The following is a 57,671-nucleotide window of genomic DNA, read 5'->3' as shown; positions in this document are numbered from 1 at the left end:
TTCCAACATTAGCTGCAACTCCAGAAAATAAAGCAGGGGTACTGCTGAAATCTGCATTAGTTGCATTAAAATCTGCATTTAATACATCAATTTGAGATTGAATTTGTGCCAATGAAATATTTTCGGCTGCAGAATTATACAATACATTCACTACAACAGGAATTTCAATTTTACCATTAACTAATCTTCCGTTTGTCATTGCATTTTTTGTAAACTCTTCAATTTTGTTCATTCTTAGTGCAAGAGAAGGATCTGCTTTCATTTGGGCTTCTAAGACTTCTTGAGATGCACAACCTCTTTTTAGTACTGCAGAGGCTTCTGGAGCATTAGTTTCTGTGGTGTCATTTTGACAAGAAAATAGCATCATAAATGCTAACGCAGGTAACATAAACTTTTTCATAGGACGGTTGTTAAATATTGATTATTTTGGTTAATTATTTAACAATTTTATAACATTATTTTGTAAAAAAAAATTAATTTAAAAAATTAATTCAAAAAAAATCTTAATCCTTTGTTTTACAAGGGTTCGTATATTTTAATTTTTTTTTAAATCATGAATTTTCTGATATTGCATCCTTTAAAAAATGCGAAAAATCATTGTCAATCTAAGAATACCAAAGCAATTTAGGAAGTAAAATATCATATTGGTTAAATATTCATTAATTTAATAAGAAATATCTAATTCTGTTATTTAGAAGGTATGAAATTAGGGGAGCTTTTTTACACAAAAAAGTTCTTGTTGTCTTGTAGACTGTGCAGCAAGTATATATAGGAGTGTTTTTTATTTATAAATTCAAAATAGGCATCTAAATTAAGATAGATACTTAATTTAGATGCCTATTGTGAATTTCATATAATTTACCCTAATTAATAAAAATAGGATTAATTGTTAAAAATGTAATGAATGATATTTGCACCCATTTTTAGTGCTTTATCACGTACTTCTTTAGGATCGTTGTTTACTTCTGGGTCTTCCCAACCGTCACCTAAGTCGCTTTCATAGGTGTAGAGTAAAACTAGTTTATTTTCTACAAAAATTCCAAAAGCTTGCGGTCTTTTGCCGTCATGCTCATGAATTTTTGGTAATCCATTTGGGAAAGCAAATGGTTTTTGAAAAATGAGATGTGTGGCAGGTATTTCTACCAAATTTGTATTTGGGAAAATTTTCTTTATTTCTTTTTTAATGTATTGATCCATTCCGTAGTTGTCATCAATGTGCAAAAAACCACCTGCTACTAAATAATTTCTAAGATTACTGACTTCGGTATCATTAAAAACTACATTTCCATGCCCTGTTAAATGAATATAAGGATATGACAATAAATCAGGGCTTGATGTTTCAACAGTAGCTGGTTTTTGTTTAATGCGGGTATTGATATTGCTGTTACAAAATTTAATTAAATTAGGCAATGAAGTTGGATTTGCATACCAATCTCCACCGCCGCTGTATTTTACTAATGCAATTTCCTGCGCAAACAAGCTTGAGCTAAAAAGGATTATGAAATAAAAAAAATGTTTCATGGAATTGATCTTAGTTTTCATTTGAGAAAATAACACTGTGACAGGCAACAATGGCAGCAGTTTCGGTTCTCAATCGTGTTTCGCCTAGCATCACAGGAGCGTATTCGTTTTCGAGTGCTAGTTGAATTTCTTTTTCTGAAAAATCTCCCTCTGGACCTATTAAAATAGTGTAATCTACGTTTTTTTGTAAAATACTTTTTAATGATTTTTTTTCAGTTTCCTCGCAATGTGCTATGATTTTTACACCTGAAGGATTGAGTTTTATAAAATCTTTAAAAGATATAGCATCATTGATTTTTGGTAAAAAAACGGCGTTTGATTGTTTCATAGCGGTTAATACTATTTTTTCAAAACGTTCTTTATTAATGTTTTTTCGTTCTGATCGATCACAAAACACAGGTGTGATTTCATGAACTCCAATTTCGGTTGCTTTTTCAAGAAACCACTCGTAACGGTCGTTCATTTTGGTAGGAGCAACTGCAAGATGAAGTTTGAAAGTTGAGGGCGCTATTTGTATAAACGAAATAATATCAACAGTGCATTTATTATCTGATGCTAATGTTATTTGGGTTGTAAATAATAAACCATTACCATTTGTAACATGAAGAATATCCGCATCTTTCTTACGTAAAACTTTTATTATGTGTTTGCTTTCTTCTTTGTCAAATGAAAAATTTTGAGTGTTTTCATCTATTGTAGGGTTGTAAAATAATTGCATAGTTTTTTTAAAATTGTATTCTAGCTTTTGAAACTACATTAGAGTTTTCAAATGTTTGTGATAAATATTTTTGATATCCTACAATTCCTATCATTGCAGCGTTATCGGTTGTGTATTCAAATTTTGGTATATAGGTTTTCCAACCGTATTTTTTTTCGGTTTCCTTTAAAGTAGTCCTTATGCCGGAGTTTGCAGATACGCCGCCTCCAATTGCAATTTGTTTAATACCTGTTTCTTTTACAGAAAGCTTTATTTTATTCATTAAAATTTCAATAATGGTATGTTGTATTGAGGCGCAAATATCGTTTAGGTTTTCAGTTACAAAATTTGGATTTTCGGATGTTTTCTTTTGAATAAAATAGAGAATTGCCGTCTTTAATCCCGAAAAACTAAAATCTAATCCTGCCACCTTAGGTTTGGTAAATGGAAATGCTTTTGGATTTCCTAGTTGAGCATATTTATCTATTAAAGGACCGCCAGGATAGGGAAGTCCAAGGATTTTGGCACTTTTATCAAATGCTTCGCCTACAGCATCATCAGTGGTTTCGCCAATTATGGTCATGGTAAAATAATCTTCTACTTTGATAATTTGGGTATGCCCACCACTTATAGTTAGTGCTAGAAATGGAAAGCTTGGTTTTTCAAATCCTTCTTCATCAATAAAATGCGCTAAAACATGAGCTTGCATGTGATTTATTGCAAGAAGCGGAATGTTTAAGGCTAGAGCCAATGATTTTGCAAAAGAACTTCCTACCAGCAAGGAGCCCATAAGGCCAGGACCTTGTGTAAATGCAATTGCAGATAGCTGTTCTTTTTGTATATTTGCTTTTTTAAGTGCAGCATCTACTACAGGAACAATGTTTTGTTGATGAGCCCTAGAGGCAAGTTCAGGAACAACACCCCCGTATTGATTGTGAATAAGTTGGTTTGCTACAACATTTGATAGTACTTTGTCGTTTTTTAAAACTGCAGCGGCGGTATCATCGCAGGAACTTTCTATTGCAAGTATAAAAACCTCAGGATTTTGCATAAATGGGTATGAATTTTGAGTTACAATTTGTACACGTCGTACGGATCACATTTGTAATTTTCAAAATTAGAGAATTTTTAGCAAAGGAAGTTGTGTTTGCAAAAGCAAAATTAAATTTTAAATGAATAAATTCAATTAAGTATCAAAAAAGTAATTAAAATAGTTTTTAGAGTTTTGCTTGGGCTACTAGTTCTGCTGCTTGTTGCGGGTATTGCTCTAACTATGCCTGCTGTACAAACTAGGATAGCACGTTATTTTACGGATACTGTGAATAAAGATTATGCTACAAATATAAGTGTTGAAGGTGTTTCAATTTCAGTTTTTGGAGGTGTTAAATTTAAAAATGTATTAATAAGAGACCACCGAAAGGATACTTTGATATATTCGGAGCGTATTGCTACCACTATTCTTGAAGGCAAAAAAATGCTGAATGGAGATCTTATTTTTGATAATCTGGATGTTTACGGATTACTTTTTAACCTAAAAACATACAAGGGTGAAAAAGAGACGAACATGGATAAGTTTATTAAATCATTTGAGACTGGAAAACGTTCCAATCGAAAATTTTTAATGAAAGCCAATACCTTACAAATTTACGATGGAAGATTTATATTAATTGATGAAAACAGAGAAACACCAAAAAATGTAGATTTCACAAAATTGAATGCATCGGTTACTGATTTTTTAATTTTTGGTCCAGAAGTTTCTACCAGTATCAATAAGATGTCCTTTCTAGATTTTAGAGGATTGTATGTTAAAAATCTGAAATCGAAATTTTCATATTCCAAAAAAAATATCAAACTTGAAAAACTAGATTTGCAAACCAAGGAATCCTCACTCAAAGGAGAAGTTATTCTTAAATACAAAATTGAAGATTTTTCTAATTTTAATGATAAAGTAGTATTTGATATTCAATTAGATGCAGCTACAATTGCATCAAATGATATTCGATATTTTTATAAAGAATTAGGTAAAAACCAGCGATTTACTTTAAAATCAAAGATCAAGGGAACGCTAAATGATTTACAGTTTTCGAAGTTAAATTTAATTGATGAGCGAAAAACACAGTTATTAGGTGATATCAATTTCAAGAATTTATTTGCTAGAAAAGGACAACAATTTTCAATGTTTTCTAAGTTTGATAAATTGACTTCTACTTATGATGATTTAGTTGTAATTCTGCCCAACATTTTAGGCAATAAACTGCCTACTTCTCTGCAAAAATTAGGACGTTTTACAACTGAGGGTACAGCATCTGTTACAACTACAGCCGTTGAAGCTGATTTTTCTATGATAACAGCATTAGGGAAAGTAACTTCAAATTTGTACATCAATAACATTAACGAAATTGATAAAGCATCCTACATTGGTACTGTAATCTTAGATAATTTTGATCTAGGTACCATGATTGATCAGAAAGATTTAGGAAAAGTTTCTCTTGATATTGATGTGGATGGTCAAGGGTTTAATCAAAAGTATTTGAACACTGCGGTGAATGGTCAAGTAAGCCAAATAGAATTTAAAGGTTATAATTATACAAATATTACTTTAAACGGTAATCTTGCGAGTCCAAATTACATTGGAGACATCCAGATTGATGATCCAAATTTGAAAATGACTTTTGATGGCGCTTTAGATTTAAGTAAAAAAGATAGTAAATATGATTTTCAAATTAATGTTCTCAATGCCGATTTGAAAAAATTGAAGTTGATGAATGATCCTGTTTCTGTTTTCAAAGGAGATGTTGAAGTACAAGCATCAGGGAATTCAATAGAAAATTTTGAGGGAACTGTTTTTATCAATAAAACATCTTATAAAAATGCAAAAGACACCTATGTTTTTAATGATTTTACGATAAATTCAACCTTTGATGCGAATAGAGTAAGGACCATAACGGTGAATTCCCCAGACATTGTTCAGGGAGAAATTGTAGGTAGGTATGAATTCAATCAATTGCAAAATTTAGTAAAGAATTCGTTAGGAAGTTTATATACTAATTTTAAACCCATAAAGGTTAAAAAAGGTCAGTTCTTAAATTTTAATTTTTCTATCTACAATAAAATAATTGAGATTTTTTACCCAGATATTGCCATCGGAGCCAATACAATTGTTAAGGGGAATATCAGTTCAGATGATCATGAATTTAAATTAGATTTTAATTCCCCGCAAATAACAGCTTCAAACATAACATTTGATAATATAAGAGTAACTGTTGATAATAAAAATCCGCTTTATAATGCTTATGTTGAGCTTGATAGTATAAAAACCAAGTATTATAAAATAAGAGATTTCAGTTTGATCAATGTGACACACAAGGATACGTTGTTTTTTAGATCTGAATTTAAAGGTGGTCCCAAAGCCGAAGATTATTACAATCTCAACTTGTATCATACTATCAATAAGGACAATAATAATGTTGTAGGTATCAGTAAATCTGAAGTCAAGTTTAAAGATTATTTGTGGTTTTTAAATGAAAATGAAACGCCTGATAATCAAATTGTTTTTGATAAATCTTTGGAGAATTTTGACATTGATAGGCTGGTGCTTTCTCATGAAAATCAGTCCATAGCGTTGGATGGAAATCTAAAAGGGAGTGATTTTAAGGATTTGAAATTAAGCTTTAAAGATGTTAACTTAAATCAAATTACCCCCACAAACAATAAACTAGTTGTACAAGGAAATATAAATGGTGAAATAGATTTTAAACAAAATAAAAATGTTTACCAGCCTACGGCCGCAATAGTCATTGATAAATTAAACGTCAACAAAACAGATTTGGGTGTTTTGAAATTTGATGTTGAGGGTGATGAAACTTTTAAAAAATTCACCATAAACTCAAACTTAGAAAACGAAAATTTAGAATCATTTAATGCCGACGGGAATTTTGAAATTGTCAATAAAGAAACCATTTTAGACTTAAAATTAAAATTTGATAAGTTTAATATTGCAACACTTAACTCTCTTGGTGGTGATGTTTTATCCAATATAAGAGGTTTTGTAGGTGGTAATGCAACTATTGAGGGTAACTTGCAAAATCCTACTATTAACGGAAGATTATTTTTGGACAAAGCAGGTTTGACAATTCCATATCTTAACGTGGACTATGGTTTAAGTGACAAAACGATAATAGATTTGACAAATGAGAAGTTTCTATTTAGAAACAATACCTTGAAAGATACTAAATATGGTACCATAGGAAATCTAAATGGGTATATAGGACACAATAATTTCTCAGATTGGAAATTAGACTTGGCCATAAATTCAAAAAGATTGGTAGCATTAGATACAAAGGACAGTGAAGATGCGGCGTATTACGGAACTGCTTTTATTGATGGTAACGCAACAATTAAAGGGCCTACCAATAGTTTATTTATAAAAGTTGAAGCCAAATCAGAAAAAGGTACAGCGGTAAAAATCCCTATTAATAATGCCGAAAGTGTAAGTGATAATGTATTTATTCATTTTGTTACAGAAAAAGAAAAATACAACATTAAAAACGGGATTGTTGAAAACACACGAAATTACAACGGTTTAGAACTTGAATTTGATTTTGACATTACTCCAGATGCTGAGGTTGAAGTTATTCTGGATCGAAATACAGGGCATGGTATGAAAGGTAAAGGTTTTGGGTCTTTACTATTTAAAATTAATACCCTTGGTAAATTTAACATGTGGGGAGATTTCCAGGCTTACGAAGGGACTTATAATTTTAAATATGGTGGACTTATTGATAAAAAGTTTGCAGTAAAAAAAGGTGGATCAATAACATGGGAAGGGAATCCTATGAAAGCACAACTTAACCTCGAAGCTATTTACAAAACAACAGCAAATCCAGCAGTTTTATTAGATAATGCTTCTTTTAATTCTAAAGTTCCAGTGGAGGTTGTAATAGGTGTGCGAGGAGATTTAACGAGTCCTGAGCCAGATTTTAATATCGAATTCCCTACGGTAAGTACTGTTTTGAAATCTGAAATTCAATATAAATTAAATGATAAAGATGTAAGACAAACTCAAGCTTTGTACTTGTTGTCCTCAGGTGGATTTTTAAGTCCTGAAGGTGTAAATCAATCTGATTTTTCAGGAAGTTTGTTTGAAACGGCTTCTAGTATTTTGGGCGGAATCATTCGTTCTGATGATGAAAAGTTTAAGGTTGGTCTTAACTTTATTGGAGCCGATAGGCGATTAGGTAAAGAAACTGATGGTAGATTTGTTGCTACTATATCATCTAAAATAAACGATCGTATTACAATAAATGGCAAGTTAGGAGTTCCTTTTGGAGGAATTAATGAGTCTGCAATTGTAGGCGATGTTGAGGTGTTGTACCGTGTAAACGAAGATGGTACATTAAATTTGAGAATTTTTAATAAAGAGAATGACATCAATTATGTAGGTCAAGGAATTGGTTATACCCAAGGTTTAGGGGTGTCTTATGAAGTAGATTTTGATACTTTTAAAGAGTTTGTAAACAAAATCTTTAAAAACCTTAAAATAGAAAAAGTAGGAGCATTTCAGTCTGAGGATCAAGATTCTGAAATGGCTCCAGATTATATTAATTTTTCTAAATCCAAGAAAAAAACACCAGAACCTATTAAGAAAAATCAAGAAGGCCTTCTGCCAGAGGAGTATTAAACAAGAATCATACTTGTAAATTATACTTTGCTACAACTGCTTATTTTTTATGAACAGGAGTCCAAATTATTTGAATTTCATTAGAAATATCTGAATTACAATCCTTTATTTTATTTAGTATTAAAACGTTAATATTTTACTAAAAGTGAATAAATTTTCACTTTTAGTAATTAATAGCGTAATTTAATAGTGTTTTAAAAAAACTTATCAACGAAAACGTTTGAATTCAAGACAGCCTTTTAATTAATAAAAAACACTGTCTCATAAGTGGTTAATGTTTGTTAGTTTTACACTTTAATATTATAAAAATGCCAAAAACAATTAAAAAAGTAGGTGTTCTTACGTCTGGTGGAGACTCCCCAGGAATGAATGCAGCAATTCGATCTGTAGTTAGAACTTGTGCTTACCATAACATAGAATGTATAGGGATTTATAGAGGGTACCAAGGTATGATTGAAGGAGACTTTAAAGATATGGGACCTCGTAGTGTAAACAATATTGTTAATAAAGGAGGAACCATATTAAAATCTGCGCGTTCCCTAGAATTTAAAACCCCAGAAGGTAGAAAAAAGGCACATGAAAATTTAACCAAAGCAGGTATAGATGCACTGGTTGTAATAGGAGGTGATGGAACTTTTACGGGTGGATTATTATTTAATTCAGAATTTAATTTTCCAGTAATGGGAATCCCAGGAACTATAGATAATGACATATTTGGTACCAGCCATACCCTTGGTTATGATACAGCATTAAATACAGTTGTAGATGTTATTGATAAAATAAGAGATACAGCAAGTTCACACAACCGCTTGTTTTTTGTTGAGGTAATGGGTAGAGATGCGGGACATATTGCCTTAAATGCAGGTATAGGTGCTGGTGCAGAAGAGATATTGATTCCTGAAGAAGATTTAGGACTAGATAGATTACTCGAATCTTTACAGAAAAGTAAGGCTTCTGGAAAATCATCAAGTATAGTAGTCATTGCCGAAGGTGATAAAATTGGTAAAAATGTATTTGAACTTAAGGATTACGTAGAGGCTAATTTACCAGAATATGATGTTCGAGTTTCTGTTTTAGGTCATATGCAGCGTGGAGGATCCCCTTCTTGTTTTGATAGAGTTCTAGCAAGTAGGTTAGGTGTAAAAGCAGTTGAATCGTTACTAGAAGGTAAATCGAGTTATATGGTAGGGTTGCAAAATGATCAAGTAACATTGACGCCTTTGGAACAAGCTATTAAAGGAGAATCCATGATTGATAGAGAATTATTAAGAGTATCAGACATCATGTCGACATAGTTAATTAAAGTTTATTGTGAGGAAATTAGACTTTAGGTAGAAAAGAAAAATAAACAAAAAAATTAAATTAAAATGTCAAAAGTAAAATTAGGAATTAACGGATTTGGTAGAATTGGAAGAATCGTTTTTAGAGAAACTTTTAATAGAAATAATGTAGAGGTAGTAGCAATAAACGATTTATTAGATGTAGATCACCTAGCTTATTTATTGAAATATGATTCAGTTCACGGTCGTTTTGACGGTACTGTTGAAGTTAAAGAAGGTAAATTATATGTAAATGGAAGAAACATCCGTATCACTGCCGAAAGAAATCCAGCTGATTTGAAATGGAATGAAGTAGATGTTGATGTAGTTGCTGAATGTACAGGTATTTTTACAACTATAGAAACTGCTAGTGAGCATATTAAAGGAGGTGCTAAAAAAGTTATTATTTCTGCTCCATCTGCAGATGCACCAATGTTTGTTATGGGAGTAAATCATGAAACTGCAAAAGCAACAGATTTAGTGGTTTCTAATGCATCTTGTACTACTAATTGCTTAGCACCATTAGCTAAAGTGATTCATGATAATTTTGGAATTGTAGAGGCGTTAATGACAACGGTTCATGCTACCACTTCAACTCAAATGACAGCAGATGGTCCATCAAAAAAAGACTGGAGAGGCGGACGTGCTGCAAGTGTTAACATTATACCATCTTCTACAGGCGCTGCAAAAGCAGTAGGAAAAGTTATTCCTGAATTGAATGGAAAATTAACTGGTATGGCTTTCCGTGTTCCTACTGTTGATGTATCTGCAGTAGATTTAACGGTAAAAGTTGCTAAAGAAACTTCTTACGAAGAGATTATGGCAGTTTTAAAAAATGCTTCTGAGACCACTATGAAAGGAATATTAGGCTACACTGAAGATGCTGTAGTATCTCAAGATTTTATTTCTGATAAAAGAACTTCAATCGTTGATGCCACTGCAGGAATTGGGTTAAATTCTACTTTTTTCAAAATAGTTTCTTGGTATGATAATGAGTATGGTTATTCTAGTAAGTTAATTGATTTATCTGTGCACATTGCAGGGTTAAAATAATTCTTTATATATTTACAAATCCCGTTATCATGCTGTAACGGGATTTTATTTTTTGTTGCTTTGGTATAGAAATTAAATGGTTATGACTTTATATTAAATGGGCAACACACACCAATAAACTAAAAAAAAATGAGACTAATAGTTGATAGCGGATCTACTAAAGCCGATTGGATTGCGATAGATGACAATGGTAAAATTTTATTTACAACACAAACACTTGGGTTAAACCCCGAAGTGCTAGAACCAGATGAAATTATTGAAAGATTGAACGATCGTTTTGATATTTTACACAATAAAAAAAATGCTACTCATTTATTCTTTTACGGTGCAGGTTGTGGTACTGAAAGGATGAAAATAGCACTTTCTCAAGTTTTTCAAAACTATTTTGTTAACGCAATCATTGATGTTAAAGAAGATACCTATGCAGCTGTTTATGCTACTACTCCAAAAGGAGAAAAAGCAATAGTATCTATACTAGGAACAGGATCAAATTGTAGTTACTTTGATGGTAAAGAGTTGCATCAAAAAGTACAATCTCTAGGTTATATTGCTATGGATGATTGCAGTGGAAATGTTTTTGGGAAAGAATTAATTAGAAAGTATTACTTTAACAAAATGCCAAAAGAATTGGCTGTTGAATTTGAAAAAGAGTATGACTTAGATCCAGATGCTATAAAAAGCAAGTTGTATAAGGAGCCTAATCCTAACGCTTATCTAGCTACTTTTGCAAAGTTTTTAATTCAGCATAAAGAGACAGAGTTTTGCAGGAAAATAATTTTTAAGGGAATGAAATCTTTTGTTAAAAATTATATCAAGCAATTTGATAATTGTAAAGAGGTAAAAGTTCATTTTGTAGGTTCTATTGCTTTTTACTTAAAAGAAGAATTACAGGAAACTTTTGATAAATATGAATTGCAATTGGGGAATGTTTTAAGAAGACCTATTGATGGCTTAATCGCTTACCACAATTTAAATAAATAGAGTCACAAAATAAAAAAGTCCTTACTAATTCTAAAAAAGCATAGCTTGATTAGAATTAGTAAGGACTTTTTTATGTTTAATTTGCAGTGTAAAACGCTGTAAATTGATATTACAATATGGAAATCATAGAGATTTCTACATTAACATTTTTTGGTAAACAAGCTACCTGGACAGTTTCACGAGCAGGAGCTGATTTTTCGTCAAAATAGGAACCGTAAACCGTATTTATTTGAGCAAAATCATTCATGTCCATGATGAAAATAGTTGTTTTAACAACATTTTCAAATGTCATTTCTGCTGCTTCAAGAACTGCTTTCATGTTTTGCATTACTTGCTCGGTTTCAGCCTCAATTGACGATGTTATTAGTTCTCCAGTTGATGGATCTAAAGCTATTTGACCAGATGTATAAAGTGTATTCCCTTTTAGTACAGCTTGGCTATAAGGACCTATTGGAGCAGGAGCATTTTTAGTAAAAATTATTTTTTTCATGTGGCATTAATTTGAATTAGTTTTAAAGTTACCTGTTTATGGTACTACGTTTATCCCATTTGATATCACTTAATACACCAGATTTTATACCGATAAAGAAACCCCAGTTTGCATTTGTACCAAAAGGGGACCAGTTAAAATCCATTCGCCAGCTTAACAAATCACGCTCAAAACGCAACTGAGTGAACGTAACTCCTTTTTGAACAAAATCATATCCTGTTGATACACCAGCTTTCCATTTGGGCGTTATGTCAGCATTGGCAGATATCATAATTGAGTTTCCTATGATTTCATTTTCTCGATTATTGTTTCCATACGTTAGGGAATAAGCAAATGTCATGTCCCAAGGTAATTTAGAATTAAAAAACTCAGATTCTGTATCTTCTTCTTCATTTTCTTCATCCTCATTAAATAAACTTCTTCGGCTATCACCAAGATCAACATTGGTTCCAAATAAATCGTCTTCTCGACCACCATTTCGTTTGCTTAATGAATTTTTATCTTTCTCATTTTTATCTTTTCCTTTGCTTGAAATGGCATAATTTATGGTCATATTTGAACTTGTCATTCTAAAAAGACTTCCGCCGTTATTGATGTTAAACACATTTATTCGGTTACCCGAATTATCAATAGCGTAAGGATCAAGAGTGGCTCCAAAATTTACATTCATTTTATTATCTAGTAAATTTGTACCACCACTTACTCGAATTGGTGCTAATGCTAATGTTGTTTTACCATCGGCATTCATGTTGTATGATGTAGAAAAGTTAAGGTTGTTAAGTAGCATTATTTTTTTGGACTCCACTTTAGTACTGTCCTTGTCTGTTACCTTTGCTTCCAGCGTATTGCTTAAATTAAAACCTAAAATATTAGAATTGTTTAATCCTGGTGCACCGTAAATTCCGTTTTCAAATCGGGTATATTTTTGCATTTTTCCTGAACCATCGGCAGCATAAGTATCGTAATATTTTTCAAAACTTGGTGTGTACCCATAAGAAATGGAGGGTCTCATTACGTGACGTATTGATTTTATTTTTTTGTTTTCACCAAAATTGAACGTTCCATATATTGTTGTTCCTACACTTGATGAGAAAGAATAGGTTCTAAAAGCGTCAAAACCATTAACGGTTCTATCAACTACTCGGTTTTGTTCTATATCAAAGCTTTTGTTAATCGTTTTTGTATACCAAATTTCTTCATAATTCATTGATGTAGTAGCACTAAAATATTTGAATAATTTAAAATTTGTACTCAACGGGATGCTATGCTGAAAACCTATTTTTGCATCACGAAACATCTGGGGTTTAAAAAATAAAGAGTCATTAGTTACGATACTATTTCTACCGTTTAGGTTGTATTGTAAATTGATATTCTTAAAAAAACCTTTTCTCACGCCGTCTTTACCTACAAAAGGATACATTCTGTCTACGCTTAATTGTAGCGTAGGTAAGGTCATGTTGATTTCCTCTGTTTGTGTGTTTTGAGAATGTGTAGCTGTCAATGACATACGCACTTGTGGCACTGAAGTAAATGTTTTGGAATAAGATACTGAAGAGCTAAGTGTATTGTTTAGGTTTGAGCCAATGTTAACTTGATTAATGGACTGCTGGAAATATTTGCTGCTTCCTAAATTCACAGAAGCTGAAAAAGTGGAATTTGGACTGGATTTTGTATCCTTTGAATGAGACCATTGGATGTTGTAAATGTTCTGTTTAGAATAGTCAGGATACCCTCTTTCACTATTGATTAAATTTTCAAAACGCACATTGATGTTACCACGGTAATTGTATCTTTTGGCATAGCTTGACTCAAAACGCATCCCATAGCTACCATTGGTATAATAATCTCCTAATACGGTTAAGTCATAGTTATCGCTTAAGGCAAAATAGTAACCTAAGTTTTGCAAAGAAAAACCACGGTTGTTAGAGTCGTTGTAACTAGGTAATATTAAACCCGAAATACTGGTTTCCTTGCTCATAGGGAAAAACGCAAAAGGCAGCGCAATAGGAGTAGGCACATTTGCAATAACCATATTAGTTAATCCTGTAACTACTTTTTTGCCGGGAATAAATTTCACTTTATTGGTTTGGAAATAATATTCAGGATTGTCTACATCTTTTGAAGTTGTAAAACGGGCGCCTTTTAAAAAATATACGGAGTCATTTTCTTTTTTAGTAACTGCAGCTTTGATTTTGAATTCGCCTTGATCTGAACGAGAATTCCAAATTAGCGCTTTTTTTGTTTTGAAATTAAACCGAATAGAATCGGGTTCTACTACATTGGCACCTTGCTTAAAATTAGGATATTGAATGTAAGTACCTGTGGAGTCTTTTAATCTTCCTGCATAGACTTCATTTTTTTCATAATCAAGTACAATTATACCAGATTTAAGTTCTACATCTTCATAATATAATTCCGCTTGATCGTTTAGTGTGATTAATTTTCTCTTTTGATCAATTTTGACATACTTACTTGCTTTGTAACGTACTTTTCCATTCAAAAATACTTTCTTGCTTTTTACAGTATCAATCTTAATAGTGTCTACTTTTTTTACAGCAAGATTATCATCCTTTTTAATTGTAGAAGATGCTTTGGGTTCGGAATCAATTTTATTTTGAGCTTTTACATTCGGCTTCTTTTTATTGATATCTTGCGCGTATGTTGTACCTGAACCTATTGATAGGATAATAGATATTAAAACGATATTAAATAAGTTTGTATGCAAAGGTTTAAATGCTATTTTTGTAAAATGATGGCCTATTTTTTGAGGAGTCAAACTTACAGATTATTTTTGGTCAAAAATAGTCAAATTAATAATTTTATAACTGTAGTCTTTTAATTAAATTAACGTATCACAACATGTCTTTTTCAAGTAATAATAAATTATTGGTAACTTTTATTTTGTTGATGAATTCCGTTTTAGGTTTTAGTCAATCAAGTAATTTTAAGGTAACGCTGGATGCGGGTCATGGTGCACATGATTTTGGGGCAGTTTATGAAGGTAGGATCGAAAAAAATATTGCATTAGCGGTTGTTTTAAAAGTAGGTAAAATTTTAGAGTCAACTCCTTATATGGAGGTCAATTATACTCGAAAAACAGATGTGTTTATTGATTTGATTGAAAGAGCCAATATTGCAAATCGATTTAACGCAAACATATTTGTATCCATACATTGTAATGCAAATAGAAACACTCTTGCTGACGGAACTGAAACCTATGTGATGGGTTTGAGTAAAGTTTCATCAAACTTAGAGGCAGCCAAGAAAGAGAACTCTGTAATTACTTTGGAAAAGGACTATAAACAAAAATATGAAGGTTTTGACCCTAACTCTCCTGAGACTATGATAGGCATGACTTTAATGCAAGAAGAATACTTAGATAACAGTATTTCATTAGCCAGTAAAGTGGAGGATGCATTTGAAAATTTAGGAAAAAAAATACGTGGAGAAGGGGTAAAACAGGCTCCTTTTATGGTATTGCATAAAGCCTATATGCCTAGAGTTTTAATTGAAATGGGGTTTATTTCAAACACTATTGAAGGTAATATTCTAAACTCTGAAGAAGGTCAAAACCAGATTGCAAAAGCTATTTCGGATGCAATTATTAGCTATAAAGCGGAATATTATGGGACTAATGAAATTGAAAATACACAAGAAGTATTACCCCAAGACAAAATAGAAAAACCTATTAATGAAATTATCGAAACGCCAACTACACCAAATATACAATCTGGAGTTAATCCTGCAGCTGTTTTACCCGCGGTTAATGGTAATGCATCAACAGTTTATAAAGTCCAATTGATGGCTAGTTTGACAAACTTAGATACAAGTTCAAAAACTTTTAGAGGGCTAGATGCTATTTCTGTAATTACCGAAAATAAATATTTTAAATATTTGTATGGAAATACAACGGATTATGAAGCAGCTAAGAAAGATTTGAAAATCGCAAAAGATAAAGGTTTCAGCTCTGCTTTTTTAATTGCTTACAAAAATGGTGAGAAAGTCAGTATTAAAGATGCCCTTAAATAAATCCTCCAAAAAAGGATCCTAATAATTTTACACCTATATATTTTGCATAGCGTTTTAAAAATAAAAACAAAATGTGTCGTTTTTTTTCTAATGGCAAGCATAGCTGTTTTTTCTCAATCTAAAAATAAATTTATTGTTATCCTTGATGCTGGCCACGGAGGTAAAGATCCTGGAAATTCCTACCATGGATTTATAGAAAAAGAAATTGCACTAAAAACGACTTTGCAACTCGAAAAGCAGTTGAATGAAGATCCAGATATTAAGGTAATTCATACTCGCAAATCAGATGTTTTTATTGAACTCAAAGACCGACCTCACAAAGCAAATAGTCTGCATGCAGATTTGTTTATTTCCATTCATTGTAATTCAGTAAATAATCCAGTTCCATATGGGACAGAGACATTCGTCATGGGTTTGACCCGAAGCAAAGGAAATTTAGAAATTGCAAAACAAGAAAATTCTGTTATTTTATTAGAGAAAGATTATAAAAGAAGCTATAAAGGATTTGATCCTAAAAATCCAGAAACATTAATAGGTTTAAAAATTTTACAAGAAGATTACTTAGATAGAAGTATTCGATTGGCATCAAAAATAGAGGGTAATTTTATACACAAACTCAACAGAAAATCTCGAGGTATTAAACAAACTCCATTATGGGTGTTGGATGCTGCATACATGCCAAGTGTTTTAATTGAGCTTGGTTTTTTAAGCAATAAAAATGAGGGGACTTATCTCAACTCTGCAGAAGGACAAAAAAACATGGCCCAAGCAATTGCATCGGCTATAATTGCTTACAAAAAAGAATACTTTGATACAAGTTCTTCAAATGACAATGATGATTTGAAAGAAGTTTCAAAAACGAAATCCTCCTCTGTAAATAAAAAAATAACAGTTAAGGCGCCTTTGTCAGATATAAATTCGAAACCATCTAAAACTAATGTTGTTTTTAAAATACAATTTGCATCTGGCAATAAAAAGTTGGATTTAAAGCCTCAAAATTTTAAAGGTTTGAAAGACGTTTCAGTTCAATCAAGTTCTGGATCTTTGTTCACTTATTTCTATGGAGAAGCAAATACGTATGCAATAGCAAAAGAAAATTTAAAAAAGGTTCAATTAAAAGGATATACAACTGCTTATATTGTAGCGTTTCAGAACGGAAAAAATATTAGTATTAAAGAAGCGCTTAAATTATTATAACAAGTCAAATATTTTATATTAAATTTGTAAAAAATACTTGAATTTTGAAAATAACACGAGAAATTAAAACTGCAATTTTAGTAATTGCATCTATATCACTTTTTATTTGGGGTTACAGTTTTTTAAAAGGAAAAGACTTGTTTACAGATTACAAAACCTTTTTTGTTGAATATAATAGTGTTGAAGGTCTTACATCATCGGCTCCAGTAACTCTTAATGGCTTGATTATAGGTAAAGTAAACAGTATTACTATTAATGCGAATACAGGTAAATTGCTTGTAGAGTTACAGTTGAAAACTGATTTTCCTATTACAAAAAGTAGTGTTGCATCATTGTATGAGCCAAGTTTTATTGGCGGAAAGCAAATAGCGATTATGCCTAATTTTAATGATAAAGAATTAGCTGTTGAAGGTCAGTTTTTTCAAAGTGGAATTAAGCTTGGTTTAACCGATAAAGTAGGGGATCAATTAGCGCCTTTGCAAGATAAACTTGAAAAATTATTAGGTAATACAGATAAACTAATTTCTGGATTGAATAATGTTTTAGATCAAAAAGGTCAAGCTGATATCAAATTGACTCTTGCTGAATTGAGTCAAACAGTGGCTGAGTTTCATAAACTTTCAACTAGTGTGAATGATTTATTAGCTACAAACAAAACACAAATAAACGGTGTTGTTACTAACTTGAATAAAGTTTCAGTCAACTTTTCAAAAATTTCAGATTCTTTAAACAAAGCTGATTTAGGTAAAACAGTGAAGAACCTAAATACTACTCTAGGACGTGTAGATGGAATTATGCGTAATTTAGAGTCTGGAAATGGTACAATAGGGAAATTATTAAAAGACGAATCTTTTTATCAAAATATTAAAACTTCTACCAAAGAGTTGGAATTACTTCTTCAAGATATTAGATTGTATCCTACTAGATATGTAAATATATCAGTGTTTGGAAAGAAAAACAAGCCATACGTAGGAGCACAAAAAGATTCTATTCAAATAAAGTAAATATATTAAAATGAGCTACTTAGACAATATTTTATTTGCCATAATATTGGCAATAGGTTTCGGATATTTTTTTGTAAGTATCAAAAAAATAAGAAGGAATATCAATTTAGGAACTGATGTTAATCGTACGGATAATCCCAAAGCAAGATGGACTAATATGGCCATGATAGCACTAGGACAATCAAAAATGGTAAGGAGACCAGTAGCAGGGATTTTACACATTATAGTCTACATTGGTTTTGTAATCATTAACATTGAGTTGTTAGAAATTATTATTGATGGACTTTTTGGTACACATAGAGTTTTTGCTTTCTTGGGAACTACTTATAATGTATTAATTGCTTCATTTGAGATACTTGCTGTTTTAGTTTTAGTGGCTGTTTTTGCTTTTTGGAGCCGAAGAAATATTATTAAATTAAAGCGATTTGTAAGTTCAGATTTAAAAGGCTGGCCTAAAAGTGATGCTAATTACATTTTGTATTTTGAAGTGGTGTTGATGACATTATTTTTATTAATGAACGCTTCTGATTTGCATTTACAAAACGTTCCAGGGGGTTATGGTCATTTTATAAAAGCAGGATCTTTTCCAGTGAGTCAGTTTATTGAGCCTATTTTTAATGGACTTTCAAATGAATTAGTAATGTTATTATCCGAAGGTTTCTGGTGGGTGCATATCATTGGGATTTTGATTTTCATGAATTATCTTTATTTTTCAAAGCACCTTCATATTTTATTGGCTTTTCCAAATACGTATTTTGCTAACTTGAATGCACAAGGTCAATTTGATAATTTACAATCGGTTACCAATGAAGTTAAATTAATGATGGATCCAAATGCTGATCCTTTTGCAGCAGCACCAGTAGATCCAAATGCGGTTCCAAGTAAATTTGGTGCTAGTGATGTGCAAGATTTAAACTGGGTTCAGTTGTTAAATGCTTATACCTGCACGGAATGTGGAAGATGTACTTCGTCATGTCCTGCAAACAATACGGGTAAAAAATTATCTCCTAGAAAAATCATGATGGATACTAGAGATCGTCTTGAAGAAGTAGGAAAAAATATTGATGCGAATAAAGGTGTTTTCATACCAGATAATAAATCGTTGTTGAATGATTATATTACTGCTGAAGAACTATGGGCCTGTACTTCATGCAACGCTTGTGTTGAAGAATGTCCTGTAAACATTAGTCCTTTATCTATTATTATGGATATGAGACGTTATTTAGTAATGGAACAGAGTGCTGCACCAATGCCATTAAATGCTATGATGACCAATATTGAAAACAATGGTGCGCCATGGCAATACAACCAACAAGATAGATTAAATTGGAAAAATGAATAATCCATTGTAACGGATTTCATTATTGTATTTTTTTAATACAAACACAAATTATCATATAACCGAATCAATAAAAAAGTATGTCAGAAAATTTAATAGTGCCAACCATGGCCGAAATGTTAGCTCAAGGAAAGCAGCCAGAAGTTTTATTTTGGGTGGGCTGTGCAGGAAGTTTTGACGATAGAGCAAAAAAAATTACGAAAGCTTTTGTTCGAATTTTAAATAGATCTAATGTTTCTTTTGCTGTTTTAGGAACCGAAGAGAGCTGTACAGGAGATCCGGCAAAAAGAGCAGGAAACGAGTTTTTGTTTCAAATGCAAGCCATGATGAACATTGAAGTTTTGAATGGGTATGAAGCAAAAAAAATAGTTACTGCTTGTCCGCATTGTTTTAATACTCTTAAAAATGAGTATCCAGAACTAGGAGGACAATATGAAGTAATACATCATACAGAATTTTTGAAATCGCTACTTGATGATGGTAGACTTACTATTGAAGGTGGTCAATTTAAAGGAAAGCGTATTACTTTTCACGACCCTTGTTATTTGGGTAGAGCCAATAACGTTTACGAAGCTCCTAGAGATTTAATAACGAAACTTGATGCGGCTCTTGTTGAAATGAAGCGATCAAAAGCTAACGGACTTTGCTGTGGTGCGGGTGGAGCACAAATGTTTAAGGATGCTGAAAATGGAGATAAGGAAATTAATATTGAGAGAACAGAGGATGCTTTAGAGACAGCTCCTGATATTATTGCCGCAGGGTGTCCATTTTGTAACACGATGATGACAGATGGTATCAAAAACAAAGAAAGAGAAAGTGATGTCAAGGTAATGGATATAGCTGAGCTTATTGCTAATGCTCAAGACTTGTAATAATGAGAAAAATAATTATTGCACTTGTTTTAATTTTTAGTACTAATTCTTTTTCTCAAGACATGTATGACATTATTGGAAAAGAAACCTGTGCTTGTCTTGGAACAAAAAAATTTGATTATCAAAAACTAGATAAGAAAGAATTACAAACTCAAGTAGGTTTGTGTATGATTCAAAGTTATACGAGTCATATAAATGAATTCAAGCAAGAGGATAAGATTCAGTTTGATGATCAAGAAGGAATGCGAAAAATGGGCGAGAAAGTAGCACTAAAAATGTTAGTCAACTGCCCAGAAATTATTTTAGAGTTAGGCAAATCAACTCAGAAAGGTATTGGTGATGAAAGTGAAGATGAACTTGTAGTTGATGAACCAGCGGATGTTTTTATAGAAGGTCAAGTTACCGCTATTAAAAAAGATCAATTTGTTTCTTTATTGGTAAAAGATAAAAACGGAAGAGCTTATAGTTTTTTATTATTGGATTACTTTGAATCAGCATCTGTATTGACTAATAATGAACTTAAAGTTAAAGATTCTGTAAAAGTTGGTTACACTGAGATTGAGCTTTTTGATGTAGCAACAAATGAATTCAAATATTTTAAAATTTTAACAGATATACAGCGTCAATAAATTCTAATTGCCCTGAAATTACAAATACAATTATATGTACGTCCCTTTTGAAAACTTACCCGAAGATTCTAGAATTTGGATTTATCAATCCAATAGAAAATTCTCTGATGCTGAATTTGCTGAAATAGAAACTTCATTACAATCTTTCTTAGAGCAATGGGCAGCACATGGAACTAGTTTAGAATCTTCTTATCTATTAAAGTACAATAGGTTTATAATTATTGCTGTAAATCAAGAAGTACAAGCTGCTACGGGTTGTTCAATAGACGCATCTGTAGAGTTCATTCAATCATTAGAACAAAAATATACGGTTGATTTATTAGATAAAATGAATGTGACTTTTAAGTTAGGAGAACACATTGCTCATAAAACACTAATTGATTTTAAAAAAATGGTGAAAGACAAAGCGGTTACTGAAAACACAGTAGTTTTTAATAACCTAGTCAACACTATTGAAGAATTTAATGAATCTTGGGAAGTTACTGCTATGGATAGTTGGCATAGTCGTTTTTTTTAAAAATACTTTTACTTAATTATAGTCTTTAAAACTAAATATTAAAAAACGTTGAATGCAGAAAGCAAGAATTGAAATTCTATATTGTTTCTTTTTTTTGATAGGTTTTAGTAACTTATTTTCTCAAAATCTTGATATAAAAGTTTTAAGAGCTATACATGTTGAACGCAATCAAAGTTTTGATTCTCAATTAAACAATATTACAAATAGTGCCGTACCAGTAAGTATTGCAACCCCAGTATTGATGTATTCTATTGGGTTAATAAAGAAAGATAGTACACTTAAACATAAAGCAATTTTTATTGGCGAAGCATTTCTTGTAAATGCTTTTATTACAAAAGCATTAAAAGTAGCTGTTAATAGAGCACGCCCGTTTGAAACTTATTCAGATATTGTTCCAGTTGTAACATCTACGGGTACCTCTTTTCCTTCAGGTCATACTTCTATTGCTTTTTCTACTGCAACCTCATTAAGTATGGCGTATCCTAAATGGTATGTCATTGTACCTTCTTTTTTATGGGCAAGTAGTGTGGGTTATTCTAGAATGCATTTAGGTGTTCATTATCCCAGTGATGTGGCAGCAGGTGCGCTTATTGGTGCTGGATCTGCTTTTGCTACCTTTAAGATTAATAAATGGTTGAATAAGAAAAAGTTTAGAAAAATAGAAGGTGTTAAATAAAAAGACCTTTATTTAATAGTACTTATTTATTTTTTTTCCGTAGACATTTCTTTTTCATTTTTTTAAACTTCCACTCCTTTTTTTGAATAAGTTACTTTAATGAATGGTAATTAACATTAATTTCAGGAAACTCAATTCAAATTTACTTACTTTCGTTGTATTAAATAGTTTTCATGAAAATTGCAATTGTTTGTTATCCTACCTTTGGAGGTAGTGGCGTAGTAGCCACAGAACTTGGTCTTGAACTAGCGAGACGTGGTCACGAAATTCATTTTATTACCTATAGACAACCAGTGCGTCTTGCATTGCTAAGTCCAAATGTACATTATCATGAGGTTAATGTACCTGAATATGCCTTGTTTCATTATCAGCCTTATGAACTGGCACTTTCTAGCAAGCTAGTAGATATGGTAAAGCTACACCAAATAGAGTTGTTACATGTGCATTATGCTATTCCGCATGCTTATGCAGGTTATATGGCAAAACAAATGCTTAAAGATGAAGGAATCAATATCCCAATGGTAACTACACTGCATGGTACTGATATAACTCTTGTAGGTAACCATCCTTTTTATAAACCTGCTGTAACTTTTAGTATCAATAAATCTGATTTTGTAACTTCGGTTTCTCAGAGTTTAAAAGACGATACCTTAAAATTATTCAACATAAAAAATGAAATTGAGGTTATTCCTAATTTTATAGAGTTGGATAAAAATAAAACCGATACTAATTTTCCTTGTCAACGGTCAGTCATGGCTAAAGAGAATGAGAAAATCATTACCCATATTAGTAATTTTAGAAAAGTAAAACGAATTCCTGATGTCATTAAAGTTTTTTATAACATTCAAAAAGAGATTCCTGCGAAGCTTATGATGGTGGGTGACGGTCCCGAAAAAGAAAAAGCAGAAGCTCTTTGTCAAGAACTTGGTATTCAGGATAAGGTAATATTTTTTGGTAATAGTAATGAAATTGATAAGATTTTATGTCTTACAGATTTGTTTTTGTTGCCTTCACAAACGGAAAGTTTTGGACTTGCGGCACTTGAAGCAATGGCTTGTAATGTTCCAGTTATTTCTAGTAATTCTGGTGGATTAGCCGAGGTAAATTTTGATGGTGTTTCGGGATATTTAAGTGATGTGGGAAATACGGACGAAATGGCTCTTAATGCGTTGAAAATACTAAAAGATGAAAAAACATTAGCAGTGTTTAAAGAAAACGCCTTTGAAGTTGCTAAACAATTTGATATCAAAAACATTTTACCCTTGTACGAAGCTTTGTATCTAAAAGCTATTAATAAGTACAAATAATCAAAGTGGTATTGGAAATCTAAATTTTTAAAACATGAATAAAATAGTAATGGGTGTTATGATGATAAGTTTGTTTTCATGTAAAACGGGTAAGCCAGCAATAGCTGATTCAAAAAAGTTATATGAAGTACTAACAGAACAGACTTATGGAGGTGCTGCTATTCGGTTTTATGAAATTTTATCAGAGCCAAATGAAATAAAAATGCTTCAAAAAGATGAAAATCTTAAAAACAGCATTAAACCTTCGGATTTACAAAACTCGAATTTTGTGATTCTCAATATGGGTCAAAAAACAAGTGGCGGTTACAGTATAAATGTTGAGAGCGTAGTAGAAACACCTACTCAAATTATAATTAAGGTAAAAGAAATGGCACCTGAGCCAGGCGGAATGGTTACACAAGCCTTGACAAACCCTTTTTGTGTGGTGAAGATTAACTCGAAAAAAGAAATCATTTTTCAATAAAAAAAAGAGGCTATTTACGAATAAATAGCCTCTTTTTTTATGAATCTGTTGATTAGAATCTGTATCTAATACTTAATGCTAAATCTGGAGCAAAACTATCGTCTCTAAAATTATCAGAATTAAAGTAAAGTTCTGGTCTAATATCAAGACCTAATTGAATAGGAGCTTCTTTAAAGTTATATTCAAGACCTAAATTTCCAGCAACAAAAGCAAATGTACCGCTATCATCGATGTTATTGTTATTATTGAAATTATTATCATAACTCCAGCTTCCTAATCCACCACCTACACCAGCATACCAGTTGAAACCACCGTCAATGTTCCAAACCCATTGGTATAAACCTGTAAGTTTAAAAGCATCAACGTTATTGCTGTTTCTAAAACCTAAATCTAATTCTAAACGGTTGTTGTCGCCAAGACCTCTTTGGTATGAAATTTCTCCACCAAAACCATCACTATCTCCTAAACGAAGACCTAAAGCGTTTTTTGAAATATCTTGTGCTTGTGCTGTAAATGATAATGCTACTAGCATTACAGCAGATAAAATAATCTTTTTCATTTTTGTTTGTTTTAATTATTTAGCAAATTTATTTATTTACTTGTTAATTGCGTTGTAAAATTTTATGTAAAAGTTACATAATTTACACATCAAGTTATTTTAGGGTCTTAATGTGCTATTTAACCAAATTTTGCTTTACAAATATTTTTTTATTCGCAATAGATTGAGTCTCTATGAGGTCCTCCATCTCAAAAAGATTATCATCTTCCTCAAAATTCATCTCACTATAATGAAATAATTTCCACCTTTTATTATTGTATTCAAGAGATGTTAGGTTTTCTATCCAATCTCCAGAATTTAGATAGAGTGTAGAGCCACTTTTGGTTTCTTTTTTGATGATTTTTGGTTCGTGAATATGTCCGCAAATAACGTAATCGTATTTTTTTTCAATGGCTAATTCAGTTGCAGTTTTCTCAAAATCAGAAATGTGTTTTACCGCCTTTTTTACACTAGCTTTTATTTTTTTACTAAACGAATACGGCTCTTTCCCTAGTTTTTTTAAACACCAATTTGCAAACCGATTGATCAAAATAAGATAATCATAGCCTAAACCGCCTAATTTTGCAATCCATTTAGAGTGTTGCACCGAGGCATCAAATACATCCCCATGGAAAACCCATAATTTTTTTGAATCTAATGTTAAAATGAGTTTATCTACCAATGCAAAATTACCCAATGAGATGTCACTGAACTTGCGTAACATTTCATCATGATTTCCGGTAATGTAGTACACCTTTGTCCCTTTTGAAGCAAAACTGATGATTTTTTGAATAACCTTTAAATGTGATTTTGGGAAATAGGATTTTCTAAACTGCCAGATATCAACAATATCTCCATTTAGAATTAGTATTTTAGGTTTAATAGAGGATAAATAATTAAGGAGTTCCTTGGCATGACTACCAAAGGTGCCCAAATGCACATCGGATATGACAACCACTTCTACTTTTCTTTTTTTCAAGGTTTTTTATTTTTTGAAGTTTAACAAAACAATTAAAAATAAATTAAGTAACATTGAATTAAAAGTTAAGATTAGCGATACAATATTAATTTAATAACAATAAATCTAAGAACTTGCTTAAAACTTTAAACACTAAACTTTTGAACTTTGAAGTAAAATGGTACTTTTGTTCAAAATCAAAATGAAATGGCAGGAAATAGTTTTGGAACATTGTTTAAAATCACAACATTTGGAGAGTCTCATGGTGATGCATTGGGTGGTATAATTGATGGTTGCCCTTCTGGTATTACTTTAGATTTAGATGCTATACAATTTGAAATGTCTCGAAGGAAACCAGGGCAGTCGGCTATTGTTACCCAACGTAAAGAACCAGATGCTGTGCAGTTCTTATCCGGAATTTTTGAAGGTAAAACTACTGGTACGCCTATTGGTTTTGTTATTCCAAATACCAACCAAAAATCGGACGATTATTCTCATATAAAAGATAATTATAGGCCTAGCCATGCTGATTACGTTTATGAAAAGAAATATGGTGTACGCGATTATCGTGGAGGTGGAAGAAGTTCTGCACGTGAAACGGCTTCTAGAGTTGTTGCTGGTGCTATTGCCAAACAAGTCTTATCTGAAATAAAAATTAATGCTTACGTTTCTCAAGTAGGGCCTATCGTTTTGGAAAAGCATTATCAAGAATTGGATTTTTCCAAAATTGAAAGCAATCCGGTACGTTGCCCAGATGAGCAAGCTGCAGTTATTATGGAGGACTACATTCGTGGCATCCGTAAAGAAGGGGATACAGTAGGAGGTGTGGTATCTTGTGTTATTCAAAACGTTCCTGTGGGTTTAGGCGAACCTGTTTTTGATAAATTACATGCCGAGTTAGGTAAAGCTATGTTATCAATTAATGCGGTGAAGGGTTTTGAATTTGGTAGTGGTTTTGAAGGAGCAAAAATGAAAGGTAGCGAGCACAATGACTTGTACAATACTGATGGAACCACAAAAACCAATCTTTCAGGAGGAATTCAAGGCGGTATCAGCAATGGTATGGATATCTATTTTAGAGTTGCTTTTAAGCCTGTTGCCACAATCATGAAAGAGCAAGAATCTTTAGATAATCAAGGAAATATAACTGCCATGACAGGAAAAGGTCGTCATGACCCTTGCGTTGTGCCGCGCGCAGTGCCTATAGTAGAAGCAATGGCTGCAATTGTTTTGGCAGACTTTTATTTGATAAATAAAACGTACTAAAGCAAACTTAATAAATTGAAAAAAAAGAGCTTATTATTTCATGAAATATGAATTATTATGCTAAATATAATGTAACTAAATATCAAGTAATTAAAAATAATTTAATGGATCATACTACAAAAAAGACTTCATTTTTTTCAGGATTAACCGGGCAAATATTGATAGCAATGGTTCTTGGAGCCGTATTAGGAATTATAATACATAATAGTATAACTCCAGAAGATGCACAAAATTTTAGTAGTAAAATTAAAATTTTGGCTACAGTTTTCATTCGTTTGGTTCAAATGATTATTTCGCCTTTAGTATTTACAACCCTTGTTGTGGGTATTGCAAAATTAGGAGATATTAAGGCTGTTGGAAGAATAGGTGGTAAAGCGATGGCTTGGTTTTTTACAGCTTCTTTTATTTCATTGTTGCTTGGAATGTTTTTTGTGAACGTTTTGAAACCAGGAATAGGACTTAATTTATCCAATGTAGATTTAGCGGCAGTATCAGAAGTGACTGCAAAAACACAAAACATATCATTCGATAATTTTATAGAACATATCGTTCCTAAAAGTATTTTTGAAGCGATGGCTACGAATGAAATTTTACAGATTGTAATTTTCTCGATCTTTTTTGGATTAGCGGCTGCTTCATTAGGGGATCACGTTAAGCCAGTGATTACAGCATTTGACAAAATATCACATATTGTTTTAAAAATGGTAAACTTTGTAATGAAGTTTGCACCTATTGGTGTATTTGGAGCCATTGCAGGAGTATTTGCAGTGCGTGATTTTCAAGAATTAGCCATTACCTATTTCAAGTTCTTTGGTTCTTTTTTGATTGGTATTTCTTCTTTATGGATCGTTTTAGGAGTTGTAGGGTATATTTTTCTTAAAGGAAGAATGACTGTGTTGTTAAAACGCATCGTGAGTCCGTTAATAATTGCCTTTGGAACAACTAGTAGTGAAGCTGTTTTTCCAAAACTTACAGAGGAGTTAGAACGCTTTGGAGTAAAAGACAGAATCGTATCTTTTATGTTGCCATTAGGATATTCTTTTAATCTTGACGGAAGTATGATGTACATGACATTTGCCAGTATATTTATTGCGCAAGCGTATGGTATAGATTTATCGTTAGGAACTCAAATGACGATGTTGTTAGTTTTAATGCTTACTAGTAAAGGTATTGCTGGTGTGCCAAGAGCCAGTTTAGTAGTAGTTGCCGCAACTTGCGGAATGTTTGATATTCCTATTGAGGGAATTGCTCTAATTTTACCAATTGATCATTTTTGTGATATGTTTAGGAGTGCGACTAACGTTTTAGGAAACGCTTTAGCAACTTCTGTAGTAGGGAAATGGGAGGGAAGTGATGATGCTGATGAAGTGGTTTCTTTATAGTAAGTTCACTTATTGATATAAAAAAAAGCAGTAAAAATTTTTACTGCTTTTTTTGTTTTAAGTTGTTGCAATTACCTAGTACCAGCGTTTTTTATTTTGTTTTGATGTAGCTGATTTTCTTGATTTATGTGCTCCACCGCTTCTATTGGAATTTTTTTGTTGTGATGCGGGTGCCGACTCAGGGCTTCCAGAGTGCCAATGAAACGAGTGATCATTAACAGTTTTAACATCTACTTTTATCAGTTTTTGAATTTCTTTCCAATACGTATGTTCGTCTTTACTGCAAAAGGAAATGGCAATTCCGCCATTACCAGCGCGACCTGTTCTCCCTATACGATGCACGTAGGTTTCTGGAATGTTTGGTAAGTCAAAATTAATTACTACTGGAAGTTGATCAATATCAATTCCTCTTGCAGCAATATCAGTAGCAACAAGAACACCAATTTCTTTATTTTTAAAAGCATCAAGAACGCGCTGTCTTGCATTTTGTGACTTGTCTCCATGTATGGCTTCGGCAGGAATATTGTTTTTGCGCAACGCTTTGACCACATTATCTGCACCATGTTTTGTTCTAGAGAAAACCAATACATCAGTCAGGTTTTCGTTCTTGATTAAGTGGTATAATAAATTTCTTTTTTCCCCTTTTTCTACAAAGTATACTCTTTGCTCCACATTTTCGGCGGTTGAGGAAACAGGTGAAACGGTTACTGTTTCAGGATCTGTTAAAAACATTTCAGCAAGTTCTCGAATGGCAATTGGCATCGTAGCCGAAAAAAACAAAGTTTGTCTGTTTTTTGGCGTAAGCTTTACTATTTTTTTGACATCATTCACAAAACCCATATCAAGCATTTGATCTGCTTCGTCAAGAACTAATGTGTGAAGATGATCTAAGTCAATAAACCCTTGTTTGTGTAAATCCAGTAATCTTCCTGGTGTAGCTATCAAAATATCGATACCGTTTTTTAAAGTATCTACTTGTGGATTTTGAGAAACACCTCCAAAAATGGTTAGCTGAGTTAGATTAGTATATTTGGCATACGTTTCAAAGCTTTGGCCTATTTGCACGGCAAGCTCGCGCGTAGGGGTCACAACAAGAGCACGAATTTGTTTGGCTTTTTTTGAAGACCCCACAATTCGATGCAGCTGGTGAATAATAGGAATTGCAAATGCAGCAGTTTTTCCAGTTCCAGTTTGTGCACACCCTATTAAGTCGCGTCCAGATAAAACTATTGGAATAGATTGTTCTTGAATGGGAGTTGGGTTTAAATAACCTTCTTCAAAAACGGCTTTTTGTATGCTTTTTGATAATGATAACTCTTCGAATAACATAATTTTGATTGGTATTTTAAAAATATTAATTCCTTTTAAAACAAGAGTTAGTATTTTTATTAAGTATGAGTATTTAGTGTTTTGGTGTGAAAATTGTGTAAAAAAAATACACTTTAAAAATCTGCTCTAATCATCGTTGTTTGACTCTAAAAATCGGATCCTCTCTTTGAGGATATTATTCTCATTCAGTTACATTTCAGCAACTTTAGTTTTCTCAATAAGAAATTCTTTTAGCGTTTGTATGTGGTCTTTTAGAACTTCTATATCATCGACGAGGTTATTGTTATTTACAACAGGAACAACTTCTTTTTTTGCATGGCCTAATGGAGTGGTATTTGCTGATCCATTTGCAAGCATTAATTCCAAAAGACTGACTTTGGTTTTGGGAATAACCTTTCCTTGCTCATAATTAATGATAGTTCTCTTGTCAACTCCAATTAGTTTGCCAAACTCCTCTTGAGTTAATTTTAAATCTTTTCTAATTTTTGTTACATCTAATCCATTCATAATTATTTTTTTGCGAATTAATTGACCTGTATTAGTGTATAAACAGTCCTGCAAAGATAGTATTTATATTTTTGGTTACTTTTTTCTAAAAATTAAAGGTTGCTTTATTAAATGATAGGTAGCAAAGAACCATTTGCTTTTATAAAATCAGTTACCAGATACCCTATTAATTTTCCGATCAAATGATTGTTTTTATCCTCACCCAAATCAGGTGCGCCTTCGCAAATGTGAATGTAAGCTGCATTACGGCGTTTTCCATAATAATAAATAAACTGTCGCAATTGTTCTACAGAAAAACCGCTCATTGTCATAGCACTACAAGCTATGTTAGGTATGGCATCTAAGTCAATTTCGATGCCAAACGGTTCATCATTGATGAACTCTAGGGCATGCATCATTTCTTGTGTAAAGTCTTTTTCTCTCCTGATACTGATGCTGTCATAGGTATTGTATCGTACTCTATCATCTAGTTTTTTTATCGTATCCAATACATTTTTTGAGGTGTAATTTTCATGCAATCCAAAGACAAAATATTTTTTTAAAAAACCTTCTTCAAAAGCATATGAAAATCCGTTTCCACTATGTCTTCCTTCTAGAATTCTAAAATCAGAATGAGCGTCAAAGTTAATTGCATTTATAGGTTTACCTTTAGCAAGAGCAGTTCCTTTTATGTTTCCGTACGAATTATTATGCCCGCCACCTATAACAATAGGTATTTTTCCTAATTTTACAATGCTAAAAATAATATGGGAAACATCTTTATCTATTTTTGAAACCAATTGGCTTAGTTTAGAACGGTCATCAATATCGTTAAAATCTAGAATAGCAACATCTTTCATCAACTGTACTACGTCAAGTTGGCCCAAGACTACAATTTGACTTCCTTTGCAAAATCTATTGTGTTGAATATTAGCAATACTAGCTATGGCGCTGTCCCAAGCAGAAGCAGCTCCTGGTCTGCCATAATTGGCTCGCACACCTATATCTTCAGGAATTCCAAAAAGTACATATCGAGCCTCGCAATTTTTTATAAAATCCAGTGAGTCAGTATCTTTTGGGATAGTGATCATTTTTTCACCAAATTTTATCTCTCCGCTTCTGTGGTTTGTAATTTTAGCAAGATCCTTTATTGTGAACGGTATTATTTTTTCCATCAGAAAAATTTTTTTTCTCAAAAATAATATAATTGCATTAACATACGTTAGTACATGGACAGATAATGTTAAATTTGTAAACAAAAAATTAAATTCGAAATGGAAAATCCCAAAAGCAGTTCAAGCCTTAAAGCGGTTGTAGCGATATTAGCTATTTTATTAGTAGGCAGTTTAGTCTATATTTTTAAAATCACTTCTGATGCTGAAGTGGTAAAAACAGAGTTAGGTACTACATTAACCGAAAAAGAGTCGGTTATGAAAGATTTACAAGAGTTAAAAATGACTTACGATGCTGCCATATCAGAGAATACGTCTATGTCTGACGAACTTATTTTAGAGAGAGATAAAGTTGTAGCATTAATGACAGACTTAAGTAAGTCTAAAGGCGATGTAGCTTCATTATCAAAATACAAAACTCAATTTAATGCTTTACAAGGTAAAATGAAAGTATTGATGGCGGATAATGAGTCTTTGAAAAAGGCAAATACCACTCTTACTTCTCAGCGTGATAGTACAGCGGTAGTTCTTGGTGAATCAAAAAAATACAACGAGGCACTTGCTGGTCAAAATGAAGAATTGACAAAAGTGGTTGAAAAAGCAGCAAAATTAACGGTGTTAAACACAAGAGGTTCTGCATTCAAATTAAAAAGCTCTGGTAAAGAAATATCAACAGATAAAGCAAGTAGAGCTGATGTTTTGAGAATAAGCTATACAATTGCTGAGAACCAAGTTGCTCAGTCAGGAACTAAAGCGTATTATGTTCAAGTAATTGACAGTAAAAACAACGTTATTGGTGATAAGAAAACAGAAAACTTTGGAGATAATTCTTTGACTTACAGTTTTATTTCAAATATCAATTACGAAAACAAAACGGTTGATGTTACTGAAAGTGTTAGAGGAAAAGATTTTCCAAAAGGAACTTATTACGTAAATATTTTTGATAAAGATCAATTGGTTTCTAAAACTAGTTTTACTTTAAAATAAAATATCAACCATATAATAGGAAAGAGGAACTCAAGGGTTCCTCTTTTTTTATGAAATTATTTCTCCTGCAATTATAACAGTTTCTATAAGATTACTGCCAAAAGCGTATGGCAATTGATAATAGGACGAAACAGGTTTTGTAATTATTAAATTTGCAACTTTACCTATTGTTACACTTCCATGAGTAGCCTCTAAATTCATGGCGAACGCACCGTTTATTGTTGCTGCGTTTATAGCTTCCTCTGGTGTCATTTTCATTTTTATACAGGCTGTAGCTACTACAAAGTTCATATTTCCCGATGGTGTTGATCCAGGATTAAAATCTGTTGCAAGTGCAAGCGGTAGTCCCGCACTTATCATTTCGCGAGCAGGTGTGTACGGAATACTCAAAAAATACGAACATGAAGGCAATGCTACAGGCATAACGTCAGTATTTTTTAAAGCTTCAATATCATCAGGAGTCATGACTTCAAGATGATCAACTGAAAGGGCACTGTATCGCGTTCCCGCTTGGATTCCGCCTATAGAATTGAATTGATTTACATGTATCTTTGGCTTTAAGCCAAATTTAATTCCGGCTTCCATAATTTGTTGAGTCTCTTCAACGGTAAAATAACCAGTTTCACAGAATACATCAATGAAGTCAGCCAGTTTATTTTTTGTAATGGTAGGAATCATTTCATTGATTATTAGGTCAATATAGCCTTTTTGATTTTCTTTGTATTCCAATGGAAATGCATGTGCGCCTAGAAAAGTAGCTTTGATTGTGACAGGATAATTTTGTTTTAATTGCTGAATTACTCTAAGCATTTTTAATTCTCCTTCAACGGTTAAGCCATATCCTGATTTAATTTCAACAGCTCCGGTTCCTAATTGCATGACTTCTTCAAGGCGTCCTTTTGATTGTTGATAGAGTTCTTCTTCTGAGGTTTCATTTAGTTTTTTAGCAGAATTTAAAATTCCACCTCCACGATTTGCAATTTCTTCGTATGTCATGCCATTAATGCGGTCAACAAATTCTTGTTCACGGTTTCCAGCATACACAATATGCGTATGGCTGTCACACCAAGACGGTAAAACTATTTTCCCGGTTGCATCAATGGTTTTACTAGGTATTATTTCAGGCAGCTCTTCCATTGCGCCAAAATCAGCAATAAGTCCGTTTTCTATAACAAGATAGGCATTTTTTATTGTGGGTAAAACAGCCATATAAGCCCCAGAAACTTTCAAAACGGAAGAATCCCGAACCTGAAGCAACTCTTTAATATTAACAATTAATGTTGTCATTTATAATGAAGTTATTCAGTGATTTTAATTTCGAACATTTTGTCCCAATTTTTCCCTGTCACAAAAATTGTTTTTGTTTTAGGGTTGTAAGCAATTCCGTTTAAAACATCCGTGTCAGGTAATTGAGTGATTTTTTTCTTTAAGTCCGCAAGATTTATAATAGCTTCAACCGCTCCGTTTTTGGGGTTGATCACAGCGATAGCATCTTTTTGATACACATTTCCGTAGATTTTACCGTTGATCCACTCTAGTTCGTTAACGCCTTCTACTTTAGAATTTAAAGAGTACACATGAATTTGGTCAATAGGTTTAAAATTTTCTGGATTTAGTATGTGAATGGTTTCTGAGCTATCAGTCATGTATAAATGGGTACCGTCATTAACTAATCCCCAGCCTTCCATATTTTTATAGTATGGCATTGTTTTTTCTTTTTTGAAAGTATCGGCATTGTACACGTATCCTTCATTGTTTTTATAAGTCAACTGATATACTTTATTATTAAGAATTGTAATGCCTTCACCAAAATATTGATCAGCCAATTCTACTTTTTTATACACTTCTCCCGTTTTGTAATTTGTTTTTCTTAAGCTGGAGATTCCTCTTTTTCCTGATGGGCCTGAACCATTTCCGGTTCCTTCGTACAGCGTATCTCTATAAAATTCTAAACCTTGAGTATAAGCAGCAGTGTCGTGTGGGTAGGTGTTTATAATGGTATATTTTAACAATTTTGGTTGAATATTAGAAACTAATTCAACGCTTGTAGTAGCTTCTGAGTTTTGTCCTTCGAAAAACACTATGGCCTTTACGTTTTGGAATCCTAATTTTTGGTATTTAAAATCTAATTTAAAAGGCGCATTTCCTTTAGAGGAAGCTATTTTTTTATCGTTAACATAGAACGCAATGCTGTCAATTGTTTTAGTATTGCTGTTTACTATGTTTACATCTAGTGATTCATTTGTGGTGTATTGTAGTTTAAATTTAGAATTATCAATGCTAAATAAACTATTTTGATCTTTTTTTGTTTCGTTGCAACTGTTAAGAGCTATTCCTAATAAAATGACAGATAGCAAGTTATATTTTTTCATAATCGTTTTTTTTGTTGCACTAATATACAACGTTATTTTTAATGAGTAAAGCACTTGCAAAAATATAAAAAGATTGTATATTTGCACCGGCAAGTCCTACACGACCAGCTCCTGCAGACTCCCCCAGGATGGGAACATAGCAAGGGTACGTGGTTGAGCGGTGCGATGTAGGTCGCTTGCCATTTTTTATTTCTTTTTAGTAAATGTAGTCTTCCTTAGGGAAGATTTTTTTATTTTTGACCAATCCTAATGTAAAAATAAAGTTGATGAGTAAGGTAGTTTTGATTACAGGAGGTTCTTCAGGAATAGGGAAGTCTATTGGAGAGTTTTTGCAGCAGAAAGGTTTCACTGTTTATGGCACTAGTAGAAATCCAGAACGTATAGTAGAATCAGTTTTTCCATTAGTAGCTTTAGATGTAAGGGATGCTAATTCTATTCGTGCAGCTGTAGCCAAAGTTATTGAAACTTCCGGAAGATTGGATGTTGTGATTAATAACGCTGGTGTGGGTATTACGGGACCATTGGAAGAAATTCCGATGGAAGAAATGAAGAATAATTTTGAGACTAATTTTTTTGGTCCTATTGAAGTCATGAAAGCTGTTTTGCCGCAGATGCGTTCTCAAAAAGCAGGTTTAATCATTAATGTGACATCTATAGCAGGTTACATGGGATTGCCTTACAGAGGAATTTACTCCGCTTCAAAAGGGGCTCTTGAATTAATTACTGAGTCTTTGCGTATGGAGGTTAAGTCCTTTGGGGTGCATATTGCAAATGTAGCTCCAGGCGATTACGCTACAAATATTGCCTCTGGACGATTTCACGCTCCTGTAGTAGTAGGATCAGCTTATGAAATTCCATATAGAAATACATTAAAAACAATGGACGAGCACGTGGATAGCGGAAGAAATCCAAATGAAATGGCCGAAGCGGTTTATAAAATTATACAAACTCCCAATCCAAAAATTCATTATAAAATAGGGGCTTTTATTCAAAAATTCTCGGTAGTTTTAAAGAGAATTCTTCCTGATAAAGTATATGAAAAAATGCTCATGAATCATTATAAGTTGTAATTTTGCACGAAATTTGCGTGAAGGATTGAAGCGACATCCCTCGCTTTTTAGCGAGGATACAGCGGAAAGCCTGACCCGAAGTTTTTACGAAGGGTCACGCCCAAAGAATTAGAAACACACAATTAAATTATATAATATGAAATTTTTTATTGACACGGCTAATTTAGCCCAGATTAAAGAGGCGCAAGCTTTAGGCGTTTTGGATGGCGTAACTACAAATCCTTCCTTGATGGCCAAAGAGGGCATAACAGGAAAAAACAATATTTTAAAGCATTACGTTGATATTTGTAATCTAGTTGATGGTGATGTGAGTGCCGAAGTAAATGCTTTGGATTACGAAGGAATGGTAAAGGAAGGTGAAGAATTAGCTGATTTACATGATCAAATTGTGGTAAAATTGCCAATGACGAAAGAGGGTGTAATGGCTGCTAAATATTTTTCGGATAAAGGAATTAAGACTAACGTAACTTTAGTATTCTCTGCAGGTCAAGCATTATTGGCTGCAAAAGCAGGAGCTACTTATGTTTCTCCATTCATTGGGCGTTTAGATGATGTATCTACAGACGGTTTGGCTTTGATTGAAGAAATCAGATTAATTTATGATAACTACGGGTATGAAACACAAATTCTAGCTGCTTCTGTACGTCATACAATGCACATTGTAAATTGTGCAAAAATTGGTGCTGATGTGATGACAGGTCCTTTATCTGCTATTCATGGTTTATTGAAACACCCATTGACTGATATTGGATTAGCGCAATTTGTGGCTGATTTCGAGAAAGGAAACAAATAGATTTGAGATCGTAAACGAACTATTTTTGGTTTAAGATTTTATAGTAATGAAAACTCCCTTTATGCTTTGCTGCAAAAGGGAGTTTTTTGTTTTTATCTAGAACGATTGAAAATGTACTATTTGAAACTATAAGATGAATTTCATATGAGAATTCTCAGCGACTTGAGTTTAAATAAAAAATCCCATTCTAATAAACATAGAATGGGATTTTTATATTATTTGAAATACGACTTAATGTCCTCCAGAAACTTTTTTATCAAAATCAATACCTTGAGCTCTTAAAATTCCACTTACTTTCCAAGCATAAAAAGCTAGATAAGCAAAGCATAAAATACCAATGATATAACTTTGTTGGATTCCTATTCCTTCAGCAATTTTTCCTTGTAAAACACTGATAAAACCACCACCCATAATCATCATAATTAAGAAACTACTTCCTTGACTAGTGTTTTTTCCAAGTCCACTTACCGCTAGGGTAAAAATACAAGGCCATAACGTACTACAAAATAGACCAACACTCGTGAATGCATAAACACTTATCATTCCGCTAGTAGTCATTCCTATTGCTGTGGCAATAATTCCTAACGTTGAAAATATTAATAACATTCGGGCTGGATTTCCTTTACTAGCCATATCAGCTGCAATTAGAACCAAAATCACTAATCCATAAACATAAAATGGAGTTAAATCATGATTTGCAATAGCATTAACCCCTAAAAACACACCAAAAGCTAAATAAGGAGCAATGAATCGTAATATTTTTTGCAGACTCATATCATTTGTAAACGCTTCGACTGCTCCAGTCCAACGACCAATCATTAAACTAGCCCAATATAATGAGATATAGGGAGCTACATCTTTTGTCAAGAATCCTAATTTACTTTCCATGTAAGCAGGTAAATTACTAGCAGTAGAAACTTCAACACCAACATACAAGAAAATTGCAATCATACCCATTACTAATTGAGGGTATTGCAAAGCCGATTTTTTTGCAGGAACTCCATCGTGAGCTTCTGTTTCTTCAACTAAAGCTGGTTTGTCTGGCAAAGAAGAAAATTTTAAAAGGATAGCAACAAGTAAAAATGCAACACCTAAAACCAAATAAGGAATTTTTACGCTTTCTATACTTGCACTTGTATTGGCATTTGCACTTGATCCAAAAATGGCAAAACTAACGATAAGTGGACCAATAGTAGTTCCAAAATTGTTAATTCCTCCAGCTAATGTAAGGCGCTGAGAACCCGTAGATATTGGGCCTAAAGCAATTGCAAGTGGATTGGCAACTGTTTGCTGCAACGAAAAGCCCAAACCAACAATGAAAAGCCCAGCAAGCATTAAAGTAAATGATCCAGTATTGGCAGCTGGATAAAATAGAAGAGTTCCTAAAGCTGAGATTAATAGTCCCAATGAAAGACCATTTTTATAGCCAATTTTGTTCACTAAATCTTCTTTAAGTACAACTGAAACCCCCATATATATTAGAGATCCAACAGTGTAGGCAATGTAAAATGCAAAAGCTACTAATTGACTTTCGCCTTGAGAAAGATTAAATGCGGTTTTAAAAACTGGGATTAAAATGTCATTACTTGCAGCGACAAATCCCCAAAAGAAGAAGACGGTTACTAGAGGAATAAATTGCCCCCAATTGGTTTTTGAATTTTCAGAATTCATGATTTAGTTTAATTAATAGGTTAGTAAAATAATTCGTGCTGCAATGCGGTAAATGTATTTCTTAACCAACATAAAAAAAAATTATTTCTAATAAATTTCGTTAGTTTTAAACCAACAACCAGTTTTATTCAACAAAAGACTTTTTTGTAATATGGAAAGTTAAGGGAATTAATCTAAAATTTTACTTTTCACTTCTTTACTATAATTTCTGCCTATAGGTATGGTATAGGATGCTATTTGTATTCTATTCCCTTCAATTGTTTTTACTTTATCTAAAGCGATGGAATAAGATTTATGAATACGAATGAAGCGTTCTTCTGGAAGCTCCTCGGTTAAAGAAGAAAGTGATTTATGAGTAATATAGGTTTTTTCAGCGGTAACTACTTTTATGTATTCTTTCATTCCTTCAATGAATAGAATTTCATCAATATTAATTTTTACCATTTTTTTATCTACTTTGATAAAAATATACGGATCTACACGTTGATTCTCTTGTTTTGTAGCTAATCGGTTTTGAAATTCACCAGTTATTTTTGATATACATTTTATAAATCGAGGCAGCGGGATAGGTTTAACTAAATAATCAAGAACATCTAAATCATAGCTTTCAGCAGCAAACTCGCGGAAGGCGGTTGTGATAATAATCTTGGTATTCGAATTATTTTTATACAATTGGATCAACTCAAAACCAGACATCAGAGGCATATTTATATCTAGAAATAGTGCATCGGTTGTGTTGTTATTTAAAAAATCTAAGGCTTCAATAGAATTATTAAAAGTTGCTATAACTTCAAATTCTGGAAAGTTTTGGAAATAGTTGATTAATACTTTAATAGCCAATGGTTCATCATCAATCAATACACACTTAATCTTCATTGTTTATAGGTATTTGTAAACGAATTATGTAGAAATTAAACTTGATTTGATGGTTTAATTGATAATTGCTTTTAAATAATAATTTTAATCGTTCTTTAGTATTAGATAGACCAATTCCATTTTTAGAGTTTTCATTTTGTGAAAGTACAAAATTATTTATTATTTCAAAATCGAGTGTTTTATTGTTGATGATTTTGCAGTTAATCTTTATGGTTAAGTCCTTATTATTTATTCCGCCATGTTTGAACGCATTTTCTATCAATGAGATTAATAATAAAGGAGGAACATTTATATTGTCAAAATTAGATTCTAGATTAATAAAGACATTTACATTTTCAAATCGTAATTTTTCAATTTCAATGTAATTCTGTATATAGTCAAATTCTTTTAGTAATGGAGTAAACTTGGCTCCTTCAATATCATAAAGAACATATTCCATCAAATTGGAAAGTTTTATAATTACATCAGGAACTTTTTTCGAATCTTCTAAGGAAAGTGCATAAAGATTATTTAAGGTATTAAAGAAAAAATGGGGTTGAATTTGTGTTTTTAAGTATTCAAGCTTTATTTTATATTGATTCTCTCTAAGAGTTCTATTGTTTTCTCTTTCTTTTAGCCAAGTTAATGTCAGGTATATAGAGGATGCCATTGCTAAAACATATAATTCTCCAATACAAACAGCAAGAATATGATTGATTTCAAAAGGCTGATAGTCTCTATTGGCTTCAGGCCAAATGTTTTTTGAAATAATGTAATAGGTTAATCCCGTTTTTAAAATATAAATGCATCCTAAACTAGTTAGTAGTGCAAATGTATAATGAAGGTATTTTGATCTTAAAACAAATCTAGGTACTAAAACAAATAAATTAAAATAGACTAAAGGTATGTGTAATGCGAATTCGATAAGATTTGACTTAAATGAATATTCATAATCATTGAAGTAGGCACCCCATCTTAAAAAATTTAATAAAAAATACAATCCCCAAAACCAAAAATGATTTTGAATTTTGATTTCAAATTGCATATCTTTTATTTTAGCCATGGTTAAGGAGACTTTTAGGAAATAAGTTCACAAGTGATTCTTGAATTTGATTTTGCAACTTTAATCATTTTGTCAATAAAAATGGGACTTTTTAAAGAAAAAAATAGTTTAATTATTAATATCGTAATGTAATGAAAATCAGAAAACGTTTTCGTGTAACATATTATTGAACAAAAGATGTCGTTCGTTTAAAAAACGATACTGTTGGTATAATTTATTTTTTTTAACAAAATCTTAAAGATAATTTTATACTATAACTAACTAATACATTAAAAAAAATGAAACAAATTTTATTAATCGTTATGATTATTTTTGCTTCGCAACTTTCGTTTGCGCAAGTAAAAACGCTCAAAGGAACGGTAGTTGATGCCAGCGGAATGCCAATTCCTTCTGCAAATGTCCAAGTACAAGGAGAGTCAAAAGGAACAACTACTGATTTTGATGGTAGTTTTGCTATTCAAGTAAGTGTAGGTAAGACTTTAGTAGTTTCTTATTTAGGATATGAAACTAAATCAGTTGTGGTAGGAAATGAAGATACTATTAAAATAATATTAAACAGTGGTGCTACAACAGCATTAACCGAAGTTGTGGTTACTTCATTAGGGATTAAAAAAACAAGAAAATCTCTTACTTATGCTGCTCAAGAGTTAAAAGGTGAAGAGTTAACTCGTTCTAAAGATGCCAACTTAATTAATACAATTGCGGGTAAAATTGCAGGTGTTAATGTGGTTAAAAGTGCTGGTGGTACTGGAGGTTCTACAAAAGTTACCATTAGAGGTAATTCTTCAGTATTAAATAACCAACCGCTTTATGTTATTGATGGTATACCCATGTTAAATACTTCTTCAAGTCAGCCAAATGATTCTTTTGGTAGTACTCAAGGGGGTAATAGAGATGGTGGTGATGTTGCTTCATTAGTTAATCCAGAGGATTATGAGGGAATGACTATTTTAAAGGGAGCTTCTGCTGCAGCTCTTTATGGCTCTCAAGGAGCAAGAGGAGTGATTATGTTGACTTCCAAAAAGATCAAAGAAAATACTTCATTTGTAAGAGCATCTTCTAATACAACTTATGAATCAGCGGCTTATTTGCCAAAATTTCAATCAGATTATATTGCAAAACCAGGTGCTAACGAGTCATGGGGTGATAAAGCAGGAAATAAAGATCATGTAAAAGATTTTTTTAGAACAGGATCTACACAAATTTCAGCTATAAATTTTGGAACTGCTTCAAAAAATTCATCTTCGTATTTATCTTATGCTAATACAACGTCAAATGGAGTCATCCCAACAAACAGTTTGAAAAAGCACAATTTTGGTTTAAAACAAACTTTCAAATTATTGGAAGACAAATTAATTATTAATGCTAATGCTAATTATGTTGCTCAAGAAATTACAAACCGTCCAACAAGTGGTTTGTATTTTAATCCACTAACAGGGGTATATTTAATGCCAAGAGGTGCAGATTTTAATAATTACAAAAACAACTTTGAAGTTTTTGATCCAGTTAGAAATTTAATGGCTCAAAATTGGGTTGGAAGTAGAGATATATGGCAAAATCCATATTGGGGTTTAAACAGAAACAAATCCGAAGACACAAATCATTACTTTAATGGAGCTTTAGGTGTAAATTATAAAGCTAATAAATGGTTAAGTATAGGTTCTCGTTTTAACTATGATAAAATTGACAGCAAATTTGAAAAATTTATTTATGCTACAACTGAAGGAACTTTATCACACCCAAATGGACGATATATATTGATTAATAATACAAGTACTCAAAAATATGGTGACTTGATAGCTACTATCAATACCAAAATAAATGATAACTTGTCATTCAATGCAAATATTGGAGCTAGTATAACAGATCGTTTTTTAAATGATGAGCAGGTTTTGGATTCAAATCCATCAGGTTTAAAAACAACAAATTGGTTCACTTTGCATAATTTTAATGATACTCAAGGTATTTTTCAAAACTATGGTGAAAGAAGACAAACTCAATCCCTTTTTGCTTCCGCTACAATTGGTTTCCGTGATTACCTATATGCTGATGTAACTGCTAGAAAAGATTGGTCTTCATCATTAGTAAATGCTGAGCAAGCAGCTGTTTATCCTTCTCTAGGTGTCACGACTTTATTGTCCGAAATTGTTGACTTTCCATCATATGTTTCTTTTGCTAAAATTAGAGCTTCGATAGCGGCAGTTGGTAATGATATTCCAAATTTTGTTTCTTCTCCTGTTAATTTGTATACTGCTGCAGATCCAGCTAATTCAAAACCAACTTTTGGACCTCAAGCTGGAACCAAATTAAAAGCAGAGCGTCAAAATTCTTTTGAAATCGGCACAGAATGGAGATTTTTAGAAAATAGAATTGGTTTAGAATTAACGTATTATAACAATACTACTAAAAATCAATTACTTTCTGTACCAGCACCTGCAACAAACCCAGAGGGGTATCAAAATTATATTTTCAATTCAGGTGTAATTAAAAATTCAGGTATTGAAGCGGTATTGTTTGCAAAAATTATCAAATCTGATGCTTTTGAGTGGGATGCAAATGTTAATTATTCATTTAATAGAAATAAAGTAACTGATTTACCAGATAATTTAGGAGGAGTAGTAGTATTGACTCCAGCAGGTGTTAATAATTACAGATATGCACTATATAATAATCAACCGTTTGGTGTAATTGAAGGGGTTAATTTAAAACGTGATGATCAAGGAAGAATTTTACTGAATCCTAAGGAGTACGGTCCGAATGGTCAATTATTACCTGCAATTATGCAGAAAACTGGCTTAGAAAAAGTAGGGAATGCTAATCCTGATTTTATGATTGGTTTTCAAAATTCATTCAAATTGGGTAATTATTTCTTGAATTTTACTATTGATGGTCGTTTTGGAGGTGATGTAATGAGTTTGACTCAAGCAATAAATGATGAGTTTGGTGTATCTATAGCTACAGGTGATGCTCGTAATACTGGCGGAGTGGCTATTAATGCCGTGTATCCTGACGGATCACCTTTTGTTGGAAAAATGGATGCTCAAAATTATTACAGTCAAGTTGGAGGTAGAGCAGGTGCTACAGGTGAATATGTTTATGATGCTACTAATGTTAGTTTAAGAGAATTATCTCTAGGTTATACTTTTAAACTAAGTGAGAATAAATTTTTAAAAGCTGCTAGCTTGTCAGTTGTTGGTAGAAACTTATTGTTTTTCTACAAAAATGCGCCTTTTGATCCAAACATTTCATTGAGTACAGGAAATGGTTTACAGGGAGTAGATGTATTTGGTATGCCTTCTACAAGAAGTATTGGTCTAAATTTAAATGTAACTTTCTAATTCACGTTTACAATGATGTTAAATAAAATAAAATCAACAGCTATATGTGCTTCTCTATTTTTAGCAATAGGATGTACGGATGACTTTAATTCAATAAATCAAAATCCATACGGATTGACAAATGAGCAATTGACTCAGGATTTTAATCACATAAAATCTCCTTTTCAGTCAGCTTTCAATGGTGTTTTCAATACTCTACATTGGAAATATCAATTACAACAAAATTTAAATGCCGATTTGTGGTCAGGTTATATGGCTACTCCTACAGGTTTTAGAGGAGGAAGTAATAATGCTACTTATGATTTAGTAGATGGATGGAATGGTTTCGTATGGAGCTTAGGTTATACTGATGTAATGGCAAATCTTTATAGAGTAGAACAACTTACTAAAGGGTCTTTAGATCAGGTATATGCAATATCTCTTATTCTTAAAGTTCAAGCAATGCAACGTATGACGGATACATTTGGTCCTATCGTATATTCAAAATTTGGAACTACAGATCCACTTATTGCTTATGATTCTCAAGAGGATGTGTATAAAGCGATGTTTAAGGAGTTAGACTTTGCAGTAACAGAGCTTACTAAGCGTATCGATGCAAACGAAAAAACAGTTTTTGCTGGTACTGATCTGACCGCTTATGAAGGAAATTATACTAAATGGGTTAAATTTGCAAATTCATTACGTTTACGTTTAGCGATGCGTATTGTTAAAGTAAATCCTACATTGGCAAAATCTGAAGCAGAGAAAGCTATAGCTCAAAAAATCGGTGTTTTTACTACAAAAGATGATGTTGCTAAAATTCAATATTCATCAACATTTATTGATCCTTTGAAAACCATTTCTTCTTCTTGGGGAGATATTCGTATGTCTGCAGATATGGAGTCGATTATGGGTGGATACAATGATCCAAGATTGGTTAAATACTTCTCTGAATCTGTTGATTTTCCAGGACAATATCGTGGTGTAAGAAATGGTATTGATATTGTAGCCAAATCTGATCGTACGGGTATGTCAGAATTAGGTTCTGTTGTTGCTGGAACCCAAAAGGTATTAATGAGCACCGCAGAAATTTACTTTTTACGTTCAGAAGGTGCTTTAAGAGGTTGGGCAATGGGAGGTACTGCTCAAGGTCTGTATGAATCTGGAATTAAGGCCTCATTTGAACAGTATGGTCTAGGTGGAGCTGATGCTTATATTGCTGACAATGTTAAAAAAGCTAAAGATTTTGTTGATGTTAAAAGTGCAACAAACAATGGAACAGCTGCTAATAATGTTACTATAGCATGGGATGCTGCAGCTACAAATGAAGTGAAGTTACAAAAAATCATTACTCAGAAATGGATTGCTGGTTTTCCAGAAGGACAAGAGGCGTGGTCTGAATACCGCAGAACGGGTTATCCAAAACTTTTTAAAGTAGTGAAAAATTTAAGTGGGGGTAAAATTTCAACAGAATTTGGACCAAGACGTATCAATTTCGTACAATCTGAAAAAGATGGGAATCCAGGTGGTGTAGCTACTGGTTTAGCTAAACTAAGTGGACCAGATAATGGAGGAACAAGATTGTGGTGGGATACTACTGGATCTAACTTCTAGTTTCTAGTACATGGTTAATAGTCCTTAGTGATTTGTTCTTGGCTTTATGCTAAGGAATAATTACTAAGGACTAATAGCTAAATTTATAGATTGCATAACGCTTTATTGGTTAAACAATGTCGTTGGTATACAAACTCTGACCGTTTGTTTCTTTTATTTTTTTGCTCCAAGTAATACTCCTAAATTTGATATAAAGTAAAAAAAAGATTTCATTTTTATATGCATTAAATGTTTTAAATGTGGATAATATAAAAATCAAATATTGTTTTGAAAACAAAGGAATTATAAAGAGAAAAATAAAATTAGCAAGAATTTAAAATTACAATACAATGAAAAATACTTTAGACATAAAACCGGATATTAGTTACAAAAGTGCTGGTAAATTTGAAGAAACTCGATTTGAAAAAATTCACAACGAAATTTTTAAAAACTCTGTAGAGGCTTCAAAAATTGTTGCTGAAGAAATTGCTACTTTAATTCGATCCAAACAAGAAGAAAATAAAAATTGTGTTTTAGGTCTAGCTACTGGTTCTTCTCCAATAAAAGTATATGAAGAATTAGTTCGTATGCACAAAGAGGAAAGCTTAAGCTTTAAAAATGTGATTACATTCAATTTGGATGAATATTATCCAATGAATAAAGAAAGCAAGCAGAGCTATCATTATTTTATGCATCAGCATTTATTTAATCATATAGACATTCATCCTGATAATGTTCATATTCCTGACGGAACAGTGGCTATTGAAGAATTGAATCAATATTGTATTGATTATGAAATGAACATTAAAAATGCAGGAGGCCTTGATTTTCAATTGTTAGGAATAGGTCGTACGGGACACGTAGGATTTAATGAGCCAGGATCGCACATCAATTCAGGTACTCGAATCATAACTTTGGATCATATTACTAGAGTAGATGCTTCTTCTGATTTTAATGGAATTAATAATGTACCTAAACGTGCCATTACAATGGGAGTTTCTACTATTATGCGTTCTAAACGAATTGTTTTGATGGCTTGGGGACAAAATAAAGCCGATATCATCAAAAGAACGATTCAAGGTGAAATTAGCTCTGAAGTACCCGCTACTTTTTTGCAAAATCATCCAAACGCTACATTTGTTTTGGATCAATCAGCGGCTTCGTCTTTAACCCGTTTTGAAACACCATGGTTAGTAGGGGAGTGTATTTGGAACCAAGAATTAAAAAGCAAAGCAATAGTTTGGTTGTGTCAAAAAACAAATCAGTCTATATTAAAACTTACCGATAGAGATTACAATAACAACGGTATGTCTGACTTGTTAGCTCAAGAAGGTTCTGCTTATGATTTGAATATTAATATGTTCAATGTGTTGCAACATACCATTACGGGTTGGCCTGGAGGAAAACCTAATGCCGATGATGCACACCGACCAGAAAGAGCTGATCCTGCTAAAAAGAGAGTGATTCTTTTTAGTCCTCATCCAGATGATGATGTGATTTCAATGGGAGGAACTTTTGCAAAATTAATCAAGCAAGGACATGAGGTTCATGTAGTGTATCAAACTTCTGGAAACATTGCAGTGACAGATGATGAAGCTTTAAAATTCGCTGAAGTATGTAATGATTTTGTAGGAGAAGATAGTAGTAAAATTAATTTTCAAGCCGTAATTGATTTCTTAAAAAATAAGAACGACAATCAAGTTGATTCTCTAGAAGTTAGAAAATTAAAAGGGTTAATTAGAAGAAGAGAATCTTATGCAGCAGTGCGTTACATTGGGTTGAAAGATGAAAATGTCCACTTTTTAGATTTACCTTTTTACGAAACAGGTCAGATAAAGAAAAATCCGCTTGGAACAGAAGATGTTGAAATTGTGGCTGATATCATCGCTAAAATTAAACCGCATCAAGTTTTTGCAGCGGGAGATTTAGCTGATCCACACGGAACTCACGAAGTATGTTTGAATGCCATTTTTGCCGCTTTAAAAAAATTAAAAGCTAAGCCTTACATGAAAGATTGTTGGTTGTGGTTATACAGAGGCGCTTGGCATGAATGGGATTTACATGAAATTGATATGGCTGTACCGTTGAGTCCAGATGAAGTATTATTGAAACGACAAGCCATTTTATTCCACCAATCTCAAAAGGATCGTGTGATGTTTCAAGGGAATGACTCGAGAGAATTTTGGGTACGTGCCGAAGATCGAAATAAAAATACTGCTAAATTATACGATGAATTAGGATTGGCAGAATATGAAGCTATTGAAGCTTTTAAAAGATTTGATTATTAAAAATTAAAATCCATTCGGTTGATTATTCATCCGAATGGTTCTTCTCAAAAATCAGGATTATAAACCTGACTGAAGATATTTATATACCAAAACCTCTCATGAAATACCTTTTTGTACTGTTTTTTATAACATTATCTACAACTGCTCAAGTTGCTAAAGAGTCCTTGAATTTAATGCCTTGGCCTCAAAAAGTAGAACTTAAGTCAGGAAATTTTGATTTAAAACCTACTTTTAAAGTTAATGTTACAGGGCAACCTAATGAAAGAATCTTTGGAGCGGTTTCTAATTTTTTAAGACGATTAGATGGTAGAACGGGCTTGTTTTTTAAGCAAGGTTTTGTGACTTCAACAAATGAATTTCCAGATGCACAATTGCAAATTAATTGCACAAAAGCAGGAAAAATTGGTTTGTATGAAGATGAAAGTTATCAATTGACAGTACAATCGAATGCTATTGTGATCAATGCTTCCTCAGATTTAGGAGCAATGCATGCATTGGAAACTCTTTTGCAATTGCTTCAAAACAATGCAGCTTCTTTCTATTTTCCAAATGTATCAATAACAGATATGCCTCGTTTTACTTGGCGTGGGTTGATGATTGATGTTGCTAGACATTTTCAACCAGTTGATGTGATTAAAAGAAACTTAGATGCTATGGCAGCTATGAAAATGAATGTTTTTCATTGGCACTTGGTTGATGATCAAGGGTGGAGGATTGAAATGAAGAAACATAAAGTCTTAACTGATAAAGCTTCTGATGGTCTTTTTTATACTCAAGAAGAAATTAAAGGTATCGTGAAATATGCTGCCGCCAGAGGAATTTTAGTTGTACCTGAAATTGATGTACCGGGACATGCTTCTGCTATTTTGACTGCCTTTCCAGAAATTGGAAGTAAAGTAATAACTGTAAATAAAGGGTCTGCTGAAACAACCCAGAAAGCATCGGGTCTCGTGACTTATTCGTTAGAAAGAAATGCAGGTATTTTTACACCAACACTAGATCCGTCCAATCCAAAGACATATCAATTGTTGAGTGAAATTTTTGATGAAGTTTGTCTGTTATTTCCAGGGAAATATTTTCACATTGGAGGCGATGAAAACGAAGGTAAAGATTGGGATTCGAATCCTAAAATTCAGGAATTCATGAAGAAAAACAAGTTAGCCAACAATCATGAGTTGCAAACTTATTTTACCATGCAGTTAATTCCGATGTTAAAAAAGCATCAAAAAGAATTGATGGGATGGGAAGAAATTATGACCAAAAACATGTCAAAAGAAGCCATAATTCATTCCTGGAAAGGGCCTAATGAAGGAGTAGCTTCTGGTAGTTCTCTTATTGCTGCTGCTAACAATGGATATAAAACAGTATTGTCTAATGGTTTTTATGTAGATTTAGTTCAAGGAGTTGAAAGTCATTATTTGAATGATCCAATGCCTAAAAAGAATACACTATCGTCAGAAGAAAAAGCTAGAATTCTAGGAGGTGAAGCTACAATGTGGAGTGAATTGGCGACACCTGAAACCATCGATTCAAGAATTTGGCCTAGAACCGCTGCTATTGCCGAAAGACTTTGGTCTGACGCCAATGTAACTGATTTGGCAAGTATGCGAAAAAGATTGAAAAACATTTCTTTTCGATTGGAAGAATTAGGAATTACGCATATTCGAAATAAAGAGGTGTTGTTGAGAAATATCAGTAACAATCAAAATACTGCTGCTCTACAAACGTTTTCGGCAATTTGTGAACCTCTGAAAATTTATTCCCGAAATGCGGGCGGTACTGAATATCAGATGTATTCTCCCTTTACTTTGTTTGCTGATGCATGTGCGCCAGATGCTGAAGATGCTTTAGTTTTTAATGAATTAGTAGCAGATTATTTAAAAAGTAAAGAGATATCATTAGAAAAAGAGATTGACTTGTTTTTGAATAAATGGATACAAAATCATAAAGAATTAGACAATTTAAGTCAAAATGCGCCATTGGTCCAACCTCTTTTACCTTTGTCAAAAGCATTACATGATTTGTCTGAACAATTACTGCTTAAGTTGCAAATGAAATCCGGTTATAATGCAGCTCTAGCAAAAGAGTTACTAGAAAAATGCAACTCTAAGGCCCATGCGGATGTAGAACTTGCTGTGTTTACTGGTTTGAAAAACTTAGTAGAATTATAATTTTTTAGTTCAATTATTAATATGTTTAGTTTATTTAGTTTTATTGATTTTTGAATTGGTATTAATTTCTTTTTCAAATTTGTAATTTTTTATAAGAAATTATTATCAGAGAGGATGTCTAAATGATGTCCTCTTTTTTTTTGAGAACTTAAAATGATAAAATGAAATTAAACTAAGCGAATTTTGTACTTTTGCAAAAATTTATTAAAAAAAGATAATTCATGTTAACAGTAAATAATTTATCAGTTCAGTTTGGCAAACGAATATTGTTTGACGAAGTAAATACAACCTTTACACACGGTAATATTTATGGCGTTATCGGAGCCAATGGGGCTGGAAAATCTACTTTCTTAAAGATTATCGCTGGTGATATGGATCCTACTTCGGGACACATACACTTAGAGCCTGGCAAGCGTATGTCTGTTTTAAATCAGAACCACAACATGTTTGATGAACATACAGTACTGGAAACGGTAATGATGGGAAACAAAGTTTTGTATGCTGTGAAAAAGGAAATGGACGAACTTTACTTGGATTATAATGATAAGAATGCTGATAGGATAGGGGAGTTACAGGTTCAGTTTGAAGAAATGAATGGTTGGAATGCCGATTCTGACGCTGCATCTATGCTTTCAAACCTTGGAATTACTGAGGAGCATCATTATACATTGATGGGTGATCTTGAGGGGAAAATTAAAGTACGAGTGTTATTGGCGCAAGCCTTGTTTGGAAATCCTGATTTATTAATTATGGATGAGCCTACCAATGACTTGGATTTTGAAACCATTGCTTGGTTAGAAAATTTCTTAGCAAATTATGAAAATACAGTAATTGTAGTATCGCATGACAGACACTTTTTAGACTCTGTATGTACGCATATATCTGATATTGACTATAATAAAATCAATCATTATTCTGGGAATTACACGTTTTGGTATGAATCGAGCCAGTTAGCTGCAAAGCAACGCGCACAACAAAACAAGAAAGCTGAGGAAAAGAAACAAGAATTAGAAGAATTTATTCGTCGTTTTTCTGCCAACGTTGCCAAGTCGAAACAAGCAACTTCTCGTAAAAAAATGATTAGTAAATTAAATATTTCCGAGATAAAACCTTCTAGCCGAAGATACCCTGCCATTATTTTTGATCAAGAGCGTGAGGCAGGAGATCAAATCTTAAATGTACAAAACTTGAGTGCCTCTATTGATGGAGACATTTTATTTAAAGGTGTAGATTTGAATATGGCAAAAGGAGATAAGATTGTCTTGTTTTCAAAAGATTCGCGTGCAACAACTGCTTTTTACGAAATCTTGAACGGAAATCAAACACCAGATTCTGGTACTTTTGATTGGGGAGTTACAACAAACCAAGCGTATTTACCAGTTGAAAATCATTCGTTTTTTGAAAGTGATTATTCACTAGTGGACTGGTTGCGTCAATGGGTAAAAACAGAAGAAGAACGTGATGAGGTAAACATTAGAAGTTTCCTTGGGAAAATGATTTTTTCAGGTGAAGAAGCTTTAAAAACATGTCGTGTTTTATCTGGTGGTGAAAAAGTACGATGCATGTTGTCTAGAATGATGATGGAACGTGCTAACGTGTTAATGCTTGATGAGCCTACGAATCACTTAGATTTGGAATCAATTACGGCTTTTAACAATTCATTAAAGAACTTTAAAGGATCCGTGATATTTACCACGCATGATCATGAGTTCTCTCAAACTGTAGCTAATAGAGTAATTGAGCTTACTCCAAATGGAGCAATAGACCGTTACATGACATTTGATGACTACTTGGATGATGAAAAAGTACAAGAATTGAGAGTGAAAATGTATTCTAAATAATAAAAAATCCCGCTATTGCGGGATTTTTTTTGATATAAATTCTAGCTTAAGTTTTTTGCAATGCTATTATTTTCTTTTGAATATTTTTGTGATTATAAAAAGTAAAATTGCAATAATAGCAATAACTAAAAAAATACCCACGCCTACACCAGCTTTAAAAATTCCCTTAACAATGGAACAACTTGATAAAGTGATTAGAAGTAAAGATAATAATGAGATTCTTGTAAATATTTTTTGCATGATTTAAGTTTTTGAATTGTTTTTATATTTGGTAAAATTAGATTTAATAATAATAATGTTTGTTACATAATTACAGTAGAAAATTATAGAATGAAATCAAGCTATTTTTTATACAATCCTGTTGTATTTGTGTAGATTTAATTTGAAAATGCTAAATATGTATTTGTATATTTGTGTAACCAAAGAATAAACTCGCTATGAGCCAAAAAGTATTGCTTACTGCTAAAGAAGTTACTATAATTTTACACCGTTTGGCTTGTCAATTAATAGAAAAGCACCTTAATTTTTCAGATACGATTTTGGTAGGAATTCAACCAAGAGGAGTTTTTTTAGCCGAACGTTTAAAAGAAATTTTGCAAGATGAATATCAAACTCCTGAAATCCAGTTGGGATATCTCGATATCACCTTTTTTAGAGATGACTTTAGAAGAACGGATAAACCATTAGAAGCCAATAAAACTAAGATCAACTTTATTGTTGAAAATAAAAAAGTAATATTTATTGATGATGTGTTATTTACCGGTCGTAGTATTCGATCAGCATTAACTGCAATCCAATCCTTTGGTAGGCCATCAGAAATTGAATTGCTAGTCTTAATTGACAGACGATTCAGCCGTAATTTACCCATTCAACCTGATTATAGAGGAAGACAGGTAGATGCTATCAATAATGAAAAAGTAAAAGTTAGTTGGAAAGAAAATGATGGAGAAGATGGTGTTTATTTAATCACAAGTGAATCCTAGCAATTGTAAACCAGAAAATATAATCGTAAATAGAAATGAAAGAATTAAGCGTAAATCATTTATTAGGTATAAAGTACATCAATAAAAATGATATTGACTTGATATTTGAAACCGCAGATCATTTTAAAGAAGTTATTAATAGACCGATAAAGAAAGTGCCTTCATTACGAGATATTACCATTGCTAATATTTTTTTTGAAAACAGTACACGAACAAAGCTTTCTTTTGAATTAGCTCAAAAACGTTTGAGTGCTGATGTTATTAGTTTTTCGGCTGCACAATCCTCAGTAAAGAAAGGCGAAACATTAATAGACACCGTGAACAACATCTTATCTATGAAAGTAGATATGGTAGTAATGCGACATTCTAATCCGGGTGCCGCATATTTTTTATCAAAAAATGTCAAAGCAAGTATTGTCAACGCAGGCGATGGAGCTCATGAGCATCCTACACAGGCCTTACTAGATAGTTATTCTATAAGAGAGCGTTTAGGCGAAGTTGCGGGTAAAAAAGTTGTCATAGTTGGTGATGTTTTGCATTCAAGAGTGGCACTGTCTAATATCTATGCTTTGCAAATGCAAGGAGCCGAGGTAAAAGTGTGTGGACCAAAAACGTTAATACCAAGATACATCAACTCATTAGGGGTAGGTGTTGAACCTGATTTAAGAAAAGCATTAGAATGGTGTGATGTGGCTAATATGTTGCGTGTACAAAATGAGCGTATGGATGTTAATTTTTTTCCATCAACACGTGAATATGCTCAGCAATACGGCTTAGATAAAACGCTTTTAGAATCGTTAAGTAAAGAAATCGTAATTATGCACCCTGGTCCAATCAACAGAGGCGTTGAGATTACAAGTGAGGTAGCAGATCATCGCCAATCTGTAATTTTGAATCAAGTTGAAAATGGTGTAGCTATTCGTATGGCGGTTATTTATTTATTGGCCTCAAAAATTCAATAGCGGTATTCAGTACTTTAGATAAATAATTCCGCACTAGATTTTTAAAAATGTATTTAAATTTAATATCATGAAAGTAGATCAAAAAGGACACACAATAGTAATTCGAGATACACAAGGTGACTTTACATCTTTTTTAATGAAAATTACGCACCAATACAAAACATTTGAAAAGCATAACATAATTATTGATTTGTTGATGTATCAAAGTATGTCAATATCAGACATAAAACTTTTTTTGCCTTTATCAAAAGATCATAAAAAAGCAAAAAAGTCATTTGTAATAGTGACCTCTGATTTTGATTATAATGCAGTTCCATCAAAATTAACTGTTGTTCCATCATTATTAGAGGCACATGACATTATTGAAATGGAAGAGATTGAAAGAGATTTAGGCTTTTAATCAATTGAATTCGGTTTTTTAAACCTATTGATTGATTCAAGCAAGTATAAATAATCGAATTAAAAACACCTTGAAATTAACAATACTTGGTTGCTATGCAGCCACTCCTAGGACTTTTACAAATCCTACATCACAGGTTTTAGATATTAATAACAGGCTCTTCTTAATTGATTGTGGCGAAGGTACACAAGTTCAGCTTCGAAAAAATAAAGTGAAGTTTTCTAGAATCAATCATATTTTTATTTCGCATTTACACGGAGACCACTTTTTTGGTTTAGTAGGTTTGATATCTACATTTTCATTATTAAATAGGACTACTGATTTACATATTTATGGTCCCAAAGGGATTAAAGAGATTATAAAATTACAACTGAGATTATCAAACTCTTGGACAAATTATGGATTGTATTTTCATGAATTAGAATCCTTAGAAAGTGAAATAATTTTTGAGGACCATAAAGTTGTTGTCAAAACAATTCCGCTTAAGCATAGAGTGTATACCAATGGTTTTTTGTTCCAAGAAAAAATAGGAGAGCGAAAATTAAATATTGAAGCAGTACAAAACTATGCTATAGATACTTGTTATTACCAAAATATTAAAAACGGAAGAGATATCACCTTAGAAGACGGTAGTGTTGTTTTAAATGAGGATCTTACTTTTGAACCTATTCCAGCTCTTAGTTATGCATTTTGTTCTGATACAGTTTATAATGAAGACATACTTCCTATTATAAGTAATGTAGAAGTTTTGTACCACGAATCGACTTTCTTACAATCAGAGGAAAATTTAGCTAAAAAAACATTACATTCTACTGCCAAAGAAGCTGCTTTAATTGCCCTGAAAGCTAATGCAAAACAATTAGTTCTAGGACATTATTCAACACGCTATGAAAGTATTGAAATGTTCAAGCAAGAAGCAGAAACTGTTTTTCCTAATGTATTACTTGGTGACGACGGTAAAAGCTTTGAATTTTAAAATACAAATAATTTAAAAACACTATTTAAACTATACGATAATGAATGATTTAAGTGATTATAGAAAGTCATATGATAAAAGTGAACTTTTAGAAAGTAACATTCCAGAAGATCCTATAAATTTATTTAATAGATGGTTTCATGAAGTTGAAGACCATGGAGGAGATAGTGAGGTAAATGCCATGACATTATCAACAATTGGTTTAGACGGTTTTCCAAGAGCGAGAGTCGTTTTATTAAAGAAATTTTCTGAAGAAGGTTTCATTTTTTATACCAATTATAATTCAGAAAAGGGTAAAGCTATTTTAGAGAATGATAAAGTTTGTTTGTCATTTTTTTGGCATACTATGGAACGTCAGGTGATTATTAAAGGAGTAGCCACTAAAACTTCTGAAATGATTTCAGACAATTATTTTGACTCCAGACCAGATGGTAGTAAACTTGGGGCAATTGCATCTAACCAAAGTGAAGTTGTTTCGTCAAGAGAAGTTTTGGAAACTACACTTTTAAAGTTAGAAAAAGAGTTTTCTAATACTCCTATTTCAAGACCTGAATATTGGGGAGGCTTTATTGTAAGTCCTTCAGAAGTAGAGTTTTGGCAAGGTCGTCCTAATCGTTTACATGACAGAATACGTTATATTTTTCAAAACGATCAATCTTGGAAAATTGACAGACTTGCTCCATAATATGTAATAAAACTTACAATTTTGTTTTATTAATGTAGTTCATCGATTTTATTTACCTTATAACGGATTTTTTATCTATATTTGAATAAGAAAATAAAATTAGATTACTAATTTTAAAGTTTGTTGCCCCACAATCGACTTTAAGTTTAACCTACTACATTATGACTACAAAATTACTTCGTACATTATTACTTAGTTTAGTGGTATGTATCTCAGCTTCGTGTTCATCAAATAGTTCTGATGAACAAACAAATGAAACAACTGTACAAAAAGTTTCTAATTACAATTACAGTGTGTTTGAGATTGAAACGATGGATTTAATAAATTCATATCGAGTTAGCAAAGGGTTAAACCCTCTTTTGAAAATAAATCATATGTCTTTCAAGTCTGAGGAACATGATAATTACATGATAGAAAATAACGTTGTTAATCATAACAATTTTGTAGAAAGATCAGAAAATATTATTCAAACCTTAGGAGCGAAATCAGTAAGTGAAAATGTAGCTTATAATTATAGTACACCCCAATCTGTTCTTAATGCATGGCTTGCAAGTCCAGGACACAAAGCAGTAATCGAAGGTAATTTTACTCACTTTGGTCTAGCAGTTAAAGAACATCCTACAACTGGTAGAAAATATTTCACAAATTTATTTGCTAGAATTTAAGTTTTTTAAATTTTTTTTTTGAAGCTATCTCATAACTATGAGGTAGCTTTTTTATTTCTACTAGTTTCTGTTTTAAGGTCTAATTTAAGTTTTATTTGACGCTATTTTATTAGCATCTACAATTGTAAATAAATACAATTGAATCTTTTATGATCGAATTAAAAGTGATTTATTTTTAGAAAATCAAGAGGTGAATTCTTTACAGTTATTATCACTCAGGTAACGTTTAAGATAAAAGACAAGTAAATATTCCTCTTCATAAATCTTGTTTGAGCTTTCTACCAATTCATTTTACTCTCTATTTAGCTAATTTATTTTTTACATAGTATAGCAAAAAAAACCTGAGGGGTTAGCCTCAGGTTTTAAATAAAATTAAATTGATTTATTGATTTATGTACAAATAGCCACTAAGTTTTTTAACTTGAGTTTTACCATCTATAATAGCAGTGTAGTTTAAAATATAGAAATAAGTTCCAGTAGGTAGACTGTTAGTATCTTTTATAGTTGTTCTACCTCTAGAGTATCCATCAAAATAATTAGTTTGGTTGTTATAGTTTTTAGTTTCAAAAACTGAAACACCCCAACGGTTAAAGATTTCGATGCTGTTTTCTGGATAACAAGTGGTATTGTCAATGTTTTCAATTACTAATTTATCGTTAACACCGTCATTATTTACAGATATAGCATTAAATACTTTTACTGTTCCACAATCTAATACTAAACAATCATCATTGACTTTAATCGTTATTCTATAGGTTTGAGGACATGTAGTATCAACCACTTTGTATTCAAATACTTTATCTCCTAAGCTTTGACCAAAAGGATTAAATTGATCTCCTTGCAAAGCACCGGTAGTATTGATATCAGTCCAAGTTCCATTTGTAGATATTCCTGTTGGTAGTAAACTTCTCAAATTGATTAAAGCTGAATCACCATTACACGCAGAACTATCTATTGTTTTTAATTCATTTACATTAGTTACATTCACATTCTGTGTGAACCTAGATGTATTTCCGCATGTATCTGTTACCAACCATTCTCTAACAATTGTGTATGAATTTGAATTGTTGTTATTAATTGTTTCTGTATAGTTATTTGATGCTATACTTGAACATGCATCTGTAAAGACTAATTCAGGTTTCACTGGGATTGCATCGCAATTAACATTTACATTTTGTTGGAAAGCGGTAGCAGTAATAGGTCCTTGATTATCTTGAACATTTATTATTTGCGAAGCTGTTGTAGTATTACCGGCAGCGTCTCTAGCAGTCCAAGTTCTTGTTACTGTATAAGATCCTGCACAATTTCCTGCTGTTGTGATATCTACAAAACTTAAGCTTGCAGCTCCACAATTATCAGTTGCTGTTGCTTGTGCAAAATTTAGTATTGTACCACAAGAAACAGTTGTAATTGCTGGTAATGCTGCAATTGTAGGTCTAACTAAGTCACTAATTACAATTGTAATTTTTGCCGTTTGACAATTTAAAGGATTTAGTTTTTCGCATACTTGGTAAGTCAAATCGTATTGTCCTGTAGGTATGTTATTTGATATACTAAGATTTCCTAAATTATCTAACAGAATGTTTGAATTTTGGCCAGTAAGTATCGTTACGTTGATATTATCTGCAGATAATGGACTGTTGTTGAAAGTGTCATTAGTCAATATATTTCCAATTATGCCTGTAGTACTGCAGCTTAAACCTGAGTAAACATCATCAGTTAATACCATAGTTGCACTTACCACATTTACAGTAACAGTCCCAATAGAACAATTACTAGGATTAATAGTTTCACATATAGTATATTGAACTGTGTACACTCCAGCTGGTGTATTAGGTGATACTCTGATTTTTCCGTCAGAACCTACAGTAATTGGGCCATTAGGTACAAAAGTTATAACAACATCTGAATGTGATAATAATACTCCATTTAAGGTATCATTATCTAAAACGTTGATACCTGTTGCACCACCAGTTATCCCATTAACCAAGCCTACATTGTCATTTACAGCTACTATCATCGCATTGTTATTGTCGATAATGGTACCCGTAGCCGAAGCAGCTCCAGAGGCAAT

The 57,671-nt window shown here is 32.4% G+C and carries 47 protein-coding genes and 1 other RNA gene (1 of these 48 running past the window's edge); 31 read left to right on the top strand and 17 right to left on the bottom strand.

Translation table 11 applies throughout. The features are described 5' to 3' along the window. The 4 genes from IQ05_RS09095 to tsaD all read right to left on the bottom strand — a co-directional run. On the bottom strand, positions 1-400 hold the start of the coding sequence (locus IQ05_RS09095) for a zinc metalloprotease (RefSeq protein ID WP_144892213.1). It extends 551 nt beyond the left edge of the window; the window shows 400 of its 951 coding nt (coding positions 1-400); it begins with the start codon at positions 398-400; its stop codon lies beyond the left edge, outside the window. A 482-nt stretch (positions 401-882) separates the two neighbouring features. Further along, the gene (locus tag IQ05_RS09090; protein ID WP_144892211.1) at positions 883-1,521 is read right to left on the bottom strand and encodes a DUF4159 domain-containing protein; all 639 of its coding nucleotides are present in this window, start codon (positions 1,519-1,521) and stop codon (positions 883-885) included. Positions 1,522-1,531: 10 nt separating this feature from the next. Further along, positions 1,532-2,239, bottom strand: a complete 708-nt coding sequence (locus IQ05_RS09085) for a 16S rRNA (uracil(1498)-N(3))-methyltransferase (RefSeq protein ID WP_144892209.1) — start codon at positions 2,237-2,239, stop codon at positions 1,532-1,534. A 7-nt stretch (positions 2,240-2,246) separates the two neighbouring features. Further along, entirely contained in the window at positions 2,247-3,269 is a 1,023-nt protein-coding gene (gene tsaD, locus IQ05_RS09080) for a tRNA (adenosine(37)-N6)-threonylcarbamoyltransferase complex transferase subunit TsaD (RefSeq protein ID WP_144892207.1), read from the bottom strand. 222 nt (positions 3,270-3,491) lie between these two features. On the opposite strand from tsaD, the gene IQ05_RS09075 reads away from it, so the two are divergent. The 4 genes from IQ05_RS09075 to IQ05_RS09060 all read left to right on the top strand — a co-directional run bounded on the left by IQ05_RS09075 (position 3,492) and on the right by IQ05_RS09060 (position 11,251). Next, positions 3,492-7,898 (top strand): translocation/assembly module TamB domain-containing protein, encoded by a 4,407-nt coding sequence (locus IQ05_RS09075; protein WP_144892204.1) that lies wholly within the window; start codon positions 3,492-3,494, stop codon positions 7,896-7,898. Between the two features lie 308 nt (positions 7,899-8,206). Continuing rightward, positions 8,207-9,193 carry a 6-phosphofructokinase gene (gene pfkA / locus IQ05_RS09070; protein WP_086454612.1) on the top strand — a complete coding sequence of 329 codons (987 nt, stop codon included), beginning with the start codon at positions 8,207-8,209 and terminating at the stop codon, positions 9,191-9,193. 72 nt (positions 9,194-9,265) lie between these two features. Then, on the top strand, positions 9,266-10,270 hold the full coding sequence (gene gap / locus IQ05_RS09065) for a type I glyceraldehyde-3-phosphate dehydrogenase (protein WP_144892202.1): 1,005 nt from the start codon (positions 9,266-9,268) through the stop codon (positions 10,268-10,270). 129 nt (positions 10,271-10,399) lie between these two features. Continuing rightward, the gene (locus IQ05_RS09060) at positions 10,400-11,251 is read left to right on the top strand and encodes an N-acetylglucosamine kinase (RefSeq protein WP_144892200.1); all 852 of its coding nucleotides are present in this window, start codon (positions 10,400-10,402) and stop codon (positions 11,249-11,251) included. Positions 11,252-11,360: 109 nt separating this feature from the next. Here the strand turns inward: IQ05_RS09060 and IQ05_RS09055 are convergent, their stop codons facing one another. Both IQ05_RS09055 and IQ05_RS09050 read right to left on the bottom strand, forming a co-directional pair. Next, complete coding sequence (locus IQ05_RS09055; RefSeq protein ID WP_144892198.1) at positions 11,361-11,741, bottom strand: RidA family protein; 381 nt, start codon at positions 11,739-11,741, stop codon at positions 11,361-11,363. 28 nt (positions 11,742-11,769) lie between these two features. Beyond that, the gene (locus tag IQ05_RS09050; RefSeq protein WP_144892196.1) at positions 11,770-14,517 is read right to left on the bottom strand and encodes a putative LPS assembly protein LptD; all 2,748 of its coding nucleotides are present in this window, start codon (positions 14,515-14,517) and stop codon (positions 11,770-11,772) included. An 83-nt stretch (positions 14,518-14,600) separates the two neighbouring features. Between IQ05_RS09050 and IQ05_RS09045 the strand changes: the two genes are divergently transcribed. From IQ05_RS09045 to IQ05_RS09000, 10 genes are all read left to right on the top strand, one after another. Further along, a complete protein-coding gene (locus IQ05_RS09045) occupies positions 14,601-15,770 on the top strand; it encodes an N-acetylmuramoyl-L-alanine amidase family protein (RefSeq protein ID WP_144892194.1) in 1,170 nt (389 codons plus the stop codon). A gap of 90 nt (positions 15,771-15,860) precedes the next feature. Continuing rightward, on the top strand, positions 15,861-16,967 hold the full coding sequence (locus tag IQ05_RS09040) for an N-acetylmuramoyl-L-alanine amidase family protein (protein WP_144892192.1): 1,107 nt from the start codon (positions 15,861-15,863) through the stop codon (positions 16,965-16,967). A gap of 44 nt (positions 16,968-17,011) precedes the next feature. After that, a complete protein-coding gene (locus tag IQ05_RS09035; RefSeq protein WP_144892190.1) occupies positions 17,012-17,971 on the top strand; it encodes an MlaD family protein in 960 nt (319 codons plus the stop codon). A 10-nt stretch (positions 17,972-17,981) separates the two neighbouring features. Then, a complete protein-coding gene (locus tag IQ05_RS09030; RefSeq protein ID WP_144892188.1) occupies positions 17,982-19,313 on the top strand; it encodes a (Fe-S)-binding protein in 1,332 nt (443 codons plus the stop codon). Positions 19,314-19,390: 77 nt separating this feature from the next. Further along, a complete protein-coding gene (locus tag IQ05_RS09025; protein WP_144892186.1) occupies positions 19,391-20,182 on the top strand; it encodes a (Fe-S)-binding protein in 792 nt (263 codons plus the stop codon). 2 nt (positions 20,183-20,184) lie between these two features. Beyond that, on the top strand, positions 20,185-20,811 hold the full coding sequence (locus IQ05_RS09020) for a hypothetical protein (RefSeq protein ID WP_144892184.1): 627 nt from the start codon (positions 20,185-20,187) through the stop codon (positions 20,809-20,811). A 34-nt stretch (positions 20,812-20,845) separates the two neighbouring features. Further along, the gene (locus IQ05_RS09015) at positions 20,846-21,328 is read left to right on the top strand and encodes an ABC transporter ATPase (RefSeq protein WP_144892182.1); all 483 of its coding nucleotides are present in this window, start codon (positions 20,846-20,848) and stop codon (positions 21,326-21,328) included. A gap of 52 nt (positions 21,329-21,380) precedes the next feature. Beyond that, positions 21,381-22,004 carry a phosphatase PAP2 family protein gene (locus IQ05_RS09010; RefSeq protein ID WP_144892180.1) on the top strand — a complete coding sequence of 208 codons (624 nt, stop codon included), beginning with the start codon at positions 21,381-21,383 and terminating at the stop codon, positions 22,002-22,004. A 173-nt stretch (positions 22,005-22,177) separates the two neighbouring features. Then, positions 22,178-23,311, top strand: a complete 1,134-nt coding sequence (gene bshA, locus IQ05_RS09005; protein ID WP_144892178.1) for an N-acetyl-alpha-D-glucosaminyl L-malate synthase BshA — start codon at positions 22,178-22,180, stop codon at positions 23,309-23,311. A gap of 34 nt (positions 23,312-23,345) precedes the next feature. Continuing rightward, entirely contained in the window at positions 23,346-23,774 is a 429-nt protein-coding gene (locus IQ05_RS09000; protein WP_144892176.1) for a protease complex subunit PrcB family protein, read from the top strand. Positions 23,775-23,826: 52 nt separating this feature from the next. Here IQ05_RS09000 and IQ05_RS08995 read toward each other — a convergent pair whose 3' ends face one another. Continuing rightward, positions 23,827-24,333 (bottom strand): outer membrane protein, encoded by a 507-nt coding sequence (locus IQ05_RS08995; protein WP_144892174.1) that lies wholly within the window; start codon positions 24,331-24,333, stop codon positions 23,827-23,829. 115 nt (positions 24,334-24,448) lie between these two features. Beyond that, on the bottom strand, positions 24,449-25,291 hold the full coding sequence (locus tag IQ05_RS08990) for a UDP-2,3-diacylglucosamine diphosphatase (RefSeq protein WP_144892172.1): 843 nt from the start codon (positions 25,289-25,291) through the stop codon (positions 24,449-24,451). 186 nt (positions 25,292-25,477) lie between these two features. On the opposite strand from IQ05_RS08990, the gene aroC reads away from it, so the two are divergent. Beyond that, the gene (gene aroC, locus IQ05_RS08985) at positions 25,478-26,536 is read left to right on the top strand and encodes a chorismate synthase (protein WP_144892171.1); all 1,059 of its coding nucleotides are present in this window, start codon (positions 25,478-25,480) and stop codon (positions 26,534-26,536) included. Positions 26,537-26,640: 104 nt separating this feature from the next. Further along, on the top strand, positions 26,641-27,918 hold the full coding sequence (locus IQ05_RS08980) for a dicarboxylate/amino acid:cation symporter (protein ID WP_144892169.1): 1,278 nt from the start codon (positions 26,641-26,643) through the stop codon (positions 27,916-27,918). 75 nt (positions 27,919-27,993) lie between these two features. Here IQ05_RS08980 and IQ05_RS08975 read toward each other — a convergent pair whose 3' ends face one another. The 3 genes from IQ05_RS08975 to IQ05_RS08965 all read right to left on the bottom strand — a co-directional run bounded on the left by IQ05_RS08975 (position 27,994) and on the right by IQ05_RS08965 (position 30,908). After that, on the bottom strand, positions 27,994-29,247 hold the full coding sequence (locus tag IQ05_RS08975) for a DEAD/DEAH box helicase (protein ID WP_144892167.1): 1,254 nt from the start codon (positions 29,245-29,247) through the stop codon (positions 27,994-27,996). Positions 29,248-29,436: 189 nt separating this feature from the next. Then, complete coding sequence (locus IQ05_RS08970; protein WP_144892165.1) at positions 29,437-29,754, bottom strand: helix-turn-helix domain-containing protein; 318 nt, start codon at positions 29,752-29,754, stop codon at positions 29,437-29,439. A gap of 107 nt (positions 29,755-29,861) precedes the next feature. Beyond that, positions 29,862-30,908, bottom strand: a complete 1,047-nt coding sequence (locus tag IQ05_RS08965; RefSeq protein ID WP_144892163.1) for a formimidoylglutamase — start codon at positions 30,906-30,908, stop codon at positions 29,862-29,864. 99 nt (positions 30,909-31,007) lie between these two features. Here IQ05_RS08965 and IQ05_RS08960 point away from each other — a divergent pair, with 99 nt between their 5' ends. Then, positions 31,008-31,892 carry a hypothetical protein gene (locus tag IQ05_RS08960; protein ID WP_144892161.1) on the top strand — a complete coding sequence of 295 codons (885 nt, stop codon included), beginning with the start codon at positions 31,008-31,010 and terminating at the stop codon, positions 31,890-31,892. 48 nt (positions 31,893-31,940) lie between these two features. Here the strand turns inward: IQ05_RS08960 and hutI are convergent, their stop codons facing one another. Together hutI and IQ05_RS08950 are read right to left on the bottom strand one after the other, a co-directional pair. Next, complete coding sequence (gene hutI / locus IQ05_RS08955; RefSeq protein ID WP_144892159.1) at positions 31,941-33,179, bottom strand: imidazolonepropionase; 1,239 nt, start codon at positions 33,177-33,179, stop codon at positions 31,941-31,943. 11 nt (positions 33,180-33,190) lie between these two features. Then, complete coding sequence (locus IQ05_RS08950; RefSeq protein WP_144892157.1) at positions 33,191-34,264, bottom strand: glutaminyl-peptide cyclotransferase; 1,074 nt, start codon at positions 34,262-34,264, stop codon at positions 33,191-33,193. Positions 34,265-34,351: 87 nt separating this feature from the next. On the opposite strand from IQ05_RS08950, the gene ffs reads away from it, so the two are divergent. The 3 genes from ffs to fsa all read left to right on the top strand — a co-directional run bounded on the left by ffs (position 34,352) and on the right by fsa (position 36,127). After that, positions 34,352-34,449, top strand: an RNA gene (gene ffs / locus IQ05_RS08945) — signal recognition particle sRNA small type. A gap of 81 nt (positions 34,450-34,530) precedes the next feature. Beyond that, positions 34,531-35,334 carry an SDR family oxidoreductase gene (locus tag IQ05_RS08940; protein ID WP_144892155.1) on the top strand — a complete coding sequence of 268 codons (804 nt, stop codon included), beginning with the start codon at positions 34,531-34,533 and terminating at the stop codon, positions 35,332-35,334. Between the two features lie 136 nt (positions 35,335-35,470). After that, complete coding sequence (gene fsa / locus IQ05_RS08935; RefSeq protein ID WP_144892153.1) at positions 35,471-36,127, top strand: fructose-6-phosphate aldolase; 657 nt, start codon at positions 35,471-35,473, stop codon at positions 36,125-36,127. 231 nt (positions 36,128-36,358) lie between these two features. Here fsa and IQ05_RS08930 read toward each other — a convergent pair whose 3' ends face one another. The 3 genes from IQ05_RS08930 to IQ05_RS08920 form a co-directional block, all read right to left on the bottom strand. Next, the gene (locus IQ05_RS08930; protein ID WP_144892151.1) at positions 36,359-37,798 is read right to left on the bottom strand and encodes an MFS transporter; all 1,440 of its coding nucleotides are present in this window, start codon (positions 37,796-37,798) and stop codon (positions 36,359-36,361) included. 168 nt (positions 37,799-37,966) lie between these two features. Then, positions 37,967-38,674, bottom strand: a complete 708-nt coding sequence (locus IQ05_RS08925) for a LytR/AlgR family response regulator transcription factor (RefSeq protein ID WP_144892149.1) — start codon at positions 38,672-38,674, stop codon at positions 37,967-37,969. Then, on the bottom strand, positions 38,664-39,716 hold the full coding sequence (locus IQ05_RS08920; RefSeq protein WP_144892147.1) for a sensor histidine kinase: 1,053 nt from the start codon (positions 39,714-39,716) through the stop codon (positions 38,664-38,666). The genes IQ05_RS08925 and IQ05_RS08920 overlap by 11 nt, the downstream gene beginning before the upstream one ends. Positions 39,717-39,994: 278 nt before the next feature. Here IQ05_RS08920 and IQ05_RS08915 point away from each other — a divergent pair, with 278 nt between their 5' ends. From IQ05_RS08915 to IQ05_RS08865, 11 genes are all read left to right on the top strand, one after another. Beyond that, positions 39,995-43,054, top strand: a complete 3,060-nt coding sequence (locus tag IQ05_RS08915) for a SusC/RagA family TonB-linked outer membrane protein (RefSeq protein ID WP_144892145.1) — start codon at positions 39,995-39,997, stop codon at positions 43,052-43,054. Between the two features lie 12 nt (positions 43,055-43,066). Then, complete coding sequence (locus IQ05_RS08910) at positions 43,067-44,647, top strand: RagB/SusD family nutrient uptake outer membrane protein (protein WP_144892143.1); 1,581 nt, start codon at positions 43,067-43,069, stop codon at positions 44,645-44,647. A 329-nt stretch (positions 44,648-44,976) separates the two neighbouring features. Beyond that, positions 44,977-46,914, top strand: a complete 1,938-nt coding sequence (gene nagB, locus IQ05_RS08905) for a glucosamine-6-phosphate deaminase (RefSeq protein WP_144892141.1) — start codon at positions 44,977-44,979, stop codon at positions 46,912-46,914. Between the two features lie 98 nt (positions 46,915-47,012). Next, positions 47,013-49,085, top strand: coding sequence for a beta-N-acetylhexosaminidase (locus IQ05_RS08900; protein ID WP_144892139.1), 2,073 nt, complete (start codon positions 47,013-47,015; stop codon positions 49,083-49,085). Positions 49,086-49,306: 221 nt separating this feature from the next. Then, entirely contained in the window at positions 49,307-50,926 is a 1,620-nt protein-coding gene (locus IQ05_RS08895; RefSeq protein ID WP_144892137.1) for an ABC-F family ATP-binding cassette domain-containing protein, read from the top strand. Between the two features lie 437 nt (positions 50,927-51,363). Continuing rightward, positions 51,364-51,909, top strand: a complete 546-nt coding sequence (gene pyrR / locus IQ05_RS08890) for a bifunctional pyr operon transcriptional regulator/uracil phosphoribosyltransferase PyrR (RefSeq protein ID WP_086454975.1) — start codon at positions 51,364-51,366, stop codon at positions 51,907-51,909. A gap of 35 nt (positions 51,910-51,944) precedes the next feature. Then, positions 51,945-52,871 (top strand): aspartate carbamoyltransferase catalytic subunit, encoded by a 927-nt coding sequence (locus IQ05_RS08885; protein ID WP_144892135.1) that lies wholly within the window; start codon positions 51,945-51,947, stop codon positions 52,869-52,871. Between the two features lie 67 nt (positions 52,872-52,938). Continuing rightward, positions 52,939-53,271, top strand: coding sequence for a ribonuclease Z (locus IQ05_RS08880; protein ID WP_144892133.1), 333 nt, complete (start codon positions 52,939-52,941; stop codon positions 53,269-53,271). 70 nt (positions 53,272-53,341) lie between these two features. Further along, positions 53,342-54,247, top strand: a complete 906-nt coding sequence (locus IQ05_RS08875) for a ribonuclease Z (RefSeq protein ID WP_144892131.1) — start codon at positions 53,342-53,344, stop codon at positions 54,245-54,247. Between the two features lie 40 nt (positions 54,248-54,287). Further along, complete coding sequence (gene pdxH / locus IQ05_RS08870) at positions 54,288-54,932, top strand: pyridoxamine 5'-phosphate oxidase (protein ID WP_144892129.1); 645 nt, start codon at positions 54,288-54,290, stop codon at positions 54,930-54,932. A gap of 161 nt (positions 54,933-55,093) precedes the next feature. Then, positions 55,094-55,597: a CAP domain-containing protein gene (locus tag IQ05_RS08865; protein WP_144892127.1), complete on the top strand. Its 504-nt coding sequence runs from the start codon at positions 55,094-55,096 to the stop codon at positions 55,595-55,597. Positions 55,598-55,979: 382 nt separating this feature from the next. On the opposite strand, the gene IQ05_RS08860 is transcribed toward IQ05_RS08865, so the two are convergent. Then, the coding region (locus IQ05_RS08860; protein WP_144892125.1) for a gliding motility-associated C-terminal domain-containing protein at positions 55,980-57,671 on the bottom strand (1,692 nt) is incomplete at its 5' end.

This window comes from Flavobacterium tiangeerense (assembly GCF_007830355.1).
GTDB classification, from domain to species: domain Bacteria; phylum Bacteroidota; class Bacteroidia; order Flavobacteriales; family Flavobacteriaceae; genus Flavobacterium; species Flavobacterium tiangeerense.
The sequence above is the reverse complement of the archived record's forward strand: the minus strand, read 5'-3'. Positions and strand labels throughout refer to the sequence as shown.

What these genes read in the sequence shown, in the direction of transcription:
- IQ05_RS09045 (WP_144892194.1), top strand. Translation starts at nt 14,601, where the DNA reads ATGTCTTTTTCAAGTAATAATAAATTATTGGTAACTTTTATTTTGTTG.
- nagB (WP_144892141.1), top strand. Translation starts at nt 44,977, where the DNA reads ATGAAAAATACTTTAGACATAAAACCGGATATTAGTTACAAAAGTGCT.
- IQ05_RS08995 (WP_144892174.1), bottom strand. Translation starts at nt 24,333, where the DNA reads ATGAAAAAGATTATTTTATCTGCTGTAATGCTAGTAGCATTATCATTT.
- IQ05_RS08880 (WP_144892133.1), top strand. Translation starts at nt 52,939, where the DNA reads ATGAAAGTAGATCAAAAAGGACACACAATAGTAATTCGAGATACACAA.
- IQ05_RS09075 (WP_144892204.1), top strand. Translation starts at nt 3,492, where the DNA reads ATGCCTGCTGTACAAACTAGGATAGCACGTTATTTTACGGATACTGTG.
- bshA (WP_144892178.1), top strand. Translation starts at nt 22,178, where the DNA reads ATGAAAATTGCAATTGTTTGTTATCCTACCTTTGGAGGTAGTGGCGTA.
- tsaD (WP_144892207.1), bottom strand. Translation starts at nt 3,269, where the DNA reads ATGCAAAATCCTGAGGTTTTTATACTTGCAATAGAAAGTTCCTGCGAT.
- IQ05_RS09020 (WP_144892184.1), top strand. Translation starts at nt 20,185, where the DNA reads ATGAGAAAAATAATTATTGCACTTGTTTTAATTTTTAGTACTAATTCT.
- IQ05_RS09010 (WP_144892180.1), top strand. Translation starts at nt 21,381, where the DNA reads ATGCAGAAAGCAAGAATTGAAATTCTATATTGTTTCTTTTTTTTGATA.
- aroC (WP_144892171.1), top strand. Translation starts at nt 25,478, where the DNA reads ATGGCAGGAAATAGTTTTGGAACATTGTTTAAAATCACAACATTTGGA.
- IQ05_RS08940 (WP_144892155.1), top strand. Translation starts at nt 34,531, where the DNA reads ATGAGTAAGGTAGTTTTGATTACAGGAGGTTCTTCAGGAATAGGGAAG.
- IQ05_RS08960 (WP_144892161.1), top strand. Translation starts at nt 31,008, where the DNA reads ATGGAAAATCCCAAAAGCAGTTCAAGCCTTAAAGCGGTTGTAGCGATA.
- IQ05_RS08920 (WP_144892147.1), bottom strand. Translation starts at nt 39,716, where the DNA reads ATGGCTAAAATAAAAGATATGCAATTTGAAATCAAAATTCAAAATCAT.
- IQ05_RS09000 (WP_144892176.1), top strand. Translation starts at nt 23,346, where the DNA reads ATGAATAAAATAGTAATGGGTGTTATGATGATAAGTTTGTTTTCATGT.
- hutI (WP_144892159.1), bottom strand. Translation starts at nt 33,179, where the DNA reads ATGACAACATTAATTGTTAATATTAAAGAGTTGCTTCAGGTTCGGGAT.
- IQ05_RS09040 (WP_144892192.1), top strand. Translation starts at nt 15,861, where the DNA reads ATGGCAAGCATAGCTGTTTTTTCTCAATCTAAAAATAAATTTATTGTT.
- IQ05_RS08895 (WP_144892137.1), top strand. Translation starts at nt 49,307, where the DNA reads ATGTTAACAGTAAATAATTTATCAGTTCAGTTTGGCAAACGAATATTG.
- fsa (WP_144892153.1), top strand. Translation starts at nt 35,471, where the DNA reads ATGAAATTTTTTATTGACACGGCTAATTTAGCCCAGATTAAAGAGGCG.
- IQ05_RS08970 (WP_144892165.1), bottom strand. Translation starts at nt 29,754, where the DNA reads ATGAATGGATTAGATGTAACAAAAATTAGAAAAGATTTAAAATTAACT.
- IQ05_RS09055 (WP_144892198.1), bottom strand. Translation starts at nt 11,741, where the DNA reads ATGAAAAAAATAATTTTTACTAAAAATGCTCCTGCTCCAATAGGTCCT.
- IQ05_RS08980 (WP_144892169.1), top strand. Translation starts at nt 26,641, where the DNA reads ATGGATCATACTACAAAAAAGACTTCATTTTTTTCAGGATTAACCGGG.
- IQ05_RS09025 (WP_144892186.1), top strand. Translation starts at nt 19,391, where the DNA reads ATGTCAGAAAATTTAATAGTGCCAACCATGGCCGAAATGTTAGCTCAA.
- IQ05_RS08910 (WP_144892143.1), top strand. Translation starts at nt 43,067, where the DNA reads ATGATGTTAAATAAAATAAAATCAACAGCTATATGTGCTTCTCTATTT.
- pfkA (WP_086454612.1), top strand. Translation starts at nt 8,207, where the DNA reads ATGCCAAAAACAATTAAAAAAGTAGGTGTTCTTACGTCTGGTGGAGAC.
- gap (WP_144892202.1), top strand. Translation starts at nt 9,266, where the DNA reads ATGTCAAAAGTAAAATTAGGAATTAACGGATTTGGTAGAATTGGAAGA.
- IQ05_RS09085 (WP_144892209.1), bottom strand. Translation starts at nt 2,239, where the DNA reads ATGCAATTATTTTACAACCCTACAATAGATGAAAACACTCAAAATTTT.
- IQ05_RS08965 (WP_144892163.1), bottom strand. Translation starts at nt 30,908, where the DNA reads ATGGAAAAAATAATACCGTTCACAATAAAGGATCTTGCTAAAATTACA.
- IQ05_RS08930 (WP_144892151.1), bottom strand. Translation starts at nt 37,798, where the DNA reads ATGAATTCTGAAAATTCAAAAACCAATTGGGGGCAATTTATTCCTCTA.
- IQ05_RS09060 (WP_144892200.1), top strand. Translation starts at nt 10,400, where the DNA reads ATGAGACTAATAGTTGATAGCGGATCTACTAAAGCCGATTGGATTGCG.
- IQ05_RS09015 (WP_144892182.1), top strand. Translation starts at nt 20,846, where the DNA reads ATGTACGTCCCTTTTGAAAACTTACCCGAAGATTCTAGAATTTGGATT.
- pdxH (WP_144892129.1), top strand. Translation starts at nt 54,288, where the DNA reads ATGAATGATTTAAGTGATTATAGAAAGTCATATGATAAAAGTGAACTT.
- IQ05_RS09090 (WP_144892211.1), bottom strand. Translation starts at nt 1,521, where the DNA reads ATGAAACATTTTTTTTATTTCATAATCCTTTTTAGCTCAAGCTTGTTT.
- IQ05_RS08900 (WP_144892139.1), top strand. Translation starts at nt 47,013, where the DNA reads ATGAAATACCTTTTTGTACTGTTTTTTATAACATTATCTACAACTGCT.
- IQ05_RS08885 (WP_144892135.1), top strand. Translation starts at nt 51,945, where the DNA reads ATGAAAGAATTAAGCGTAAATCATTTATTAGGTATAAAGTACATCAAT.
- IQ05_RS09030 (WP_144892188.1), top strand. Translation starts at nt 17,982, where the DNA reads ATGAGCTACTTAGACAATATTTTATTTGCCATAATATTGGCAATAGGT.
- IQ05_RS08915 (WP_144892145.1), top strand. Translation starts at nt 39,995, where the DNA reads ATGAAACAAATTTTATTAATCGTTATGATTATTTTTGCTTCGCAACTT.
- pyrR (WP_086454975.1), top strand. Translation starts at nt 51,364, where the DNA reads ATGAGCCAAAAAGTATTGCTTACTGCTAAAGAAGTTACTATAATTTTA.
- IQ05_RS08865 (WP_144892127.1), top strand. Translation starts at nt 55,094, where the DNA reads ATGACTACAAAATTACTTCGTACATTATTACTTAGTTTAGTGGTATGT.
- IQ05_RS08925 (WP_144892149.1), bottom strand. Translation starts at nt 38,674, where the DNA reads ATGAAGATTAAGTGTGTATTGATTGATGATGAACCATTGGCTATTAAA.
- IQ05_RS08975 (WP_144892167.1), bottom strand. Translation starts at nt 29,247, where the DNA reads ATGTTATTCGAAGAGTTATCATTATCAAAAAGCATACAAAAAGCCGTT.
- IQ05_RS08950 (WP_144892157.1), bottom strand. Translation starts at nt 34,264, where the DNA reads ATGAAAAAATATAACTTGCTATCTGTCATTTTATTAGGAATAGCTCTT.